Below are 57,671 nucleotides of genomic sequence, written 5' to 3' on the forward strand. Positions count from 1 at the left end.
ACGACTTCACCATTCCGTTATGACATTGTCGGCAGTTTCCTGCGCCCAGCCGAACTGAAGGCAGCTCGGGAAAAATTTGCCAACTATGAAATTGACCATGACGAACTGAAAAACGTTGAAGACAAGTGTATCAAGGAACTGGTCGAAAAAGAGGCGCAAGCCGGGCTGCACGCGGTTACTGATGGCGAGTTCCGGCGTTCATACTGGCATCTGGACACGTTCTGGGGCTTTGAAGGGATCGCGCATACTAAGCCGGCACATGGCTACCGTTTCCATGATGAAGAAACGCGGGCTGATTCTGCTCAGGTTGAAGGTAAGATTCGTTTTAACGGCACGCACCCCGATCTGGAAGCCTTCAAGTACCTTAAGCGCTTAACGGATGGCACGGACCTGATCCCACGCCAAAGCATTCCGGCACCGGCGCAGCTTTATTCTGAACTTTTCCGGGATGATGAGCACGTGGCGGCCATCAAAAAATACTATGATTCTGAAGATGACCTGATCAAAGACGTAGCTGCTGCCTACCATGATCTGATCTTGGCACTGTATGATGCCGGTTGTCGCGATGTCAAGCTGGATGACTGTACCTGGGGACTGCTGGTAGATGAAGACTACTGGGCAACTCGTTCTAAAGAAGGCGCGGATCGTGAAAAACTGGAGGCAACCTATCTCAAGATCAACAATGCGGCTTTGGCTGATCTGCCGGCTGATCTGACGGTTACGACCCATGTCTGCCGCGGAAACTATCATTCAACCTGGGCGGCCAAGGGTGGTTATGGTCCAGTTGCCGACTACCTGTTTGCCAAAGAAGACGTGGCAGCCTTTTATCTGGAATATGATTCTGAACGGGCAGGCGGCTTTGAACCCCTGGCCAAGGTACCAGCTGACAAATACGTGGTCTTAGGGCTGGTTACCTCTAAGTCTGGTGAATTGGAAGAGCGGCAGGCAATTTTGGATCGTATTCATGAAGCTGCGCAATACCATGATTTGGACAAGCTGTGCCTGAGTCCACAATGCGGCTTTTCCTCAACTGAAGAAGGCAATATTCTGACTGAAGAGCAGCAATGGGCTAAGCTCGCGTTGGTCAAGAGCGTTGCCGAAGAAGTCTGGGGCGCTTAAACCAAGTCTTAACCGCTAGCGGATCGGCCACACTGCGATAGTCTGTCTGAAAATTAGTGGGTGGGAAAGCGAAACGGATCAGTCAAATCCTAAATTTCCAATACAAGTACTCTTATAACTCTCCTTAAATTTAAAAGATAGCGCATCTCAAAAACTAAAACTTGGCTGTTCCGTTCATACCACTGAAACTACGTGACGCATTTCTCGAATTAACGTTCTGACACCTCAATTAAGAAAACTCCTGATTAATTACTGAATCCCAAAACTCGCTTGGCAGATTTTGCCAGGCGAGTTTTTTAATTTGCGCCGGACTCCGAATCGCTAACCAGACATACCGCACGCAGCTAGTTTCAACAGTCGATAAATGGGAGGCGACAATAGTATCACGCATGGCCAGTTCCAACAGTTGATTGATCGCGTCTTTTAGCCAAATTATCAGCAAGCCGCTGTTTTCTGTTTCAGATCATAAAATGGCGGCCTAAGTTCGGAGCAGTTTTAATAAAATTTTGGTTGAATGGCAGTGAAATGAATTAGTAATTAAAAATGGATGGCTGGCGATAAAAGGCCACCTGTTAATACTGAAATACCCATGACAACGGCTGAAATACCATTGACCGTCTGTCTATAAGATGAAAAAAATCTCATATTAAAACATTTTTGTTCATTTTAATAAATGTTAATTTATTAGATTGTTAAAAATAACAAAGTAAAAACGCGAACAATAAATCTTGTTATATCGGCGTTCTGAAATATTAAATAAATTATACTTATCGATTTTTAATTTTATAACGGATGAAATCAGCTTGATTTGAGTTGTGCAAACGATTTTTTGTTGTTGCTTTTTAAATTCGTGTCTATAATCGCTCAGTGAAATTTGGAAGTTTATTTAATACCTTTTTTGTAGATTAAAGATACAAGGTGGAAATTGAAATGGGGAGAAACAATCAAAATGACCGGCAAAGGCAATTAATGTCGATTTTACCAAGATATGCCCTGCGTAAAACAAAGCTTGGTTGTGTCTCGATGTTGATTGCAGTCGGTTTTTTCCTTGGTGGTGCTAATGAACTAAACGTTAAGGCAGATGCGTTGCCTGCGCAAAATGGCAAAACAGCTACTGTTCAAAGCAAGGCTCCATCAGCAGATTATGAATCCTTGGCAGCTGCTGCCGATTCTTTTACAGCTTCGGTAAACGAGAAAAGCGATTATCCGGCAAAAACATCAACAACAAGTGCGGCTTCAGTAGCTGCCAATGTCGCTGCTGATAATAGCGATAGCAAGGTTTCTTGTGATGCGTTAGGCGATGTGCAGGCTGAGAATTCTACTGACGACTCGGCAGTGGTCTATCAAAACAGCTCGGCCTTAGTCAGTTCATCAGCGCGAGGCCAAGCTGATGCAGCCATTAGCAATTCAGCCGATAGTGCGCAGAATCTCAGCATGGTCATGGCCAGTGCAGCCCAAAAAGTGTCAGAGCCAACTGCCGTTCAAGGCAATGCTACTGAACCATCACTTAGCAATACTACTGGTGCAGTCATAAACGATCCTTCACTGCCGGCTGAAGACGTAACTGTTGATGCCAAAAACTTCAATCACTACTTTGATATGCATGGTACGGCAACTGACCAGCTTAACTCTGATGGCTCGGTAACGATTACCTTTACCAAAAAAGGGCAGCAATATTCAGCTGGGGGCATATCGCTAAAAGAAAAGATCAACATGGATAGCAGCTTTACCCTAAATGGTCAGATCAATCTGGGCAACTTTGGCGGCGCTGATGGCATGGGAATCGTCTTTCATACGGGAAACGTTGCTGCGCTTGGTCGACCGGGCGGCAATCTAGGAATTGCGGGGTTGCCGGATGCGGTTGGCTTTAAGCTTGATTCCTATTATGACTACTACAATGAGCCAACCTCGAGTCTGCCAGGCGATCAGATCCCGCTTCCGCAAAACGGTGAGGATGACTCCAAATATGGCCAGTCACAGGATCCAACAATGGCCGTTCCATGTGGCGATATCGTTACCACCAGTCATGAACAGGTTACAACGACTACTGGCAAAAAGGCTTGGCGATGGTGGGTCAATAATCAAGACGGCACGGTTCAGCCACTGACTACCAGTTTGATGGACGGCAGGTTTCATGATTTTCAAATGCAATATAACGGTCAAACCCATGTCTTGACAATCAGGCTAAAAGAACCAGCTGGACATCTTAATGACAGTGTTCAGACGCATGAAGATGAGCAATGGGTTACGTGGACCTACCAGATTCCTGATATTCCTGGCAATGGCAATGTCGCGATGGCACTTGATCTGGCGGCGACGACTGGCGAATTAACCAACCTGCAGCAGTTTAGATTGACCAGCTTTACTTTTTCGCCAGCTGCTTCAGTCAACGTTGAATATCTCAATGAACAGGGTCAGCTGATTCATCAGACTGGCGTTCACTACAGCGGCGCGCCGGTAATTGGCAATACGTATTCTACGGATCAGCTTAATCTTCCTGGCTATACATATATTGGCTTGGGAAAAGGCAGTCTTGCTCCAAGCGGCACGCTAAGAAAGGAGGGACTTAACGGTACGGTTATCTATGTTTATGGTCGTACCGAAAAGATCACAGTTAATTATCAAGATGTCAGTACGGATGATCCGCAAAATCTCAGTGGGTATGATCAAGAACTGACCGGTGCCAGAAATCAGAGTTCAGAATATAGTATGGCTAAGACAATCAAAGAGCTGGAAGCAAAAGGCTATCAGCTGGTCAATGATCCGACTGACGGTAAAGTCTTGAAATATGGTGATAGTGCGCAAAGCTATACGGTTAAGCTGAAGCACCGTCATCTTATAATTGGTCCCAGTCATTATCAAGACAATGGAATTCCGTTGCCAAATAATCCATCAAAGACCTATCAAGGAGTTGAGCGAAATGACTTGAATCAGCAAGCTACACGGACGATCAAGTATGAGTTTACAAATGGCAAGCCGGCAGCTGCGGCAGTAAGTCAGCCGGTTGCATATACCAGAAGTGCTGATATTGATGAGGTTACCGGTGATGTGGTCTACACGCCTTGGACTGCAGCGCCTGCGAAGTATCCACCGATCGTTTCACCAACGATTCTTGGCTATTTCACGAATACGCCGTCAGTTGCTGCCGCCTCGCCAACGCTTGGGCAAAATCCGGTTGTAACGGTGATCTACCAGCCATGTATAGAAAAGATCAGGATTGTCTATGAGAATGTCAGCTCTAAAGATCCGCAAAGCCTCAGTCAGTATGACAAGCTGCTGACGGGAAAGTATGGATCAAGTGCCAACTACAGCACGGCTGATACGATTAAGGCTCTAGAACGGCAAGGGTATCAGCTCGTCAGTGATCCAACTGATGGTCAGATTCTCAGCTTTAACGACACCAGCGAACAAACCTACGTAATCAAGCTGAAGCGTCAGTCAGCTAATCCTGATCGTCACGCCAGCGGTTCCGTTAAGTCGCCAACGTCAAAGCCGACTGATACGCAAGGGAAAGGTACAGCGTCGACTGCTGCCGGGGTCAAGACTGATAATCATCAAATCAAACAACAGTCTTCCTGGCAGCCGATTGACGGTCAGACGGATCAGTCGGGTGAAGCTCATCATGTCGTAACTGCCGATTCAACTTCATCTGCTATCCAATTAACTAAAAGCAACAATTATGATGTCGCTTCAGCCCCTATTGAAACGGCATCGCTCAAACATCTTCCACAAACTGGGAATCGGCATGCCGACTTATTGACCGGCTTAGGAATCTTGCTGGCTGGAATTGGCGGCTGGCTGGGCTTTAACGAGGTTCGTAGACGTTTCAAACGTGTCTTAAAGTGAGGCAGACGCAATGAAACCATTAATGAAAAAAATTCCGCCATAAAAAGACGAATTTATATGGATCTCTTATGGTAGTCAAGTTTTGCATAATCTCAATTATTAAAATCTAATGAATGAAGGCGAAAGCTTATGGCAAATGAATCAATGAAAACCGGTGCCGACCTTTTGATCGACGCTCTGCAAAAAAATGGACTGCAAAATATTTATGGGGTCGTTGGGATTCCAGTAACTGATTTTGCGCGTCTGGCTCAGCTGCGCGGCATGAAGTACTTTGGTTTTCGGCGTGAGGATGCGGCAGTGGATGCGGCGGCAGCGGCCGGCTATCTGACACAGAAGCCAGGTGTGGCCCTGACCGTTTCTGCTCCCGGTTTTTTAAATGGTTTGACGGCATTGGCACAGGCCACCAAGAACTGCTTCCCATTGATCATGATTTCAGGATCCTCGGAACGTCACATTATTGACCTGGATCAGGGTGACTATGAAGGATTAGATCAATACAACGTTGCCAAGCCGTTCTGTAAGGCCGCCTACCGAGTCGATCGGGCGCAGGATATGGGATTGGCAGTTGCCAGAGCCGTAAGAACGGCATTATCTGGTCGTCCTGGTGGGGTCTACCTTGATCTGCCAGCCAACACAATTGGCCAACAAATTGAGGTCACCGATGACTCTGATGCCGGCATTTATGAAGTTGTCGATCCAGCACCAAAACAGGCACCAAGCGATGAAGCAATCAATCGGGCTGTTGAGGTAATTAAGGGTGCTAAAAAGCCGCTGATCATTCTTGGTAAAGGGGCGGCATACGCGCAAAGCGAAAAACTGGTGCAAAAGCTGGTTGCTGAAACCGATATTCCATTCTTGCCAATGTCAATGGCAAAGGGTTTGATCTCTGATGAGGACAAGCACTCTGCAGCTGCGGCGCGCTCACTTTCATTAAGCGGCGCGGACGTCGTAATTCTGATCGGTGCGCGGCTCAACTGGATGCTTTCACATGGTGCGGCACCTACGTTTAATCCGAACGCTAAATTCGTACAGCTGGAAATCGAGGCAACTGAATTTGATTCCAACCAAAAGATTGACGCACCGCTGCAAGGCGATCTGAACTCAATCCTGGCTAAACTGGTACCGGCACTTGAAAAGACTGGCTACCAAACGCCACAGGCATGGCTGGATGAAATCAGTGCCAAGACGGCTGAAAATGCCGCCAAATTTGCTAAGCGCGTTGAAGCTGGTGAAACTAACGCCAAGTTTGGCTACTATGGCACGCTGGAACCGATCAAGGAGTACTTCTTGAAGAACCCAGATACTTACCTGGTTTCTGAAGGGGCCAACACGCTGGACATTGGTCGGAATATGATTGACATGAAGCTGCCACGTCATCGTCTGGATACTGGGACGTGGGGCGTCATGGGTGTCGGTCTGGGCTATGCAATTGCGACGGCTATTGAGACCGGCAAGCCAGTCGTTGCTTTGGAAGGCGACAGCGCGTTTGGTTTTGATGGTATGGAAATGGAAACGATCTGTCGCTATCACCTGCCAATTACTGTCGTCATTGTCAACAACGGTGGGATCTACAACGGGACCGACCGTGAAGTTGCCGATCAGCCAGGTCCAACGATGCTGGATGCCACGGCGCGGTATGAATACATGGCCAAGGCATTTGGCGGTGACAGCTACTTTGTAAGCAGCTATCAAGAGATGAAGGTTGTCTTTGAACAGGCGGTTGCATCCAAGCGGCCAAACATCATCAATGTTCAGATCGACCCATCCATGGGTAAGGAATCTGGCCACATTGGCAACCTGAATCCAAAGCTGGATCTGAAGAAGTAGTGAAAGGAGCAGATAATCATGGTTGAAGAAAAGACAAATGAATATGCACCATTAAAGGGAATCAAGGTCGTTGACTGGACGCAGGTACAATCCGGTCCTTCCTGTACGCAGCTGTTGGCTTGGCTGGGTGCTGAAGTCATCAAGATCGAACGGCCAGACACCGGTGATCCAACCCGTAATCAGTTATTGGATATTCAGGATTCCTGGAGTCTCTACTACCTGCAGCTGAATGCCAACAAGAAGTCATTGACGCTGAACATCAAGACTCCTGAAGGCAAACAGATCATGACGGACCTGCTTAAAAAGGCGGACGTGTTTGTTGAAAACGTTCGCCCAGGAGCTGCTGATCGCGCCGGCTTTGGCTGGGAAGACGTGCACAAGCTGAACCCACGTTTGATCATGGCTTCACTGAAAGGTTTTAACCAAGGATCACGCTTTGCTGACGTCAAGGCCTACGAACCAGTTGCTCAATCAGCTGGTGGCGCGGCTTCAACGACTGGTTGGAATAAGGGCGAAAACAACGTACCAACGCAATCTGCTGCGGCATTAGGCGACTCCAACTCAGGGATGCACCTGACGATTGGTATCCTGGCCGCTTTGATGCAGCGGGAACGGACTGGCGAAGGGACGCTGGTTTACCAGTCAATGCAAAACGCGGTTATGAACCTGTGCCGGATCAAGCTGCGTGACCAGATCATGTTAGACAACCTGGGTGCACTGCCACACTACGCTGTCTACCCTGACTACAAGTGGGGCAAGGCCGTACCACGGGCCGAAAACACTGAGGGTGGTCAAGTTATTGGCTGGACTTACAAGGCTAAGGGTTGGGAAACTGATCCAAATGCCTACGTTTACATCGTTATTCAAGACTCCAACAAGAGCTGGGCAGCCATTGCCAACACGATGGGTCACCCAGAATGGATTGACGACGAACGCTTCAGTGACTGGGAACACCGTCAGCTGCACAAGGAAGAGATCTATCCACTGATCGAATCCTACACCAAGCAGTACGACAAGTATGAATTGACGCAAAAGCTTGGTGAGGCAGGCATTCCAGTTGGCCCAGTCATTGATTGGCATGAATTGGAAAATGACCCTGACTTAAACGAAGATGGCACGATCGTTACGATTAACCAAGGCGGTAACCGTGGTAACTTCAAGACGATTGGGATGCCATTTACGTTAGGCAACTACAAGCCGGACTACAAGCGGGCACCAGACCTGGGTGAAAACAACGTCGAAGTACTCTCTGCTTTAGGCTATGATGCCGATGAAATTAACGACTTGGTTGAAAAAGGCGTCATCTCAAAGGCTCGTGGCCCTAAGAACCCACGTCGGGAAGTAATCAAGGGCAAATAAGCTAAAGGCATTTGCCATGGCTTGGGTGGGATGACCGGCATTGACCGCATCCCACCTTTTTATTGCCAGGCATGCCAAAAAGAGAATTGGAGGGGTAGACATGGAAAAAATATTAATTGATGATATTGTTCCAATTTTGGTTATCATGATTTTGGGCTATCTGTGTGGTAAGTTTTCATTCTTTGACGATGACCAACGACAAGGGCTAAACAAGCTGGTGCTAAACATTGCCTTACCGGCGGCATTGTTCATCTCAATCGTTTCGGCAACGCGTGAAATGTTTGCTAAAGATATCGTCTTAACCTTGATTGCCTTTTTCGGGGTTACGGGTCTGTTCTTGCTCAGCTACTTTTTGGACAGAATCATGTTTCACCGGACCAAGCAGGAAGCCGCCATTTGTGCAATGATCGCTGGTTCACCAACGATCGGGTTCCTGGGTTTTGCGGTTTTGGATCCGATTTATGGCAATGATGCCAATACCAACCTGGTTATCGGGATCGTTTCAATCGTAGTTAACGCAGTGACGATTCCAATTGGGCTGGCACTGATCAACAAAGGTCAAGCCGAAGCTCGGGCCAAGGCTTCTAAGACTGATGGCGAAAAGGTTAAGATCAAGCTGCCGCAAAAGTCTGATGAGGTGGCACCGGTAAAAGAAAAAGAAGTTACCGTCGCTGACGGGATTCCGGTTACCGATGCTGAAGCCAAGGCATTGCGCGAAAAAGGCATTATTCGTGAAATCGATCTGGTTAGAGCTGAGGCTCACAATCATTTGGGCAATGGCGAAAAGAAAACCAGCAACTCAACGATGTCTGCAATTATCAATGCCATCAAAAAGCCGGTTGCTGCAGCTCCATTGCTGGCTTTCGTCCTGGTTTTGCTGGGCATCAAGATTCCAGCTTCGTTTGCCCCAAGCTTTGATCTGATTGCCAAAGCCAACTCCGGGGTTGCCGTATTGGCAGCTGGTCTGTCACTTTCAACGGTTAAGTTCTCAATCGACAAGGAATCGCTTTGGAACACGTTCTATCGTTTGCTTTTGACGCCAGCCATTATTGTTTTGGTTGCCTACCTTTGCGGGATGGGCTCTGATCCAACCAAGATCTCGATGCTTTGCTTGGCAAATGCCTTGCCACCTGCATTCTCTGGGATCATTATTTCCAGTCGCTACAACATCTATGTCAGAGAAGGTGCCAGTTCAGTGGCGATTTCTACAGTGGCATTTGCAGCGACCTGCATTTTCTGGATCTGGCTGTTGCCGATCCTGGCTGCACACTTCTAAGCAGCAATAGTTGAACCTTTACTCACAGTCATACTTTCTTCCTGGACATAATTAACATTGCTCACTTTCTAAACGGATATTAACTTAAAACTTCGAACAAATATAATAGTAGAAACCTTTCAAAAATAGCGATCGCACCATTCTGTACCTCAGTCAGGTCAAGGAATGGTGCGATTTTTTACTAATGTATAAGCATACTAAAACGATGGCTGAGGCCAAGCCGATAGTACTAAAGCAGGCCCAATGCTGCACTTAGCCCGGTCAAGAAATTAGCTAGTGCGTGAATCAGCCAGCTGGGATAAATGGAGCCGGTGGCCGACTTTTCATTGATAAATCCCATCAGCCAAGCTATCAGCAACGTAAACCAGCCGATACCGAGAGCGCTGAGCAGGCCCAGCTGATTGATAAATATGACACTGTGCAGCAGGCCAAACAGCAATGCCTGAATCAGATTTCCGATTGCAAAGTCAAAACGAGTGGCCAGTCGCTTTAATAAGAAACCGCGAAACAGCAGTTCTTCTGGCAGCGATGTTCCTAAGACTGGGTAGACCAGCACTGCCGGCAGCACGCGCTAGCCTTGATTGGCAAAGTCACTGACGGCGGTATGGGCAGTACCGACGTTTTTCAACAGGACGATCGACAGCAGCAATAGGCCTAGAGAAGTCACACTAGCTCAGCCCCAGACTTTTGTGCGATTCTTCTTGGGAATGTCTTTAAGACCAATCCATTGCGCAAAAGAGATTTGTTTACGGGCAGTAATTAGCCACCAGCAAGCCGGTACCAGTGAGAAAATCAGCAGCTCAAAGCCGGCACTGAGCAGCTAATTGATCAGCAGCATGCAGATCAAGATCACGCCTTTCATTTGGTTTGCTTTAGCTTAGCAATTTTTGGTTAACTAAACAATGGCGCAATGGTAATGCTTTGTGAGGGTTATCTATGCAAAGTGGCAGCCGCAAAAGCTTTTGCTAAGTCGCGAAAACCAGCCGATCATTTTCGTTGACGCTGCTCGATGATGATGGCTTTAACCTCATCCAAGTAATCGTCAAGATATTCAGGAACCAAGAGCTGACCATCGATGGCTTCAAGCATGATCTGTTCTTTTTCTTTGAGCCGCCGATAGACCCTTTCATCAATGAAGCCGGCATGAGCAACATCACCTTTAGTCATGAGGTAATAGTATCTGGTATATTGACCATCCGGCAGTCCCAGACGATTGATTCGATCACGCGATTGCAGCATGAAGGTTAGATTGAAATTGTACTCAAAATAAACCGCATCGTGAACGGTCTGATGCAAAGAAATCGATTCGCCCAGCGTGTTGGGGTTGGTAACCAGCACTTGAACATTGCCATTGCGAAACTGATTGATTAAGCCTTCGCGTTCTTCTTTGGGTGTCGCGCCATAGATCAGTGTGGTGCGGATGCCGAGTTGATTAAGCGCAGCGGTAATTTTTTCCATTGTGCCAATAAACATTGCCCAGACCAGGACTTTTTTGCCTTGTCCAGTCAGTTTGCGGATCAGCTTGATACCTAAGTCAAACTTGGGCGTGGGGATGCTGGCCAAATCGTATTGCCGATAAGGTTCACCACTGCTGATGTTTTCTTTGCTCAGGCGCTTTTGATGCTGGCTCCATTTGGCTGAATCAGCGTCCAACAGATTCAAATCGCGATAATTGAGATTATACTTCAAGAGCTCGGGATTGGTCGAAGCCTGCAGTAAGCGGACAAACGTTGCCAGAGTACCATTTTCATTTTCATAGATTGCCTCAGCCAGCTTAGATTGAGCAAGCGAAGGCGCAACGGCTTGAATAATATCGTCATCTGGCTTAGGCACGTGCAGATCTTCTTTATTGGTTCGCCAGAAAAAAGGAGCCAGTTTTTGATTCACGATGTCGGCGTCAATACGTTCAAGGTCATTGACGCTCCAGTTAAAAAACGATTTATATTCATCCGGATACATTAAATGCAGGAAATTATAGACGTCGCGAAAACCGTTTGGAATCGGCGTCCCCGTTAAGACGTAGCGATAATAGGGAGCTTGATTCAAATGCAGGGCAGCCCTGGCTCTTTGACCATTGATCCCCTTGATGCGGTGAACCTCATCGAAAACCAGCATGGTCCTGGAATCTAGCAGCTCATTGATGACGCGCAGATTGCCCTTTAATGATTCATAGTTGATCGTGACTACATCGGCGCGCGGCCAGGCTCGTTTGATGGCTCCTTGATCGTTAACCAGTCGTGGATCACGCAGGTTCAGGTAGTGCAGTTTTCTTTTGGCGCCAAAAACGGCAGTAAATTCAGTACGCCAAGCCGCAAAAGCGTTTAATGGCGAGACCACCAGCAGCCTATCGACTTGATTGATCGCAGGACTGGAAAGATAGGCAAACGTACCATACATCATGGCTGTTTTGCCAGCGCCAGGAACTGAGAAGTTAGCTGCTTTTTTCATCATTGCTAAAAAGAAGCTGGCCCGTTCCTGTTCAGGTTTTAGCGGCCGCGCGATCTCTTGGGCAACGATCTTTTTGAACGCGTTAAATTCCGGCTGCCAGCGCGAATCCCGATTTTTAATGGTCAGACCAGCTTCACTTTGTTCCTTGATGTGATACTGCTTGGCCTGGATATACTGATCAACCTGAGAACTGACGATAACTTCCGGCAGGCCTTTACGCTGAAGACGATGATTCAGCTTTTTGATCAACGCAAGAAGACTGACATAGGTTAAATCAGTTTTGAAGATTCTTTTTTTAGGATCAGCAAAGTAAGGAGCCAGAACCTGCAGTGCTCGCTTGGCTGGTAGAGTTTCCAAAGTGTGGCTGGGATCATCAATTAATTGAAACTGGCCTTGTTCGTTTTTGATAATAGTGGGATTATCTTTCCTCAGCATACTTATTGAAAAGCTCCTTGCTTAAAATATTCAGGTGACGCATGTAGTCTTGCAGCTCTTTGATTTGCTCGCTACTAATCTCACCATAGCGTAAGGTGCCGGCCAAACCGCCATTATTGTTCAGATCTTCATAGTATTTAACGGAATCTTTGATGCTCTTGATGAATTTTTCGACCGATTCGCCGTTTTTGGCATCCCGCATGTAGGTGTCATAGGTATCACCGAACTCACTGATGTTGTCGTTGGCTTCAGTCAGCTGAGTCATCAAATCAGTAGTATTGTTGATTGGCGATTCTTGCAGCGTATCGGTCAGATCTTCGACGGCATCACTGACTTCATCGTTGAATTCATTTAGATTAGGCGATTTAACGATATTTTGGGTGAAATCGCGCATATGAGTCCGCGCTGGCGTGCCGCTTACCCCAACATGAAGGTCATGTAAAATCAAGCCAAAGTATGAATGCATGGTTTCATTCTTTTGAACCTGTGAGTCGTCATCATCACCGAAATTATTAGCCAGTGATTTTCCCATTTCATAAAATGGCGACCAGATTTGATTTTCTTTGATGAGGTTATAGTTGTTTTCATCGGCACCGATAAACTTAAGAAATTTCCGCATGTAAACGGCACCTTGATAGTATCGTTCGGCTTCTTTTTTCTTCATATTGGCAACGTTGACATAATCGGCCAGTGTCATCATGGCATCATCGCCGGTTGTGGTTTGGTAGATGTCAACGGCTAGGTCAACTGGGTCATAGTCTTCGCGCTTTTCGACGCCCATCTGAATTGCCAGTTCGAGTTTCTTGATCTTGGAGCGGTCGGTTTGGTTGTCATATGAGAAAGGCAAAATTACCGCTTCAAAGTAGTAGGTTTTACCGGTTGCCTTTTGCAGATTGCGCAAAGCAGTGTAGCGTCGGTTGCCATCAACGATCCGACCATCTTCAAGTACGTAGCCGCAGATGCGCTGTCCAGATTCTTGGATCGATTTTTGGGTTCGTTTTAAAGCGACTGGATTGTTTTGTTCAATCAGTTTGGCTACGGAATCATTATAGGCTGGATCAACTGTATCGTTGACTGGATTGAGTTCGTCATGGTATCCGGCAATTGCCGTTGAGATGCGGCCATTTTTGTCATTGTAGTACAGATACTTAAGCGGAATGCGATAGACATCCATATTCTCGCTGCCCAGATTGTTAAGCCTGGTTGGCAGCTTGACGGTCGCGCCGGTCTTTTCGATCTTGCCGGCTTTTTCTAGATCAATGAGTGACGTCATCGGTTGAAATCTCCTTATTTTCAATTTTTCTGATTAGTTGATGAACTTCATCTTCGCTAGTGGCCATGCGATAATAAACGCCGGATTCGCGGAGCTGGTCAAAGTACTTTTGTTGAATGACGCGAATCTCCTCGTCGCCCAGTCGCATATTCTCGGCCTTGGTCTCGATCACGGCATAAACGGTTTGGCCGTCTGCCTGATCGATCTTGAAAATGAAGTCGGGGGTTGTGGTTTCGTTGTCAAAGCGCGGAATCTTAATGGCTTTTTTCGGCAGCTTGCCAAAGACGGTGATCTGATTACTATAGGTTCGTCTAAGAATCATCAGTTCGGGATCGGTACTGTCATAGCGCAGCGGCGGCCGATCATAAAGATATTTGGGATCGGCGACGGCATCGGCTGAGTAGACGCCCAACAGATCAGCCGGCAGCTCGTCAACGAATTCCTGTTTTTGAGCATCATAGATTGAAGTTGACGCCGAAAACTTTAGGGGAACGTAGGAATACTGTGTCCGAATCCGTTCGTTGAAGTTGCGATTGAACGTCTTGATTAGGTTATTAAGCGTCTTTTCATTGATGTAGTTGGGATCGTTGCTCAACTGGTCGCGCATGGCATTGGTCATTAAGCGATGGAGCAGGGGAACCGGCAGATCAGTCTGCAAAGTGAGCTGTTTAAGAAAACTGCCATACTTCATGGTGCGATAGGCGGCGCGATAATCCTGCTGCGTTTCCTGCAGTTTGGCGCCTTCTGCATTGGTACTGATGGTCTGATGAATGATCTGCGGCTGATCGAGGACGAAGATTTTCTTGTCAGGGTCGCTGAACACGTTGCGAGCCACGTCTTCGGCCAGCTGATTGATCGAATCGTCAAATTTGACCATCTGCCGTTTTGAGAGCTGCTGCCAAAGATCCTTGAGCTGATTCCAGTTTTCCTTGCGCAGCTTGACCTTGGTGCTGGCGTGCCGCTTTTTGAGGTTGCGGACACGATCTTTAGCGACCATAGTCTGATGCTCGACTTCAGGGTAGAGCTGCAGGAAAGCCTCATAGCCCGACATGGTTTTGCCATTCAGCGCCACTTTGGCTTTAAAGTTGCGATTAAAATCGATGACTTCATGCTGACCCAGATTATTGACGATTTCATTAGCGGTTGACTTTGGATCCAGCTTTGGATTGGTCTGCTGCTTGGCCTTGACGATCAGTTTGACCATTTCGTCTGTAAGTTCGTCATGATTCAGCTTGATTGGCGTATCCGTGTTGATTTCGCCCACCAGCTTGGCCGCGAAGTCTTTTTCGTCATAGCCAATCAAAAATGAAAGGCGGCTGGGCCATTCATCCTGCGTTAGGCGATGGCCGGTTTCATCAACTGGCAGCCGCAAGCCTCGACCAACTTCTTGAATCTTGCTGATGTCAGATCCCGAGGTGCGCAGCTTGGCAATTACAAAGGCGTTGGGATTGTCCCAGCCTTCCCGCAGTGTCCACTTGGAGAATAAGAAGCGGCGGGTCAGCCAGTTGCCTTGTTCATCTTTAAAGCTCAGCAGTTTTTCCTTGTTTTTCAAGATATCGTCGACTTCGGCTTGAATGTCATCATCAGAACTGTTGCGGTCTTCACTGAAGTAACCAGCGTAAACGTCTTGATGTTCTGACTGCAGACTGGCCAGGGTCGCTTGCAGGAAGTCATGATACTGGCGCTCGCGATCGTTGAGAGCCAGGTCATATTTATCAATCAGTTTGACCAGCTTGGCTTTGAGCAGCTTTTCAAAGTGCGTGGCCAGCCAGCCCTTGCTGTTGTTTTCGCCCCGCAGACTGCTGATACTGTCGATAAAGAATAATGACAGTGTTTTGATGCGGGGGGCGTTGGCTTCAGATTCGGGGCGCAAAAAGTTCTGCTGTTCAGCCGCGAAATGATATTCCAGGGCCTGATTAAGAATCTCATCTTGATATGATTCCGCAAACGTGCCAGGAATCAGTTCCATGTCCTTAGCCAGTGCCAACCCATTGGAAAGCTCACGGTCAGTGCCGCCTTCATAGGTGATATTGCCGGCAAAGCCTAGATCGACGTCTGCCAGATTTTCGCCGATGCCAATCCGATGCTCCTTACCGTTGCGCGTCAGAATCAGTTCCTTAGGTTTAGCGGCCTTGACTTGATAACGAGCGCTGGCCTGCTGCTCAGACATGTCTGGATAGTCAACGTCAATGCCCTTAACCAGTCCTTGATTGAAGCTGTCAATGGCGTTGAGATCATATTGCGGCCGGCCTCGGTAATAATCAATTTTGGTAGTCTTGTTTTTGCCGCGTCCTGTCGTAATCTCAGGAAAAGTAGCCCCAAAACGATAGATCAGCTGCGGTTTTAATTCCTCAATGTCGGCATAAAACTTCTTGCCGCGGGGAAAACGGTGCGGCTCATCGATAATTACGATAGGGCGGGTGGCGGCAATTGCCTTGGCGGGGGATGTCTCGCCGCCTAGAAGCGTTTGGTCATAGTCGTCGCGGTGCATTGACTTGGAGTGCAGCATGCCGGCGTTGATCAGCAGGACTTGAATTTGGTTGGCGTTTTGCCGCGTGCTTTCGACAAATTCCATCAGCTGGGCCGGGAAGTTGCGCCGCCCCGACTTGGCCTTGAAGTCACCAGCATTGATGACGTTTAGCTGCACCTGCGTATTTTCAAAGAACTGGCTGAAGTACTGCTTGGCATAGTCGCTGGTGATAAAGCTTTTGGTTCCTTCTTTGATGCTGGGGCTGGGGACGGCAATCACAAACTTAAAGAGGCCGTATTTTTGGTGCAGCTCGTACATCAAGCGCGTGTAGACAAAGGTTTTCCCTGTCCCAGTTTCCATTTTGACGTCAATATTGGCTCTTTCCTGATAGCGATATTTGACCAGCGGATTAGCGTAGATGTAGTTGGCATCCGGATCGTTCGCATACGTGTCCATTCCCTGAAAGGCCTGGTCGATGGCTTTCAGTGCCGCGGTTTGGTGAGGTAGGATTTCAAGTTGAATCTTCATGTTAGTACCTCTTGATCAAGCTGACGTTGCCATCAAGCTGCTTTAAGCCGTTTTCCAGTTCACGGAGGTCGTTCAGATTAAACGAGTAGCCGAAAATTACGACGGCCTGCAGGTTTAATGCATGCGTGCCCAGCAGGTTCAACAGTTTTTCAGTACACTTGCTGCTCCAGCCTTCACGAATTAGATAGAGACGATTGTTTTCGATCAGATTGCCTTGATAGCCAGCCAGATCGATTTTTTGGACGTCAACATCAAATGGATAGCCATCTTTAGCCAGCCACGTTGCTAAAACTGTCTGTTCGCCGCTGGCGTTGCCGGCCACGCCTAAAGTCTGACTGGAGAATGAGTCAACGGTATCCAGCACCAATTCATCGGTATCTGGCTTAAATTCCTCAATTCGCTCCAATGCAATCCGGTTTGGCTTAACGACGCGATAGTGCTTAAAGCTGCCATCAAAGTCGGCGGGGAGGGTCAATTCATTGTCGGCTTTGATCTTAGCAGCAGCGCGCCGGATGCGTTCCCGTGAGATTTCGTCAATGGAGCGGAAACCTGCTTCATAGGCGGCCTTCCCACCTTTAGTCGGCACTTCAGAACCGTCACTGTTGGTATGATAGGTTTTTTCGGGCAGCTGCACCATGATGAATTTACGGTGTCCGCCATCTTCGGCATTAAGCTGCATGACAGCATCGGCAGTGGTGGAAGAACCAGCAAAGAAATCAAGGACTGTTGAATTTTTGTTAGAAACTGAACTTAGAATTTCTTTAATTAATCTAATGTTTTTCGGATTGCTAAATGGAAGGTTAAATGTTTTGGAAATTTGTCCTACTTCTAAATCAGTCCATAAAGAAGTTCTTAAACTTGTATTTCGTGGGCCTACATAGTATTGGACACCACCATTTTTCCCCGTACCATTAGGGATTCTTCGTATAAATCGAAGCTTTTCTCCTGTTCTTTTCCAATATTCATCAATAGTCATAGTGTCTGAAAAGTATTCAATATATTTTTTGTAATTATTGATAGCCTTATCTGCTAAACTTTTTTGCCAGCGCCATTGTCCTGTAGTTGGTGTGAATCCTAAAACCGGATATCGCATGCTAGGCCTATCTGCTCCTGACCAAAAGACATTCCAAGTGCCTTTTTCAGGAGCTTTTGTTTTTTCAACCCTTAGTGGCTTGAATGAAAAGTTCTCATTTTTAGAAAATACAAGAACATATTCTGCTCCAACGTTAAAAGATTGTAACCCCTTTTCGGAAAACTGTTGATTTAGTGACTTTACTCGGCGACGAACAAGAAGCGTGTTTCTATAATTTTGTTCTCCGAATAGTTCGTTTAAGATTTCTATTAAATTTGAATATTCATTTTCATCAATTGAAATAAATACTACCCCTGTATTAGATAGCAGTCTTTTTGCTAGCGCCAATCTTGGATACATAAATGTCAGCCAGGCGGAATGACTTGCCTTACCTTGAATACTCTTTAATCGAGCAACTTGATCATCATTCATGCCAAACATTTCTTTAAGCCTGTCATCGGAATATTCAAAGCTGTCAGGGTAGACGAAGCCATCGCTGCCGGTGTTATAAGGCGGATCGATATAGATAACGTCAATCTTGTTCTGATAGTTGTTTTGCAGATGACGCAGTACTTCAAGATTATCGCCAGTGAAAAAGAGATTTTGGCTGTTCTTGCCCGCACCGCTATTTTGGTCTTCATCGGGAACGATCACCGTAGTTGGCATCTCACCTGCTTGACGGCGGGCATAGTCTTTGCCGATAAAGTTCAGCTGATAGCCTTCGCTCTGTTCTGAAACGTTCTTTTCTTTTAAAGCTGCTTGGAATTTTTCCAGATCAAAAGAATTTTCCCGCGTAAAGAATTCGGGCAGCTTTTCTTTGAGTTCAGCCAAAAAGGCAGAATTGGGTTGCATGGTGGCATTGAATCGTTGGTTGTCGGTTTCCACTATGCCACCTCCTTTGCTGCAGCGAAGAAAATGGCATTAAAAAAGAGACTTCTAGCAAAAAAGGCTAGAAATCCCTTATAAAACAGCTTGACAAAAAAACGTTGATCTACATAATCAGCGTGAGTTGAGTTGAGTTGAGTTGAGTTGAGTTGAGTTGAGTTGAGTTGAGTTGAGTCATATCTCTGTCCTCTTTTAATATATTTCTAGTATGGATGCGTTGTTTGTAAACGCGTATCATAACTATTTTAACAGTTCTTGCTGCCTATAAAAGGTCTAAAGCCCAAAAAAGAGGTGACTTCATAAAGGCACTTCTTTTTTGGGCTCTGCGATTAACAAAATCAATAATTAGATTTTTTATACATATTTTTAAGTTCATTGTCAATTTCAACCGGGGCTGGCAGCTGGTTTGCTCTTAACGACTGTAGGTATTGATATAGGGCCGGCTGCGTTTTCTCGTAGGCAAGCATTGCGTTTGTGTAGGGGCGTGTCCAATAATCATTGGTGCCAGATTTTTGGGCAATTTCAATCAGACCGCTCTTCATTTTGTTGACGATTTTTTCAGCTTTTACATAGTTTTCAAAGGAAAGAATGCCATGGGTACTAAGATGCTCGATATTCACATACTGTTGGGTCTTATCTTTAGCAATGACAACTCCCCAAGTGTAGTTAGTGTTGCATAGGCAATATTGTTTAGAATTGCTGGCGCCGGCACGACCGATATCAAACCCGATAAAGTGATAGTCTGATTGCTCAAAAACCTTTTTCATAGCAGGAGCGTTTAGTGTGCAAAGGTGCGGAATGACCATATCAAAGGCATCTTTTTTAGCTTTTGAAAATGATTGTACGAAACGGAGATATTCTGAATCCAGCCGATCTCGTAATTTTTGCAAGTCTCTTTTTTCCATATCTGTAGGAAGTTTTGCTGCTTGGACTGATTTTGGTGTTGTGTCAGATGGTTTTTGATTGGATTTTGCAACTGGCCGAGCAGTGGTGCTCTTGGCTGATTTAAGCTGACTGGATTTTGAAGATTTGACAGCAGCTTGGCTGGCTTCTGTTTGGGCGGTGCCATAAATTAAATCATGCAGCTGGTGATAAATTGCCAAATCGATCATGTAGATGTTTTGCTGGACAGCATCATTTATTAAAAACATTGGCCATGAATATAATTTGAGCAGTTCTTGTTCTTGGTCGGGAAGCTGGTTGGGCAACTCAAAAATCATCATTTTCCTGTTTAAAAGCTTGTGTAATTTGCTTTTATTAGAGAGTTTCTTCTGTTTTAATTCATAATTTTTCGAGTTAAGTGCCGTAGATAACGCCCAGCAAACATAGTCAAGATTGTAGGCAATGATTGGATTGGAAGCATCTTGTGGATAGACCCGTAGCCGATTTTCACCTTGCTCGACGATAATGTCGATTTGTTTTGATAGTTCGTCATTTATGATTGGTAAAGCTGAATTATGATTTGAATCCCAAGTATTGCGAATCCATTGATCGTTTTTTGAATTAATCACTGTAGCAAAATCCTGCACGGTGTAGTTTGGCAGGCCGAAGATGGTTCTTGCATTACCCGTATTAGGATTTTTAGATTTTTGATAAATGCCTGCTCCCGATATTGATGGATGAAAGCTAGCTAAGCACGAGGAACGAATAAAAAGTCTCTGCTTAAACACAGCTGTTCTTGTAGGCGCCGGAAAATAGGAAGTACTACCATTTCTGGTGTTGCTTAAAAAGAATCCATTATTGAGGAATCGATTGAAAATATAATTGGCAATCTTGACTGGAGTAGTTGCGAAGATTTTATTATATGATGGCCGATCAAAGTTTTGATTGATGCTTTCAAAAGACTTGATGAATTTAACGGTTGCATCAATTAAATCTTCCTTAAGAATACCTTGCTGACTTTGGGATAGGATAAAAAGCATCTGGCGAGCCGTAGCACTAAAAACGACCATTGCTTGATATAAACCGGGGCGTCTGACTTGTGAATTAGTATTATTAAGCGCGCGAATGTTCAGATCGGTTTCAATATGTTGCAGCAGGGATTTTTTTGAAATTTCAGCCATCAGTCAAGCTCCTGGAATTTAATTAAGTGATGGGCAGTTGGCGTATCAATTTTATTCAACAGCTTGCTAAGCAAATGTTTTTTACCGCTTGCATAGATATATCCAAATAGCGGCAGGTAAGCATCACGCCCGTTTAGAACTTTGGTTATCCAGGCAGTTTCTTCTTCGATATGATTTCGCATCGATTTGTTGATGCCTTTGAGATCGGCAAGGGGAGGATAGTTAAATTGGTAAAAATGGGCGCTTTGATCAATTGCGGGGGTCACTGACAACTTGGATGACTGCAGCTCAAAAACATCGGTGAAAATCGGCGCGGCAAAATTATATAGTCCTAGTGGCGCTAAATTCAAATCATCAGTAAAACTTTCTGTTAGTATGAGCCATTTGTTTGGCAAGTGTACTAATGAGTTGATATGCGAAAGCCAGGCACTGCCGATTAGATTATTTAAAACAATGACTGGTGATTCAATGTTTTGCAGTTCTTGACAGACGGCTGCGGAAAAATTACCGGTGCATTCAATCTGCGTTGCTGGTTGACCCGTTAAAAGTAATGCAGCTAGTTGAGCGATATCAAGTGCATCGTCACCAATTAATAAAAGAGGACGATTTTGATTGTGAAGTACATAGAGATACGCGGTTAGTTCGCTGAGAAGGCTATGATTGTTGATCATTGGCTCTAAGGTGTTTTTAAGTGCATTATATACATCTTTTGCATTGGTAGTCTCAACAGGTGCCGTTTGTGGGTCAACATTAAACTTAATGGGACTAAATGGCGAGATTGCCAAATGATAGGGATGGCTGACAGAATTGATCTTTGGAGTCGCTGCTTGATTAAAGGCCATTTCAGCAATAAAGTCGGCAGCATTTTTACGAGCTTTTTCAATTCGTTCCTTGACTTTTGCTTCAACATCGTCAGCTAATTGCTGTTGTGACTCGAGCTTTTCTTTTTTAGCCGTCAGCTCCTCAATTTGTTTGGTAAGCTCAGTTTTATTGGTGCTGAGTGAACTAATATCTTTTGTTAGTTTTTCTAGTTGTTTTGCTTTAGAGTCGTTTTGTTTTTTCCATTCGTCTTCAATTTCGTTGATGGCTACTTGACGAATTGACTCATTGTTTTTAATTGTGTACTTGAGGTTAGCCATATCCTCGTCATTACCAGCGGCAAGGTACTCCGCATTTTGAAAGATTTCTTCATAGACTTCATTGATTTTATCAACGTCGCAATGAAACTTTTTAGCCAAATCATCAGTCCATTCATTCTCGTCAAGATCATTTAGATAAGACCGTAGCAGTTTTAAGTTTTGGGAGTAGAGGTCGGCTTTTGAGGTGTGATTTTTAAGCCGCTTAAGAATTTCCGCACGGACAACATTATTAAGGTCTGCGGATATAATGGATGATACATCTGTTGAATATTTTGCAAGACTTTCTTGGCTGGTTAGATAGAAAGGATTTTGGCCATTTTCAGGTTCCGCCACCTTGTAGGAATATTTGTAAAGTGAATCCATTGAATCAAAACTATATTTTTTAAGTGTGTAGTTATAGGATCTGAGACGATAATTATGCTGGCTGTCTATTAAATAAGTATCATTTTTAATATCAACATATAGTCCTTGTACTGATCCATTTTTTGCTGGGTTGGTTAAAATCAAGACGTTGTAGTTGGGCTGAACTATGTAGAGACCAGATGATCTGAGTTTATAGATGATTTCTTGCGGGGTAGAAAAACGACTTTTTTGAATGGCAACCGGTAATTTTTCGGTTCCTTTATGCAATTCGTAATTAGAGTTGTATAAGTCCAGCTCACACAAAATATAAGTTTTGCTGTATTTTTTAAAATTAGCGGCAATTTTTGGATTGATGTTAAGATCAATCGCTGTAGGATCGGTGTTATCAGCTACTTCAAATCTGCCAGAATCTTCATTTAAATCAGCTTTACGATAGGCAAATAATTTGTTCTTATCTGAATAATCGATCAAAAATAATGATGTTCCAAGAGTTTCAATTCCCATTAGTAATCTTCTCCATTAACGATTTTGTTTAAAATATTGAAAGCCTTAATGTTGATGGCTTTTTGCCGGGCTTGTGCGCATACCCAGGCATAAGTGTTTGGATAATGCTTTAATGCTTGTTTTAGTTGGTTAGCGACAATGACGAAAGGTCTGCTATCACCAGTTTGTTGCCGTAATAAATTGAGTAGGCCTGCATCATCATATTTATTTTTAATATTGGATGATGATGCCAGTTTTGGCGATTCATGATTAGGAATACTGGCATGCTTTGAAAATACGCAATCGGCACCATAGTAGATTTTAAGACTGGTACCAGCTTGTAATTCAGGCAGAGGATATTCCTTGTTGGCTGCAAGAAAACTAGTCTTGATTTCAAATTTGTCGACATATTGTTTTAAAGTAGCGTTATATGCGGGTTTGACGTAAAGATGATTATTTTTTGTATAGGGCTTGAGTAATAGCTTGCGATCTTCATCATCAGCAACTGTTGAGCTGGGAATAAACTGCTTATAGTTTGCAATATCGATAAGACTGCGACCATAAGCAACGACCATCCCATCGTCTCCCGCTTTTAAAGCAAGCAGCTGTGAATCTTCGAATGACTGCAAGAACGCTTCGGCATCAAAAGATTGGTGCGATTCAGTTTTTGGAGCATGGTCAAGCCAACCCTGACCATGTTTATAAAGGTAAAGAGTATTGCCCAGATAGTTAATGCCTTCTTTGGTTTTAAAATGCTCCGGCCAGATTAAATCAATACCAGCAGTATTTCTAGTGATACGATAGCCAACTGGTTCATTGTCAATGGTTTCCATATGAAAAAAATCATTGACTGTCTCTAAATTAACGTTAGTACTAAAACCGATTCGATATAAATTCCAACCGTTGGAGCGGGCCAACCTTTGTTTTTGGATTCCGAAATACTTAAAATCGCCTCTGGTTAAAACGAGATATTCATTATTAGGATTTAATTCACTGCCAAGGCTGATCCGCATGCCGTCACTTTCCCTAAAGATAAGACAATTTAATTTAGGAATTTGAAAATTGGCGATTTGTTTGGCATTGCCTGATGAATCGTTATAAACAGCATAACTATTATCAATAGTGTTACCCAAATTGACTTTGGTTAAAAAAGAATTGGCGTCTACTTTAACTTGAGTAACTTTATGATGATTGTTATGGTAAACGTTCAGTCGCTTGTTTTTAGACAGCTCAGGATTAGCTGCCTTTGGAATTAACAGTTCAAAGTGAAAATGCTGATTCTTATCGATAACGATCCTGAGACCAGCAAAATGCTTAGGAATACTGAAAGGTGAACTTTCAGAGTCAGGCACGGTTCTTTCCGGACAGCGTTTATCGAAGTCGCCTCTACTATGCCTGAAATAAGGACTTATTTTCTTGCCGACACAGAGACTAATAAAGTGGCTGCAAAGATCGCATAGCAGTTTTTGCTCATTAGCTTTGATAGGATGACCATTTGATTTTTTAGCAGCTTCCATGGCGCTGATACGATGCCAGTCCCTATTTTCCCAATAACTGACATGATTTAAACTCATAAGATCCCCAACTTTTTAATGAAGTAAATGATAAGTTTAATTTTAACACATGAGAGCGCTTAAAATGTTTCAATTAAAATAGCCCTGTTACAGTTCAAAAGCTGTTGAGCTGTAACAGGGCTACATAAAAGCAAGGCTAATTTCCCATTTCGGTCAGATTATTGTCTACGTTAGTGCGGTACTCTTCAAAAAGGTTCCCAAAGTTGTCAATGTCACCGGCTGGCGGGTTGATAACCACGGATTGTAATCTCTTAATATCGGAATAATATTGGTGATAAGCAGCATAGTCAGAATCATCTGCATTTTTGATTTTTTCAAGGCTAGCTTGGATTAAGATAATATCGGCAACTGCATCTTGAACATCCTTTTTATCTTGATTTTGGACTGCATCCAAGGTGTCGTCAATGTATCCTCCTTCTCCATTGCTGTTCTCATCGAGCCAAGTATTGTATTCATCGACACCGACATTGTCTAAAGCTTCATATGCATCAGCATAGTAATCCATGAAGTTATTTTTAGCTTCCTTGGCTTCAATCTTAGCTTGGTGCTTTTTCCATGCAGCAGATTTTTTGACGATCGTGTAATCTGATACGGTTTTGCCATCCTTGGTAACTTTTACTGTCCATTTACCAGGAACATTTACTTCAAATTCAAAATAGCCATCTGCATCAGACTTTTCTGCAGGTGTTTCTTCTTTACCGTCTAAATAGGTATGAATCTTTGAATTAGGAGTAGCATATCCGCTGACCCAAGCTGACTGTTTGCCTAAAGTAACTGAATAATTGTCTGTTTGGATATGTGCGGTTTCATCATAATAATAGCTGCCTAATACAGCGCAAAAGATTCCGAGAACTAAGGTAACAATACCCAAGATAGACTTTGAAGACAATTTTCCTAATTTATATGATGGCCATTTAATGGTAGCCAACAACCATAAAATACCAATGACGATAAATTCGATATATAGGTTTACGCTGTAGTTATAAATAATTAAGATCCCAGCTATAATTAAAGTGATTCCAACAGCCCAATTAGAGATATTCTTATCGACAATTGCTTTAAATTTGAAACCTAGCAAAGTGATTGTCAGGGTGATGATGAACAGAAAGATTGCTAAAGTTCTGACATCGCTGACATACCAGAAAAAATTGCCGGTGATAAATAACATCACTGAAAGAATCACGTTGTACCATGCTGGCAATTTTGCTTTAATATGATCACTTTTAATAAACTTCATTAAAGTCCAAAAGATTATTTGAGTTAGTAATAATGCTAACGCGAAATCAACTGTATCTTTCCCCGAAAAGTATAGTTTATCCATAAATATCCTCCCAAATACACTTATTGAAACTATTTGTTAAAACAGCATCTATAACTTTAACAAATTAATCGTTTTACTTCTAGAAGCTAAACTAAATAATTATGTAAAAGACTTAAATATACTCTTGATACGTTTAGATAAGTTTCCTCACCATCGAAACCGAAAGTGATATTGCAACTGCCCTATTGACAACCGTTGAATTATAACAACCATTTGGCGGCTGACTTTGTGATAAAAATATGGCTTGATCAGCTGGTGGCCTTGAAAATACCTACTATTCGCTGATTTCGGATCAGAAGTAGGTAACTGTATATTCAATCGGCCTAACTTGATATACATTGATTTTTACCTACTATGCAGTCGATTTTCGAAAAAAGTAGGTAATGATGAATTCTTCATACGTTATTATGCATGATTTCTTGTATAAAGCATGCTAATGACGTTTGACTGCGGCTTTTGCCTAACCGATCACTAAATTCATTGGCCAAGACAATCGCACCGACTGCGGATCCAGCATTCAGCTAGCCTTTTCCTATTCAAGTTTTGGAACGGACTATAGCGATCTTGGCGATGTTGCGTACCTGCGATATTTTCTCAAAAGCAGGGCACGCAGCCGTTTCTCATATATCAGCAAAACAAAATCGCCGGCCTGGATGCTTATGACATCTGGGTCGGCGATTATTTATCATTAATGAATGTACTATTTGATCGTGCCATCAAGGTTGAACAATGGCAGCTTACCTAAGAACGCCACGTCATCCCGATCAGCAGCGGCACCTTCTGCTAAAATAGTAGCTTTGGCAACGATTTGGCAGCCAGCCAGGTTGAGCAGCTTTTCGGCTGATTTTAAAGAGCCCCCGGTACTGACCACGTCATCGACTAAGACAACCGATTTTCCCTTGAGTTCGGCAGCGTCGGCCCCGTCAAGCACGAGTAGCTGTTGTCCCTTGGTCGTGATAGAGTCAACGGCAGTCGTCAATGGATTTTCCATGTAGCCCTTGACTGACTTGCGGATCACGAATGAACGGGGATGACCGGACAAAAGACTGAGGTCATGTGCCAAGGTGATACCCTTGCTTTCCACGGTTACGACATAATCAAACTTTTTAGGCAGCTTGGGCAAAAGCAGTTCAGCCGCCGTTTTGGACATAGCATCGTCGCCCAGCAGCACGAATGAGGCAATGGCGGTGTCGTCACTGATGGGAATCAATGGCAGGTCACGAGTTTGGTCGCCAATGGTAATACGATATTTTTTCATAATAGTTTCCTCCTAAAGCGCGGCTAACAGCGGTAAAACGACTTTCAGCAAGCCACCGGACAACAGGCCCACGAATGGATCAACCAACGCGGTAATGATCATTGTCGTGGCGGCGACCAGCTGTTCTTTGCCAGCCAGTGCGGTGGCGGCATTTTCTGGGAAGGTGACAAACATCCCCAAAACCAGCAGAAACCCGGCGATTGACGCGCTCGGAACGTACCTGCCAATCTTAGGCAGCCAGCCGGCAAACAGAATCACGGCCATGATCAGCATCATCAGACACCCAGCGATGACCGGCTCCGGCGCGCTGGCAGTTGCCGAGATAATGGTTTCCACCGGCGCCCCGCCTAAAAGACTGGTTCCCATGTCGGCCAGTGCCTGTGAGGTTGTCAGCAGGTTTAAGTTGACGGGATTAGGCTTGATGCCAGTCATTTGCCCCGTGATCAAACCATATGACAGATTGGCGCCGATGTTTAGACAGGCCAGACTGAGCGCGCCCCGCACGATTCGTGGATTAAACGTTGGCTTGGTGAAGATAAAGCGGCGCATCGTCACATTAGCGGGCAGCTCGTTGCGGTAGTGCTCGCCAAAGACGGCATACAGGCTGGAGCCAATGACTGAAAGACAGATCGTCCAGACCAAGTCGTTTGAGATCAAATAAGAAACCACCGCGATGGCAATTGAAACCCAGCCAGTGAAACTCTTTTGACTATTCTTGGCCATTTCAAGCGCGATTTTTGCCAGCATGATGCCGACACCGGCCATCATCCCGGTAATGATATGGTTGCCCAGCATTCCGACGATCTTGGTTAGAGTACCGGTCAGACCGATGATGGCCATGATGATCGAGCCGCCAAAGATGATTGACGTGTATTCCTTAGTATTACGGCCTAGATTGCCGGTCAGTGCCAGCGATTCAGCTTGAAAGGAAACCGGGGCGACCGAATTAAAGATAAAGTTGATCGCGCAAACCAGCAGAAACGAGAACGTGGTTGGGAACACCGCGAATCCAAGGCTCAGTGCCATGATACCTTGGGGAATTCCATTTAAGACCACGCCGATTGCCGCGATCAAGTCAGCGAACCAGTGCATAATCTCCTCCTAAAATACGAACATTAAATAACAAAACTAACTAAATAAAGGCAATTTACTAGAACATTATTAAACTGATCATCGACAAATGTCAAGATAATCTTAAAAACCGCCTTTCATTCAAGTGAAAGACGGTAACAGTCAAAAGATTCAATTAGGTCCGCAATAGCGAATCAACTATAATATAATTGAAGAAACGGCACGATGAAATATCAGCCAATCATGATTAAGCGGGGATGATTATGAGCGAACAAGTCAAGGATCCATTAATATTTGAAACGTCCTATCGTAAAGACACGGCGGCGCATTTGGATGAAGAGATTGAAAAACGCTATCCGGGTAAATACCATGAGCAGGAACTGTTAACGGATTATCCAACGGTCTACATTATCGACAATCAGGGCAAGCAAAGCGACTACAAAGAAGACTACACGGTTTATGTCGGCGAAACCATCGATATTCAGCGCCGGACGCTAGAGCACTTGGATGCCGATCCGGAAACGCGTGAAGACTGGGAGGAGCTGCGCAATGCCAAAAACGCGCACATGTTCGTGATCGGTCATGAGCATTTTAACAAGTCACTGGCATTAGATATTGAAAACCGCATGATGCAGTACCTGAGCAGCGTAGACGTGATCTCCAAGCTGAACAATCGCCGCGAGAACGCCCAGCGCAAGTATTACACGAGCGAAGAGTTCATTCCGATCTTTAACCGCATCTGGGACAAGCTGGGTGAAAACAAGCGATACCGCAACCTGTTTCCGCCGCGTCAGCTCCTGGAAAAGTCGGCGATCTTTAAGGCCTCGCCATTCAATAAGCTGACTGACGAGCAGAATCAGGCCAAGAAAAAGATTCTCAAAACTGTTGAGCAGGCACTGGCTAAAAATCAGACCGGTCAGCTGGTTTTGGTGACTGGCGAGGCGGGGGCCGGCAAAACGGTGCTGATGAGCAACATCTTTTACGAGCTGGCCAAACAAGATCAGCTTAACGCCGTGATGATGGTCAATCATCCCCAGCAGGTCAAGGTCTATCGGCAGATCGTCAAAAAACTGGGCGTTGGTGATGATGAAACGGTCGTCAAGCCAACTCATTTTATTAATAAATATGATGAAGATCATAAAGTCGACGTGGCCTTCATTGATGAGGCGCATCTTTTATGGACAAAGCGGAACCAAGGCTATTATGGGCATGGCGACAATCAGCTGCTTGATATTCTGCAGCGGGCCAAGGTGGTTTTGGCGGTCTATGATCACAAGCAGGTACTGACGGCTGACGAGATCATGGAAAACGAGGACTGGCAGCAGATCAAGCGACTGGCCGGTGATAAGGTGATTCGCCTCAAGAACCAAATGCGGATCGCGGCATCTGATGAAACGATTCGCTGGATTCGCGATTTTATCGACCAGCGCCGCATTTTCCCGATCCCGCAAGATGACAAATATGATCTGCAGGTGTTTGACGATCCTAAAGAAATGCAAGAAGCCATTGCCAAGTTTAACGCGGAAGATCATGGTCATGGCATCAGCCGCATGGTCGCCACGTTTGACTGGGAATACTCCAGCAACCGCAAGCCTAAAGATGGCAGCGACTACTGGTGTGTAAGCGAAGGCGCCTGGTCAATGCCCTGGAACCTGCAGCTGAAGAGTAGCCAAAAGCAGCAAAACGGCGTCAATTATGATGAGCTTTCCTGGGCCGAGCAGCCGCACACAATCAAGGAAATCGGCTCAACCTATACCGTCCAGGGGTTTGACCTTAATCATGTCGGCGTAGTCATCGGTCCATCGGTGAAATATCGCGATGGCAAGGTTATTTTTGATCCAAGCGCCAGTGCCAATAAAAAAGCCGTTCAGCGCCGGACGATGAAAGACAATTCCAAGCAAAGGTTTGGCGAGCAGCTGCTGCACAACGAATTGAACGTTTTGCTGACGCGGGGCGTGCACGGTCTATATCTGCACGCGGTCGATCCGCAGCTGCAGGCGGCCTTAAAACGGGCAGCGCTGGGTCAAAGACATAATTAAAAGGTAACGATCTGACTTGGCAAATTGATGCAGTCAGCGAAAATCAGCCAGGTTATTAAGCAAACTTAATCAGCAATTAAGAAAGGATTTATTCCAATGGATGAATTTGAAAAAATGATCAGTGGTCGACTGTATAATGCATTTGATTCAAAGCTTGGCGTTTATCATATGGAACGAATGGCGTTGTGTCAGCGCTTAAACCAGACGTTGATAACGGATCAGGCTGCGATTGAGCGGCTGAAAGAAGAATTGATTCCTTCCGCCAAGGGCAATGATTTGGGAATTTTCTTGCCGTTTTACTGTGAATATGGCAGCAATATTCATGTTGGTCGCGAATGCTTTATTAATTACAACTGCACTTTTTTAGATGACGCGCCGATCACTTTAGGGGATGGCGTCATGATTGGCAGTGGGGTTACGATTGCCACGCCTTGTCATCCGTTTTTGAAAGAAGAACGTGCGGTAACTGAATATCCAGACGGCCGTCATGACTTGGAGTACGCCAAACCAGTTACAATTGGCGCTGATTGCTGGATCTGCTCAAGTGCAACGATTGTTGGTGGGGTCACGATTGGCGCGGGCAGCATCGTGGCGGCCGGGGCTGTGGTAACCAAAGACGTGCCAGCTAATTCTTTGGTAGCCGGTGTGCCTGCGCGCGTAATTCGTCAACTGGATGAAAAAGACCGCATCAATGTCTGGCAGACGTATCAGGAAAATAAAATGCCGCGTTCGCTACGAGAAAAGGAACGCGACTGATAAATTTAGACTAAGATAGCTGAAAATCCCCATTTCATTTTGAAACGGGGATTTTTGATTGGATGTTTTGGTTAAAGTAATTTCAAATTCCATTGAAAGTTAAAGTCGGTCCCGAGTAAGTCTTGATGATGGATTTGCCAATTAATGGAACTGCTTGCCTGCTTCATGCTTGGCAGTTCGCAACTCAAGACATTGCCAATGATCGAATTAATGACGACTGGCGCGGTGTGCACTGCTGCCGCCAATTTTGTGCACCTGGCGCTTAAATTTCTGCCCGTTGGCTGGCGCAAAGCGGAAATGACGCATCTTACCGGCAAATGGACGCCCACTGAGCCGAATCGTCGTCCAGCGGCGCATCAGTTCGGTCATTTCATGCAGGTCCTTTAAAAGCGCGGTCTGGCCTTCTGCTTCGGCTGCCTGCTTGATGTCGGTCTGCAGTTGCATGATCAAATTATTGTGATACTGAAGCAATTCCGCGGTCAATGGCGCGTTGCGGTACTGGTTGAACAGTTTTTGAATCAGCTCCATGGCTTCTTTGGCGTTTTGGGGCTGGACATAGCGATTTTCTTCGTTCATAAGTAACTCCTTTGCTTGGGAGACGTTGCCTTGATAATCAAGAGGCAGCGACTTTTGACTAATCTTGACATTTTTATCGAAAAAAAGTTTGACTATTGTTGACTTTTGTTGGTGGGGTTGGTATATTATAAATTGTGTTTAGCACTTAGGCAGTTAGAGTGCTAAAAGGAAGTGATGCCAATGCTAACACAGCGTCAAAAGCAAATCCTGCAAGCGATTGTACGTCAATATACGGCGACTGGTCAACCGGTCGGCAGCAAGCTCTTGGCTGACAAGCTCCCAATTAAGGTCAGCTCGGCCACGATCCGCAACGAAATGGCGGTGCTGGAGCGAGAAGGTTTCGTGAAAAAAGAGCATTCCAGTTCTGGTCGCGTTCCTTCCAAGCAAGGCTATCGCTATTACGTTGACCACCTGCTTGATCCGGCAGCCGTTACCGACAGTGATCTGATGGTAATCCAAAATTCATTGGGTGCCGATTTTCACAAGATTGATGAGATCGTTTCGCATTCAGCTGATATTCTGTCAGCGTTGACGTCTTACACGGCGTTTACGTTGAAGCCAGAACAAAAAGACGTGCACTTGAGCGGTTTTCGCTTGGTGCCGTTGGGTAATCAAAAAGTTATTGCCATTCTGGTTACGGACAGTGGCGAGGTGGAGAGTCAATCATTCACCCTGCCTAAGAATCTGGATACGCAGGCTTTGGAGGCCGTGGTGCGCCTGATTAATGACCAGCTGGTGGGCTTGCCGCTGGTCACGGTTGTCAAGCATCTGCAGACTGACATTCCGCTAAAGGTTAGTCAGTATCTGCACAGTCCCGACGGCTTTCTGCAGATCTTTGACAGCGTATTGGGGCAGGCAGCTCGCGAAAAATACTTCGTTGGCGGTCGGCTCAACATTCTCGGCTATTCTGATCGGCAGAATCCACAGGCGCTGCGGGCATTGTATGGACTGCTCGATCAAAGCGATAATCTGTCAAGCATCATTGATTCCGATTCACCAAATGATGGGGTCAACGTCAAGATTGGCAGTGAGATTGCCGACAACCAGGTGCTCAACGACTACAGTCTGATCACCGCTACCTACGACGTCAACCAATACGGCAAGGGCATTATCGCCGTGCTGGGGCCAACGCGGATGCCTTATTCGCGGACGATTGGCCTGGTTGACGCGTTCAGACGCGAGCTGGCTAAACGACTGCTCGACTACTATCACAATTATTACGATTTATAGGAGGGGTTCGATGGCTGAAAAGAAATCAGCAGCTGCCAAGGAAGAAAAGGCGGCTCAAGCAGCTGAACAGACTGCAGCTGACCAAGCGGCTAAGAATGCCGAAGAAGCCAAGGATGCCAAGTCAACTGCCAAGGAAGATCCAACTGCCGCACTCAAGCAGCAGATTGCCGATCTGAAAAAGCAGCTGGATGAAAAAGACGACCAGTATCTGCGGGCGCAAGCGGAAATTCAAAACATGAACAACCACTTTAAAAAAGAACGCGCGCAATTGATCAAGTATGATGGTCAAGGGCTGGCTAAAGACATCCTGCCTGTTTTGGACAACTTGAAGCGGGCCTTGGCAACTCAACTGGATGACAAGCAGGCTCAAGAGTTCAAGAAGGGCATTCAAATGGTTCACGACCACTTGGAAAAGGCGCTTAAGGACCATGGGATTGTTGAGATTCCAGCTGAGCCAGGCACGCCTTTTGATCCGACCAAGCATCAGGCGGTTCAAACCGCGCCAGCTTCGGATGATCAAAAAGCCGACACTATTGTTCAGGTTCTGCAGGCTGGCTATGAAATGAAGGACCGGGTGCTGCGTCCTTCAATGGTCGTTGTTGCACAATAACTTAGATAAACCAATATAAAAAGAGGGAAAACTTTTATGGCAAGCAATAAGATTATCGGTATCGACCTTGGTACCACTAATTCCGCCGTTGCCGTTATGGAAGGTAACGAACCTAAGATTATTACCAACCCAGAAGGTGGCCGGACGACTCCTTCTGTCGTATCTTTCAAGAATGGTGAGGTTCAAGTCGGTGAAACGGCTAAGCGCCAAGCAATCACCAACCCAAACACCATTACTTCAATCAAGAGCCACATGGGCGAACCAGGCTACACGGTTGACGTTGATGGCAAGAAGTACACGCCGCAAGAAATCTCGGCAATGATTCTGCAATACATCAAGAAGTACGCTGAAGACTACATTGGCGACACGGTAACCCAAGCCGTTATCACGGTACCAGCCTACTTCAACGATGCTCAGCGTCAAGCTACCAAGGATGCTGGTAAGATTGCTGGTCTGGAAGTTAAGCGGATCATCAACGAACCAACTGCTTCCTCACTGGCATATGGCCTGGACAAGAAGGACAAAGACGAAAAGATCCTGGTTTATGACCTTGGTGGTGGTACGTTCGACGTTTCCATCCTTGAACTGGGCGATGGCGTCTTCCAAGTTCTTTCCACTTCTGGTGACACTCATCTGGGTGGTGACGACTTTGACCAAAAGATCATGGATTGGCTGATCGATGGCTTCAAGGCTGAACAAGGCATTGACCTGTCTCAAGACAAGATGGCTCTGCAACGGTTGAAGGATGCTGCTGAAAAGGCTAAGAAGGAACTTTCCAGCTCACAATCTGCTGAAATCAACCTGCCATTTATCGCGCAAAAAGACGGTCAGCCGGTACACCTGGACCAAACGCTGACGCGGGCTAAGTTCAACCAATTGACCAACGACCTGGTTGAAAAGACCAAGCAGCCAGTTATGAACGCTCTGCACGATGCTGGTCTGGACTTCAGCGACATTGATGAAGTTATCTTAAACGGTGGCTCAACGCGGATTCCAGCCGTTCAAGAACTGGTTAAGGACTTGACTGGCAAGGAACCAAACCACTCTATCAACCCTGATGAAGCCGTTGCGCTGGGGGCTGCCATTCAAGGTGGGGTTCTGACTGGTGACGTTAAGGACGTTGTTTTGCTTGATGTTACGCCGCTTTCCCTTGGTATTGAAACCATGGGTGGGGTAATGACCAAGCTGATCGACCGCAACACGACGATCCCAACTTCCAAGAGCCAGATCTTCTCTACGGCCGCTGACAACCAACCAGCCGTTGATATCCATGTTCTGCAAGGTGAACGTCCAATGGCAGCTGACAACAAGACGCTTGGCAACTTCCAACTGACGGACATTCCACCTGCACCACGTGGCGTTCCTCAAATCAAGGTTACCTTCGACATCGACAAGAACGGGATCGTTAACGTTTCTGCCGAAGACCAAGGTACGCACAAGAAGCAAAACATTACGATCAAGTCCAACTCTGGTCTGTCTGATGAAGAAATCGAACGGATGCGCAAGGACGCTGAAGAACACGCTGAAGCCGACAAGAAGAAGAAAGGAGAAGTTGATCTGATGAACGAATCCGACCAACTGATCTTCCAAACCGACAAGACCATTAAGGAACTTGACGGCAAGGTTTCTGAAGATGAGATCAAGAAGGCCAAGGACGCTCGCGATGCTCTGCAAAAGGCTAAGGATGCCAAGGACTTCGATGCGATGAAGACCAAGAAGGACGAATTAAACAAGATCGTTCAAGACTTGGCAGTCAAGCTCTACCAACAAGCTCAACAAGAAAACCAACAAAATGGTACTGACGGCAACAATGGCGGTGCTGACAACAATAACGGCAAGGGCGACGGCAAGACCGTTGATGGCGACTTTACTGAAGTCAACGATGACGACAACAAGTAGGCCAGTCAGCCGAAGCCGATTTAGATAAGCAAAAAGCCAAAGCCCCCCTAACGGACTTTGGCTTTTGCTTATTTATTGTGACTATGCTATAAAGTAAGAGAGAAAAATTGCGTTGCGAGGGATTTAAATGGCAGAGAAAAACTATTACGACATTTTAGGCGTCAAAAAGGATGCTTCAGACGCTGAAATTAATCGGGCCTATCGGAAGCTGGCGGCTAAGTATCATCCAGACGTCAACCATGAGCCGGGAGCCGAAGAAAAATTCAAAAAAATCAATGAAGCCTATGAAGTACTGCATGATCAGCAGAAACGGGCTCAATATGATCAGTTTGGCTCCGCTGGCCCTCAAGGCGGCTTTGGTGGCGGTCAAGGCTTCGGCGGCTTCGGTCAGGGCGGTTTCAGTCAAGGCGGCTTTGGCGATTTTGGCGATATCTTCAGCGATCTGTTTGGTGGTGGCCGTGCTCGTCGCGACCCCACGGCACCTCGCCAGGGACGCGATCTGCAGTACAACATGACGCTGGACTTTATGGATGCCGTCTTTGGTAAGGAAACCACGATTAAATACGATCGGGAAGCTGAATGCAACGTCTGCCACGGTTCAGGCGCCAAGCCGGGCAAGTCGCCATCGACCTGTCATACCTGTGGCGGTTCCGGAGTTGTGATGCAGCGGCGGCAAACGATGATGGGAATGATGCAGTCCCAGACCGTCTGCCCAACCTGTCATGGTACCGGTAAGGAAATCAGGCCGGAAGATCAATGTGACAAGTGCCATGGCTCAGGCCATATTCAAGAAAAGCACAAGCTCAAGGTCAAGGTGCCGGCCGGAATCGATGATGGCCAGCAGATGCGTCTGCAGCACCAAGGCGAGGCAGGAACCAATGGCGGCCCATACGGTGATCTATACATTGTCTTTACGGTAACGCCAAGCCGCGACTTTAAACGGGAGGGCTCCACGATCTACGTTGATCAAGATATCTCGTTTGCGCAAGCCGCATTGGGTGATAAGATCAAGGTCAAGACCGTACATGGCGATGTTGACTTAAAGATCCCGGCTGGTACGGAATCAGAAACCTCATTCCGGCTGCGCGGCAAAGGGGTACCGCACATCAATGGCAATGGCAACGGCGATGAGCATGTGACGGTTCATGTTAAGACGCCTAAGAATCTTAACAAGCGGCAAAAAGAAGCAATGCTGGCCTTTGCTGAAGCCAGTGGCGAACATGTTGCCGGCTACAAGGGCGGTTTCTTTGATAAGCTTAAGGATCACTTTGAAGAAAAATAAGCCTAAAGATTTAAAGAGCAAGACGCTGCAGTACGCGGCGAATTGCTCTTTTTTCGATATTTGCACCGCCCCAGTTTGAGTTGCCAACGGGATTTGATATACTGGTAGATAGACATTTAACGCAGAAAGTGAGCACAAAAAATCAATGAATCTTGAAGAAATGAAAGAACGCCAAAAGCACATTCGGAACTTTTCGATTGTCGCCCATATTGACCATGGGAAATCCACGCTGGCGGACCGGATCCTGGAAATGACGGATTCAATCTCTAAGCGGGAAATGAAGGCCCAGATCCTTGATGACATGCCATTGGAACGGGAGCGTGGCATTACCATCAAATTAAATGCCGTGGCGCTGACTTACCATGCCAAAGATGGTGAAGACTACATTTTCCATTTGATCGATACGCCAGGGCACGTCGACTTTTCCTATGAGGTTTCACGCTCTTTGGCAGCCTGTGAAGGAGCTATTCTGGTTGTTGACGCGACGCAGGGGGTTGAAGCACAGACGCTGGCCAATGTTTATCTGGCATTGGACAACGACTTGGAGATCCTGCCAGTCATCAATAAAATCGATCTGCCTTCCGCTGACGTTGCGGGAACAAAAAAGCAGATTGAAGAAGAAATTGGTCTGGACTGCAGCGATGCCTGTGACGTCAGTGCTAAAACCGGTCTGGGCGTTGAAAAGGTGCTGGAAAAAATCGTTGCCGAAGTACCGGCGCCAACTGGTGATCTGACGGCTCCGCTAAAGGCACTGATTTTTGATTCCAAGTACGATGACTATCGCGGCGTGGTCTTGAGCGTCCGTGTCTTTGAAGGGACCGTCAAGAAGGGTGACCGCATCAAACTGATGAACTCTGGTACTGAATATGAAGTCGCTGAAGTCGGGATCAACTCGCCTAAGCCACTGGCCCGCGACTTTCTGATGGCTGGTGACGTTGGCTATATCACCGCGGCCATTAAAGACATTAAGGATACGCGAGTTGGTGATACGGTTACCGATGCCAAGCACCCAACTGACAAGCCATTAGCCGGCTATCGTCAAATGACGCCAATGGTTTACGCAGGGCTTTATCCAACCGACAACGCCAAGTTCAACGATCTGCGGGATGCCTTGGAAAAACTGCAGCTTAATGACGCGGCCTTGACGTTTGAGCCGGAATCCTCACAGGCATTGGGCTTTGGGTTCCGCTGCGGTTTCTTGGGGCTTTTGCATATGGATGTCGTTCAAGAGCGTCTGGAACGAGAATTCAATCTGGACCTGATTACCACGGCGCCTTCCGTAACCTATCATGTCGATCTGCATGACGGCACGATGAAGGAAGTGGAAAACCCCGCTGAAATGCCAGATACTTCTTCTATCAAGGATATTAAAGAACCTTACGTTAAAGCGTCAATCATGGTGCCAAACGATTATGTCGGCCCAGTTATGGAGCTTTGCCAACGTAAGCGGGGCGAGTTTGACACGATGGAATATCTGAGCGAGACGCGGGTCAATGTGATCTATCATATTCCGTTGTCCGAAATCATCTTTGACTTCTTTGATAAGCTGAAGAGTTCCACGCATGGCTATGCCTCATTGGATTATGAGATTGATGACTATCGCGTCAGTGACCTGGTTAAGATCGACATCCTGCTTAACGGTGACAAGGTCGATGCCTTAAGCTTCATTGCGCACCGCGACTTTGCCGAAGAACGGGGACGCGAAATCACGACCAAGCTCAAGAAGATTATTCCGCGGCAAAACTTTGAAATTCCAATTCAAGCCGCCATTGGTTCCAAGATCATTGCACGGACCAATATCAAGGCTTACCGCAAGGACGTTACGGCACGGATTCATACTGGGGATCCTGATCGGCGGGCCAAGCTTTTGGACAAGCAGAAACGCGGTAAGAAGCGGATGAAGGCAGTTGGGCGCGTTGAGGTCCCACAAGAAGCCTTCATGGCCGTTTTGAAGACGGATGAGGAAATCGACGAAAAGAAAAAATAGCTATGACGGCATTTGTGTTTTAGGCGTGGCTAAAACTAGACCGATTTTTTTAGCTTTTTCCCACGAGTTTCTCACGCGTTTATAAATCAATGGTGTAATTCAGCTTTAGATGGATATTGAATCAATGATGTAATAAGTCGGTTGCGATTGGCAGCCGGCTTTTCCTTTGCTAATGTTTGCAGCAAAATTATGCCGATAAATATGCATAAAGCACTTATAAAATAGTGAGCAAGCATTATGATGTTTGTGATAAATAGTCGATTCAATTTTAAATGTATTTTTAATTTAAAATAAAATACGATTACTATTATTGAATCATGACATCATCTTATAATTTGATAATGACTGTTTTAAAAATGTTAAAAATCAACGTCAAATTTTACTTTTGTCAAAGAAAAAATAAAAATTTTGATTGATATAAATGCTGATATCAAGGGACTTGTTATTTATTGTGAAAAATGTTCATTGAAATCTACTTGTAATTATGCATAAAAGCGCTATCATAACCTATGAGGGCTGAAGTAGAGAGTGGCCTGAGATAAAACGTCAATTGAGACCGGCTGTTAAGTACAGGCGGGATGATTTTTAAAGTATGGAAGGAAGATTAAGATGGCAAAAATGATCAGTGGCTCCGATGCAGTCTTAAAAGTAATTCGGCAATGGGGCGTTAAGCACATCTACGGTTATCCTGGTGGTTCTTTTGACTCCACGATGAACGCAATCTACAACCAACGTAAAGAATTGGAATTCATCCAGGTGCGGCATGAAGAAGCGGGGGCTTTGGCGGCAACCGCTGATGCTAAATTAACGGGCAAGATCGGGGTCTGCTTTGGCTCTGCCGGCCCGGGTGCCATTCACCTGCTCAATGGGCTGTACGATGCCAAGCATGACCATGTTCCGGTTTTGGCAATCATTGCTCAGGTTCCTTCAACGCGTATGAATCTGGATTTTTTCCAAGCAATGGATGAGGAACCGGCATTTGAGGACGTTTCGGTTTGGAACAAGACGGCAATGACGGCGGAAAGTCTGCCCCGCATGATTGATGAAGCGATTCGGCAGGCCTACAAGCATCATGGTCCAGCTACGGTTACGATTCCAAAAGACTTTGGCTGGGCCAAGATTCCTGACACCTTTGTTCCTAACGTTGCCAACCACGTTAAAGCACACTATGTCGTTGACCAGGATCTGTTGGCTAAGGCCGGCAAGCTGATCAAGGATGCCAAGGCGCCAATGATCTACTTTGGGATTGGGGCCAAGGATGCCGCTGCGGAATTAAAGCGCGTTTCGGAAAAGTACAAGATGCCGCTGGTTTCCTCAGTTTTGGCCAAGGGAATTTTGGATGAAAAGTATCCCGCCTATCTGGGCTCGGCTGGTCGGGTTGCGCCTAAGCCTGGTGCCGAGATTGGTTTTAGTACTGATTTGATCGTTTGGGTTGGTACCGACGTTCCGTTCAGTATCTTCCTGTTTAATCCGGATGCCAAGGTTATTCAAATCGATACTGATCCAGAGAAGATGGGCAAGCGTCATCACATCGACGTGCCGCTGCTGTGTGATGCTAAAACGGCTTTGGCAGCGCTGGCCGACGTTGCAGATGAAAAAGCACCATCTGCCTTTTATGATGCGGCACTGGCCGACAAGCAGAACTGGCTGGACTGGCAAAACAGCTTTAATGACAGCGAAGAGATGCCAGTTCGTCCAGAGCCGATCTTTGACGTGATCAATCAAATGGCTTCCAGCAAGGCCGTCTTTGGGGTTGATGTCGGCAACGTCAACATCAACTTTGAGCGGCTGCTGATGATTCACGACGATCAAAAGTGGTGTACTTCTGGTCAGTACGCAACGATGGGCTATGGTCTGCCGGCTGCGATCTCAGCTAAGGTGAACTACCCAGATCGCGATGTCTACAGTCTTTCTGGTGATGGCGGCTTTGCGATGCTGATGGAAGAAATCCTGACCCAGGTTAAGTACCACATGCACATCATCAACGTGGTCTTCAGCAATGAATGCCTGGGCTACATTGTGGCAGAACAGCTTGATGACTCGCACCAGCCACTGTCAGGCGTTGATCTGCCGGAAACCGACTGGGCAACCGTTGCCAAAGGGATGGGTGCTATGGCCTTTACGGTTCGCACCAAAGCTGAATTCAAAGCGGCCATGGTTGAGGCTCAGCAGACGGATCTGCCAGTAGTAATTGACGTTAAGCTCACCCATGAGATGCCGCTTTCGACCAACCACATGTTCTTAGACAAGGAGACTCAGGATCCAAAACTGGTTGACGAATACGTTGAAAAGTACCAGGCCCAAGCCTTGAAACCATTCAGCTACTTCTTAAAGGCCGCTAAGGAAGCACATGGCGAAGAAATTGACGCCTTCTCAGGAGCTTCAGCGGCCAGCGTGGAAGATGAAGCCGACAATCAGCCGCTTGCCGACACCACGACCGGCGCATCAGAGGACGCTCCCGAACCAGCAGACACTGATGCTACCAGTGGGGCTTCTCAGCACTAAAGCATTAAGCCAAGATACCAATTTTTAAGCTCGCCACTGTGCGGGCTTTTTTAGTACAAAAAAAAGCCGCTGGATAACCAGCAGCTTTTCTCGCATTCAATACCAGAACGGATTAGTTTTCGCCCATCAGCTTAGCCATACCGTTTTCGGCAACTTCTTGCAGGGTCTTGGCAGAGTCAGCCATAGCCTTGGATTCGCGTTCGTTCAGAGGAACTTCCAGAACTTGAGCGACACCAGAAGCGTTAACAACGGCTGGCGTACCAATGTAGATACCCTTCAGACCGTATTCACCATCAACAGGGGCACCAACTGGCAGAACGGCATTTTCGTCACGCAAGATAGCGCGGGAAATCCGAGTCAGGGCAGTAGCAACACCGTAGTAGGTAGCGCCTTTGCGGTTGATGATTTCGTAAGCCTTGTTACGAACGTCATCTTCAATCTTCAGCAGTTCTTCGTCAGAAACGCCCTTTTCCTTGGCCAGGTCCAGCAATGGCTTGCCGCCGATCGTAGCAGATGAGTAGGCAGCAAATTCGGAGTCACCGTGTTCAGCCATGATGTTGGCAGAAACGTCAACTGGACTAACGTCGAACTTCTTGGCCAAAGCAACCCGCAGACGAGCAGAGTCCAGAGAAGTACCGGAACCAACGACCTTGTTGCGTGGGAAGCCGGACAGCTTTTGAACGGCGTAGGTCAGGATGTCAACTGGGTTAGCGGCAACCAGGAAGATACCGTTGAAGCCAGACTTAACGATTGGTTCAACAACGGACTTGATGATCTTCAGGTTCTTGTCAACCAGTTGCAGACGAGTTTCACCTGGCTTTTGTGGAGCACCGGCAGTGATAACTACCAGGTCGGCATCCTTGCAGGTGTCGTAGTCAGCAGAGTAGATAGCCTTTGGAGCCGTGAATGGGGTAGCGTCTTCAAGGTCAAGAGCGTCACCTTCCGTACGCTTCTTGATGATGTCAACGATCGCGAATTCTTCAGCCAGGCCTTGTTGTGCCATCGCAAATGCGTAGCTTGAACCTACCGCGCCGTCACCGACGAGGACAACTTTTTGATGATTCTTAGACATAAGTAAAGTCTCCCTTAAAGTAGTATTGCATATTGCAAGACTCATTATAGCATTCTGATTTGAAATTTGTTAATAATGCGTAAATAAAGCCAGGCAAATGATAAAAAAGTTGTGTTTTTGATCATTTTATGACTGATTTCAGCTAAAATTGCGTTAGCCGCGTAAAACGCCCCAGCCGATAATGCCGCCGATCAGCAAAATAGCTGGCAGAATCAGCGTTTTGACAAAGAAAGCGGCGACGGCAATGATGGCGATCCAAAACAGCAGATGCAATGAAAGCTTGAACAGTTTCCAAAGCAGCCACAGACCGACCAGCGTTAACAGCAGTTCCATCGTGTTTTCCTCCATTGATAATTGATGATGACTGATTTTACCATTTCAACAGCGGCCAAAGCACCAAAAAGGCCTGGTATTTATGCTTTCTTAATCTAATCTGATAAATAAGATAGGTGATAGCAGTTGACAAGCAGCAGCTGCTGGAAACGCAGATTTAGATTTGATGATCCACCCTGCGCAAACCAGATCAACAAAGGAATTCCGAAACGAAAAAACTGTCCATAATGCTGCTTGAAAATTTCCGAGATTTCGATCATTTAAAAAGCAAAAAAATATTCTGTTATTATTTTCCAACTTATGATAGACTGTTACTTTAATTGTTTGATTTTTGTTAGGCTTGAAACGTTCAAAGTCAAGCTAAATATGATAAAATGGTTAGTACTAGTTAAGGAAATTTTTTCCAATCTTTTGTAGGGGAGGGATTGCCATCTTAAATCGAACCAAAAAATTCATGCGCGACAATGATCTGGATTACAAACGTGAATATATTCGACCGATGATGACACCGGAACACGTTTATATTTTCCGTTTTGGGCGGCACAAGCTCAACAACCGAGTGATCGTTCGCTACTCCCATACATGGACGGGTCGCTTAAAGATCAATGAGATTGATGTTCGGCTGCATCATCAGCATCATCCGCGAATCTTTAAGACGGAAACGGATCTGATCTTGTATCTGCAGCAGCACATGGAAAAAGAAGAACAGAAAAAGATTGCCAAGCAGGCAGTCAAACATGACGATCCGCAAAATCAATAAGCACAACTGAAGCGTCCTTGCCTTTTAGGGGCGCTTTTTTGCCATACAAAGGAGGAAAAAAGATGAATGATTGGACGGCAGTAACCGTCGAAACCAGTACGGAGGCGGTTGACGCGGTCAGCTATATTTTGACTGATACCGGCGCGGCGGGAATTCAGATTGAGGATGCCGCGGATTTTGCCAAATTGAAACCCGGCCGCTATGGCGATGAGATTATTGATCCCAGCTCGATTCCCCACCGCCAAACGGGAGCCGCGGTTACGGGATACTATCCCAGCAATGTTTTTGTTCCAGAGCTTTTACCCGGCATCAAGCAGCGGGTTTTAAAACTGCAGGCATTCGGTCTGGATCCAATGCCTGCCACGGTTAAAAGCGAAGCAATCGAAAATCAGGACTGGAAAACCGCTTGGGAAAAATACTATCACCCAGTACGAGTCACGCGGACTTTGACGGTTGTGCCGGAATGGGAGGACTATCAGCCGAGCCCAGATGAAAAGCTTTTGATTTTAGACCCCGGCATGGCATTTGGCACGGGAACGCATCCAACCACGCAATTGATGATGCAGGCTCTGGAGCTTACGGTGCGCGGTGGTGAAAGCATGCTGGACGTCGGTACCGGATCAGGCGTGCTCAGTATTGCTGCTAAACTGCTGGGCGTTGGTAAGATTAAGGCCTATGACATTGATGAGGTGGCTGTCCACTCTGCTAAAAAGAATCTGGCGCTCAATCCGGCTGCTAAAGACGTTGAGATTGGCGTAAACAGTCTTTTGGATGGCATTCATGATCAAGATGCTGATCTGATCGTTGCCAATATTCTGGCTGAGATTATTTTGCCGCTGATCCCACAGGCTTATGAAAATCTCAAGCCAGGCGGTCATTTTCTGACTTCTGGGATCATCAATGACAAATTTGATGAAGTGGCACAAGGCTTGCGTGATGGCGGCTTTAAAATCGATGAGACGATGCGCATTAAGGATTGGTATGGCATTATTGCTCATAAGCCAACGCACGCAGAATAATAGGAGGCCCATATGCAACGCTATTTTATCAATGAATCGGTGCCTGAAGATCAACGGCTCGTCTTGCCAAAAGACATTGCCCATCATCTGGTTGACGTTTTGCGCGCGGAGCAAAATGATGAGCTGGAAGTTGTGCTTAATGATCAAAAAGTCTATCTGGCCCGGCTTGTCAGTCTGAATCCAGCCACCATCGAGCTGCAAAGCGATCTGGGTACTGATGCCGAATTACCGGTGGAAGTAATTTTGGCTTGCGGGCTGCCCAAGACCAAGGAAAAGCCGGAACTGATCGTGCAGAAGGCTACTGAAATGGGAGCCAGCCGAATTGTCTTTTTTGCGGCGCAGCGTTCCATCAGCCGGTGGAATCCACAAAAACAGGCCAAAAAAATCGAACGGCTGCAAAAAATTGCCAATGCCGCGGCCGAGCAGTCGCATCGCAATCGCCAGCCAGAAGTCGTTTATGGCGGCAAGCTCAGTGACGTCTTAAAAAACGAGGCGGCCGACTTTAAGATCGTGGCTTGGGAAGAATCAGCCAAGCAGGGTGAGGAGGCTAATCTGGCTAAAACGCTCAAGCAGCTGCAGCCAGGCCAAAAGCTGTTAGCAGTCTTTGGTCCAGAAGGCGGACTCAGCGCGGCCGAAGTTGATCAAATGAAAGAGCAAGGCGTCGTACCGGCTGGCTTGGGACCACGGATTCTGCGCACGGAAACGGCACCGCTGTATCTGCTGGCTGCTGTTTCCTATCAGTTGGAACTGGCTCGTTAAGCGCGTTGCCAAGCATTGTGTTACAATAAATGTCAATCAATTTGGCATGAGTGAGGAGATTTTAATGGAGAAGTTGCAGCAATTTTGGCGGACGACCGATCGCCGGCTTTTAATCAGCGATCTGGTGCTATCATTGGTGATCAACCCGCTGTTTTTAAAGCAGCACGTGGTATCGCGCGTTCAGATCATTATTTGGCTTTTGGTGTTGGTTAATTTCTGCTACGTTGTCTGGGCCGGCAGAAGAATCGCTAAGCAGCAGGACCGCTCCTGGCAGCTGCTGGTCTTTCCAGTCGGCTATCTGATCGGCGTCCGGCTTTTTCAAGTATCACGCTACACTTACTATTTCGCACTGGTCTATTTAGGCATCGAATACCTGGCTAAGGCTATGACTCAAGATGCCGTCAAAAATCAATCTAAAGAAAGCAAGTTGATGCAGGATGTCAAAAAACAATGAACTAACGCATGAAGACGTTAAAAAGATCGTTTCTTCATACATGAATGAAGAACATGTTGAAATGGTTGAGCGCGCCTACCATTTTGCTGCGGTTGCGCACGCTGACCAGCATCGCAAGTCGGGCGAGGCCTATATCATCCATCCGATTCAAGTTGCCGGCATCCTGGCCAATCTGCACATGGATCCAGAAACGGTATGCGCGGGCTACATGCATGATATCGTTGAAGATACCGGAGCCACTTTGGACGATATTCGCGAGCTTTTTGGCCCGACGATTGCCATGATCGTGGATGGCGACACCAAGATCTCTAAGATTCATTACAAGTCCAACAAAGAACAGATGGCCGAAACGCACCGTAAGCTTTTGCTGGCAATGAGCAAGGATATCCGCGTGATGATCGTTAAACTGGCTGACCGCCTGCACAATATGCGGACGCTGCAGCATCTGCGTCCCGACAAGCAGCGGCGGATTGCCAACGAAACGCTGGAAATCTACGCGCCGATTGCCGACCGACTGGGGATCAGCACCATTAAATGGGAGCTGGAGGATCTATCGCTGCGCTATCTCAATCCGCAGCAGTACTACCGCATCGTGCATCTGATGAATTCGCGGCGGGATCAGCGAGTCGAATACATCAACCGCGCCATTGTCGACGTTAAAAAAGCCATCAGCGATCTGGAATTGGGACCCAACGTCGAGATTTATGGCCGCCCGAAGCACATCTACTCGGTCTACCGCAAGATGGTCACACAGCATAAACAGTTTGAGCAGATTTATGACCTGCTGGCGATTCGGGTCGTGGTTGACTCAATCAAGGACTGCTATGCCGTTTTGGGCGCGGTTCATACCAACTGGAAGCCAATGCCGGGCCGTTTTAAGGACTATATTGCCATGCCGAAAGCAAACGGCTATCAGTCGCTGCATACCACGGTAATTGGTCCAGAAGGCCGGCTGCTGGAGATTCAGATTCGAACTCATGATATGCATGAGGTTGCCGAATACGGGGTTGCCGCACACTGGGCCTATAAAGAAGGCAAGACTAACGGTATCAAGCAGACGCAAGACTCTAAAAAACTCAACGTGGTCAAGGAAATTCTGGAGCTGCAGAGTGAATCGCAAGGCACCGATGAGTTTTTGCAGGGTATTCAAAGCGATGTTTTTGCCGATAAGGTCTACGCGTTTACTCCCAAAGGCGACGTTATTGAAATGCCAAAGGGCGCGGGGCCGCTGGATATGGCCTACCAGATTCATACGGAAGTCGGCAATCATACGACTGGTGCCAAGGTCAATGGCCGCATCGTACCTTTGAACTATGAGATTAAAAACGGCGATATCGTCGACATTTTAACCTCATCCAGTTCAGCGGGGCCAAGTCGCGACTGGCTGGATCTGGTGTTTACGCGGCGGGCCCGCAATAAGATTCGTCAGTTCTTTAGAGCTCATGATCACGACAAGAACGTGGAAAGCGGCCGTCAGATTATTGCCAGTCAGCTGCGTGATGCTGGCTATGATCCTAATGAGCTGATGACTACGGAAAAGAACAATCAGATTGCCGATCAGATGCACTACAAGACGGCTGATGACATGTTTGCCGCGGTTGGTTTTGGCGATGTGCCGCCAATTGGGGTGCGCAATCGCTTTACCGCCGATATTCGTAAAAAAGAGGCTGATGACAAGCAGCGGGCCGCGCAAAAAGCCGTTTTGGAAGATCACCAGACTTTTGAAAATAAAAATGCCAACAACCCGCGTAAGTTTGCCAAAAGCTCAGAAGGCGTGGTCGTTGAAGGTGTTGACAATCTCTTGACGCGGCTCAGCCATTGCTGCAGTCCCGTGCCCGGCGATGAGATCGTTGGCTACATTACCAAGGGCCGCGGGGTTTCCGTTCACCGTGCTGACTGTCCCAACGTTAAGGCCGCCGAAAAGAACGGCGAGCGGCTGGTCTCGGTCTTTTGGGCCAATCCAGCCGGCGATAAGACCAACTACAATGCCGATATTGAAGTTGAGGGCTACAATCGCAATGGCCTGTTGAATGACGTGCTGCGTTCAATCAACAACAACACGCGCTTTTTAACGTCAGTGAATGGTAAGGTCGATCACAACAAGATGGCTACGATCTCTGCCACGATTGGCGTGCGCAACAGTCAGCATCTGCAGCTGATCTTGGACAGTCTGAAAAACATTCCAGATGTCTATGTCGTCAAACGGGTAATTCGTTAAGAGGTGATCAAATGCGTGTCGTATTGCAACGAGTCAATCATGCTGCCGTCAGAATCGATGGTGAAACGGTCGGCCAGATTCAAAAAGGCTACCTGCTGTTGGTCGGTCTGGCACCGGAAGATACTGGTGAGCAGCTGGATTGGATGGTACACAAAATCGTCAACCTGCGTGTTTTTGAAGATGAAAACGGCAAGCTGAACCGAGCACTGGCTGATGTCAATGGCGAGATTTTGTCGATTTCACAGTTTACCCTGTATGCTGACGTCAAACATGGCAATCGGCCTGGTTTTTCAAAAGCTGCTAAGCCGGAAATTGCCGCGCCTTTATATGACCGTTTCAACGAAAAACTGCGTCAAGCCGGCGTGCATGTTGAAACCGGTCGTTTTGGCGCTGATATGAAAGTTGAGCTGGAAAACGACGGTCCGGTTACGATTCTTTATGAAAAATAGTTTTTAAAAAGCGAGCAGCGGTTAGACCGTTACTCGCTTTTTAATTAGGTTCTTGAATAGCTGATCGATAATCGGCAGGTACTGGCGTCATTGTCATGACAATCAGTAGTTACAGTCAGCTTAACGTTAAAAACAACATCGCTTTGCAAATCATACTTGAATCGATTGGGACTAGAAAATCTACACATTGATCAATTTATCAGTAGCGTTCCAAAATGCCGTCGACTGCGGGGCCGTACGTTTCGCCAAACAAGATCAGATGCATGCACAGATAGTAGAACTGATACCATGGCAGTCGCTCATTGACCCCTTTTGCCAATGGATACTCCTGCTGATAGGCTTGGTAGAACGCGGGCTCAAAGCCGCCAAAAATCGTGGTCATAGCCAGATCAAACTCACGATCGCCATAGACGGCATCCGGATCGATCAAAACTGGCTGCCCAGTTTCACCAAACATATAGTTGCCTGCCCAGAGATCACCGTGCAAAAGACTGGGGATGACCTGGTGCTGATCATAATAGTCACTGAAGGCTTGGCGCATTCTTTGATAGTGAGTCTCGCGCCAGTCATTCCAACGTCCGTTTTTCTTAGCAACGGCAATTTCGGGATCTAGCCGCTGCTTGAGATAAAAGTCGCGCCAGCTGTCATTCCACTCATTGTTTTTAACTAGCGCTCTGGTGGTGTGATTTTCATAAAAGCCAAACTGTTTGGCGTGCTGGGCGTGCATTTTGGCGACTGCTCGTCCTAGATCAGCCTGCGAGCCGCTGCCGCTTTCGATCCATTCCAAAGCCAGGTAGGCATCATTTTGAATCTGTCCTTGGGCAAGCGGGGTCGGCGTTTTGACTAAGGCACCGATTTCTTCTAGGCCGCGTTTTTCATGATCAAAATAGCCGGCAGGATGATTGGGCTGAACCTTAAGAAAATAGGTTCTTTGATCAGCCTTGATCTGATAGGCGGCATTGATGTCGCCACCAGCAACCGGCTGACAATCTTGAATCTGGCGAAACGGCAATTGGCTGAGCCATTTTTGATTAAGCTGATATGCAGACATAAGACCAACATCCTTTCTGTCTAGTTTTTAAAGTAGTTATTTAATCCCTTGGCAATATCGCGGGCGATCTTTTGCTGATAGCTGGCATTTTTGATTTGATTAAAGTCTTTAGTTGAATTGATGTAGCCCATTTCGCAAAGCACGGCTGGACGGGTATTATCGCGAATGACCAGAAAGTCGCCAAACTCAATGCCGCGATTGGTTAATGGCAGGTTATTCAGCTGCTTATTCAGTGCCTTGGCCAGCCTTTTGGATGCACCCTTATGGTAATAATAGGTTGTAAATCCCGAGGCTTCGTTGCGAGCCGGCGAAGAATCGAAATGGAAACTGATAAAGGCGTCGGCATGCATGCTTTCGGCAAGGGCCGGGCGCGGTTTGAGTCCAACGTAACGGTCCGAGTCGCGTGTCATAATGACATGTGCTCCTCGCAGCCGCAGTTCTTGAGCGACACGATTAGCCAGCTGCAGCGTATAGGTCTTTTCCATGTAGCGCTTGCTGGTACTGTCTTTATATTCGGCACCAGAGTCAGAACCGCCATGGCCAGGGTCAATTACGATCGTAGCTTCGGAAAGGTTTGAGACGTGCTTGAGATTGTTTTTGGGATGAACCAGCCAGCTGGCGACCCAGCCAAAACGCTGATCGCTTAGCCGAATCTTGTACCATGAGTTGCGCGTTTTGAGAATCGTTACGCGCTGGCCTTTTTTAACGGTACCGATCGTGGCATAGTCCAGTCCAGGACCGGTACGGACGTTGAGCCCACTGGTTTCAATGGTGGTCGTCCGCGAAAACGTCAGCGCGACCACCATGACAATTGCAATTAATGCCATGCTGATCGCAACCAGGACAGCTTTGGCAGGACGATGAAACTTCAAGATTTTAGCTCCTTTATCATGAATCATTAAGATAAGTTTAGAAAGCATCAATTGGAAAATCAAGACTAATTCATGGCTGGCCTATTGACTAAACAGCTCAAGCCTAGTAGGCTAAGTAAGTAATTAAATTTAGAGATGCCGATGAAAAAGAATGTTCGGTCTGCCATAGCTTTCAGCGAGCGGGGAATTGGTGCAAGCCCTGTCGATTGGCTGCCGAGTGACGCTTTGGAGGCAGGGTCATGACCCCGTCGAAGCTACGTTACCCAAGAGTAAACCCAAGGTGGTACCGTGCATTCAAGCACCCTTGCAGCAGCAGGGGTGCTTTTTTAAATCGACTGATTGATCAATGGAGGAGAGATACAATGCGCTATCAACGCCCAAAAGGCACGGCTGATATCTTGCCGGGCGAATCCGCTCAGTGGGAAGCCGTTGAGAAGCTGGCTCGTGAAATCTTTGCGCGCTATGGCTACCGCGAAATTCGCACGCCAATTTTTGAAAACTACAATATTTTTGCCCGCTCGGCTGGTGAGACTTCTGATGTCGTTACCAAAGAAATGTATGACTTTAAAGATAAGGGTGATCGTCACGTGGCGCTGCGCCCAGAAGGTACGGCTGGCGTAGTCCGGGCCTATGTTGAAAACAAGCTGTATGGTCCTGAATACAACAAGCCTTACAAGGTCTACTACATGGGACCGATGTTTCGCTATGAGCGGCCGCAGTCTGGTCGGCAGCGTGAGTTCCACCAAATTGGGGTTGAAGCATTTGGCAGCGATAATCCAGCCGTTGACGTTGAAGTTATGACCATGGCGCTGCGCCTGTTCAAGCAGCTGGGTCTAACGGGTCTGCGCGTAGCCATCAACACGCTTGGCGATCAAGAAACGCGCGATACCTACCGTCAAGCACTGATCGACTACTTAAAGCCGCACTACGATGAACTGAGCGAAGACTCTCAAGAACGTCTGGAAAAGAATCCATTACGGGTCTTAGACAGCAAGGATCCGCGCGACAAGCAGTTTGTTGACGATGCGCCATCGATTTTGGACTATTTGACTGATGATGCCCAAAAGCACTTTGATCTGGTCAAGGAAATGCTGGATGAGCTGGATATTGACTACACGGTTGACCCAACCATGGTGCGGGGACTGGATTACTACAACCACACGATCTTTGAGGTCATGGTTCAGGCAAAGTCGCTTGGTCAAGGCTACACGACGATCTGTGGCGGGGGCCGCTACAGTGGACTGGTTGAAGAGCTTGGCGGTCCGGATACGCCAGGGGTTGGCTTTGGGATTGGCTTAGAACGGCTGATGCTTTTGCTCAACGAAGAAGGACTGCTTAAAAAAGCGGATCCTGACCTAGACGTTTATGTTGTTGGCATTGGCGAGGCAACCAATACTGCCAGCTTTAAACTGGTTGAAGCAGCGCGGGATGCCGGCTTTGTTGCTGAACGCGACTACTTGAACCGTAAGCCGAAAGCGCAGTTTAAGACGGCTGCCAAGGAAAATGCAAAAGTCGTTTTGACGATTGGCCAAAAAGAACTGGAAAGCGGCACGGTTCACTTTAAGGTAATGGCCACGGGTGAAGAGACTACTTTACCACTGGACCGCATTTTTGCTGATTTTAAAGCCGTTTATCAAGAACAGACAAAGGGGTAATAAAAAATGAAGCGTACCAATTATGCTGGTGAGACCAGTGAACAGCAGATTGGCCAAGAAGTCGTCGTTAAAGGCTGGGTGGCCAAACGACGCAATCTGGGTGGCCTGATCTTTATCGACTTGTGGGATCGCTCAGGCATCGTGCAGCTGGTTTTTGATGAAAAAATTGATCCGGCGGCATTTGAAATCGCCAATCAGGTGCGGAACCAATACGTCATTGAAGCGCATGGTCTGGTGCGGGCTCGTAAGGAAGTCAACCCTGACATGAAGACGGGCAAGATCGAGATTGAAGTCAAGGAAGCCAGCATTTTGGCCAAGTCCAAGCCAATGCCGTTTGAAATCGTGGATGACGTTGATGCTTCTGAAGAACTGCGCTTGAAATACCGCTACCTTGATCTGCGCCGCCCTGAGATGATGAAGCGCTTGATGCTGCGGAGCAAGGTTACGCATGTCGTTCACCGCTACTTTGAAAAGAACGGCTTCTTAGACGTTGAAACGCCAGAACTGACGCGCTCTACTCCAGAAGGGGCGCGTGACTACATCGTGCCTTCACGGGTCTACCCAGGCAGCTTCTATGCTTTGCCGCAATCGCCACAGTTGTTCAAGCAGCTGTTGATGGCAGCTGGGGTCGACAAGTACTACCAGATTGCCAAATGCTTCCGTGATGAGGACTTGCGGGGCGACCGGCAGCCAGAATTTACGCAGATCGATACTGAAATGAGCTTTGCTACGCCAGAAGACATTCAAGCGATGACAGAAGGCCTGATCAAAGACGTTATGAAAGAAGTCTTGGACATTGACGTTAAGACGCCTTTCCCACGTATGGAATGGCAAGAGGCAATGGACAAGTACGGTACCGACAAGCCGGATACGCGTTTTGAAATGCTGATTCATGATATCAGTGATCTGGTGAAGGACAGCTCGTTTAAGGTATTCAGCAGTACGGTGGCAGCTGGCAACTATGTCCGGGCCATTGTCGTACCTGGTGGAGCTGATAAGTACTCCCGTAAAGACATCAGCAAGCAGGAAGACTACATCAAGCGCTATAATGCCAAGGGGCTGGCCTGGGTCAAGGTTGGCGCGGATGGCTACAATGGTCCCGTTGCCAAGTTCTTAAACGATCAAGCTGCTGAATTAAATGCGGCGCTTGATGCCAAGGAAGGCGACTTGATCTTAATCGTTGCCGGTTCGTTCCACGTGGTCTGCGATTCATTAGGCTACCTGCGAAACCACTTTGCTGAAGAACTCGGCTTAAAAGACCCTAACCAATGGAACTACGTCTGGATCGTCAACTGGCCAATGTTTGAATATGATGAAGGCTTTGGTAAGTGGATCGCGGCTCACCACCCATTCACGATGCTTAACCCTGAGGATCTGCACTATCTGGAAGATGGCGAAGACCCACATCAGGCGCACGCACAAAGCTATGACATCGTTTTGAACGGTCAAGAAATCGGTGGGGGCTCCATCCGTATTCACGACCCTGAAATTCAAGAAAAGGTCTTTAAGGCCCTGGGCTACAGCAAAGAAAAGGCTCAAGCACGCTTCGGCTTTTTGATCAAGGCTTTGGAACTGGGAATGCCTCCAGAGGGTGGTCTGGCAATTGGCCTGGATCGCTGGGTAATGTTCCTGTCGCAGGCTGACAGCATTCGTGATGTGATTGCCTTCCCTAAGAACTCAAAGGCCGTTGAACCATTGACGGCAGCACCAGCTCGCGTCAGTGAACAACAGTTGGAAGAGCTGCGTCTGGAAGTTCCTGCTGAAGACGAAGACAAAGAAGACTAACTGAATAAGCTGTAAAAAAGGATCCGCTGGCTTGGCGGATCCTTTTTGATTAAGGTGGGGGAATATGCAATTACTTACTTTTGACTAAAAACCGGCGCAAAGTATGTAAATTCAGGGCCGGCAATCGTTCAAAACTGGATTTTCTTCACTAAGTCAAGGATCTTTCGGCCAGCAAAGTACAACTAAAAACGCTTTGACAGAACCGCGCCAAGAATCTGGACTTATGATGAGCTGGCCTTAAAACGATCAGCCTTAATCAGACCCGCCTAAAAGCTGGCTGCGATCAGTCAGCAGCGAATATAAAATCATGAAACTTGTGCGTGTCCTGCAATGGCAGATCTTGGCTCCGGCTGCGGTTATTCAAGCTTGAAATTGCGGACGACCTTGTCCAGATCCTCCTGCTCGATTCCAAGATAATGGCGGGTATTGCGTTCAGAAGAGTGGTTGAACAGCTGCGAGATGATTTCGATATTGACGCCATCTTTATATAACTGACGGCCAAACGTCTTACGAAACGAGTGCGTCCCCAGCTTGGCTACCAGTTTTTCGTTGCCGGTTTTACGGGCGATTCGCTGCAGCATTTGATAAAAGCCGTGCACGGAGAAGTGACCGTCTTGGCGGCCGGGGAACAGCCAATCATTATCGTCTTTGAAGTCCAGTTCGTTTAAGTAGTTGATGATCTCAGCCAGACAGTTGTTCCAGTAAAGCGTCTTGGCCTTACCGGTTTTTTGCTCGATGATCCGCGTTTGGGTCTTGTTTTTAACGTGGCCAACCCGCAGCGTCACGACATCAGAGGCGCGCAGGCCGTTGTTTAACGCAATCGAGATCAAAAGCAGATTGCGGTTGACCAATTCGGGACGTGAATATTGGCGAATAGCTTCTTGCAGTTCGTGATACTCGGCGGTCGTTAAAAATTTGACGTTTTCCACCCAGATCTTACGGTCGCCTTTCTTTTCGCCATTGGTCTTGTTTTTGGGAACGTAGATGCGTTTTTTCGCCATAGAAATTCCTCCTTAACAGCGAACGAGTCAATAATTTTATTGTAGCGATAAAATACGCTAAAATAAAGAGACTCGCTTATTAAAGAAAGGATGCGATCAAATGCTGATTGGCTCACACGTCAGTCTTAAAGCGCCCAAAATGCTGCTTGGTTCTGCTCAAGAAGCAGCCAGCTATGGGGCCAATACGTTTATGGTTTATACCGGTGCGCCGCAGAATACCAAACGCAAGCCGCTTGATGAAATGAAGATTCCAGAAGGTCGGGCCTACATTGAAGAGCACGGTTTCAGTCATCTGGTGGTGCATGCGCCTTATATCGTTAATCTGGGCAACACGCTCAAGCCGCAGAACTTTGCTTTTGGCGTTGAGTTCCTGCGTCAAGAGGTTCAACGGGCCGCGGCCATTGGTGCCACGCAGATTACGCTGCATCCCGGAGCTCATGTCGGTGCTGGGGCCAAAGTAGCCTTACATCAGATTGCACAAGGATTAAATGAGATCATCACGCCCGATCAAAAGCCGCAGATTGCGATTGAAACCATGGCTGGTAAGGGAACTGAGGTCGGCACTTCATTTGAGCAGATTGCCGAGATCATGGATCAGGTTGTCTATAACGAAAAGCTCTCGGTAACGTTTGATACATGTCATACCAATGATGCCGGCTATAACGTCAAAAACGACTTTGATGGCGTCTTGGAAGAATTTGATCATATCTTGGGCCTTGAAAAGCTGCAGGTCATTCACTTAAACGATTCTAAGAATCCACAGGGCAGCCATAAAGACCGCCACGAAAACCTGGGGATGGGAACGATTGGCTTTGAGGCGCTCAGTTATATTGCCCATCATCCGCAATTGGAACAGGTGCCTAAAATTATGGAGACGCCCTGGGTTCCACTGGCCGATAATCCTAAAAAGAAAGTCGCTCCTTATGGCGAAGAGATCAAGATGATCACAAACAATCAGTTTGATCCAACGTTTGTGGAACGACTAAGCCATTCTGAAAATTAGTTGAAATTTTTTCAAAAAAGCAGTTGACGCTCTTTTTTGGATTAAGTATAATATCATTCGTAGTGATAAGATTGAAGCAGTCAATTAGACGCTTTTGATCGCAACAGTACGGAATTCTAAGCTCGGAGGGAGGGAATCAACAATGTCAAAGACTATCGTTCGCAAGAATGAATCGTTAGACGACGCTCTTCGACGCTTTAAGCGTACGGTTTCACGGAACGGAACGCTGCAAGAATACCGCAAGCGTGAATTTTACGAAAAGCCAAGCGTAAAACGTAAGTTGAAATCTGAAGCAGCTCGGAAGCGCAAAAACAAGCGCCGTCACTAGAATGCTGCAGCTCCTGGGCGAATGTCTCATTCACCAGGGGCTTTTTTGTATAATTTAGAAAAACGGGAGGAACTTGAAATGAGTCTATTGGATAAGCTGACTAAAGACATGGTTGCCGCAATGAAAGCCAAGGACAAGGAAACCTTGAGCACGGTCCGGATGCTTAAGGCTTCGGTTCAAAACGAAAAGATCAAGTTGGGTCATGAATTAAGCGAAGAAGAAGAAAATTCGCTGTTGGCGCGTGAATACAAGCAGCGCAAGGAAGCTTTGGAAGAATTCGTTGCTGCCAAGCGTCAGGATCTTATTGACAAGACCAAGGCTGAAATGAGCGTTGTTGAAAAGTACATGCCAAAGCAGCTTTCTGATGACGAAATCAAGCAGATCGTTGATGAGGCCGTTCAAGCTACGGGTGCTGACAGCATGAAGGACTTCGGCAAGGTAATGAAGTCGGTTATGCCAAAGGTTAAGGGCAAGGCTGATGGCAAAGTAGTCAACCAAACCGTTAAGGATGCCCTGCAAAAATAAGGCATTAATGTACCGGATTGCTGATCAATCAAGCTATTGATCAAGATGATAGGCACTGTCCGATTTGGGCAGTGCTTTTCTTTTGCCATGTTGCGGTTTATGCGGATTGCAGCCGGCTATGTTATAATTTTTGATGGTATTGATTAAATCAAAAGCAAAGGGGAAATCTTCGTTTGACAGAAATGACTTTTCGCATTGAAAGCCCTGAAGTTGAATTGGGACTTTTGGGCGCGCAAGACAAATTCGTGGTGCTTTTAGAAGAAGGCATGAACGTAACCATCAATCCGTTTGGTACCGATCTGAAAATCAGCGGTGAAGATGAGGACGTTCATCTGACCTATGACGTTTTAGAGCAGCTGGTAGATCTGCTGCATCATGGCATCAGCTTAAGCAGCACGGATATCGTCAGTGCGATGAAGATGGCTCGTCGCGGTACGCTGCAGTACTTTGGCGATCTGTACAGTGAAACGATTATTAAGGATCGCAAAGGCCGGTCGATTCGCGTCAAAAACTTTGGTCAGCGTCAGTATGTGCATGCCATCAAGGATAATGACATTACGTTTGGGATTGGGCCAGCCGGAACGGGGAAGACGTATCTGGCAGTTGCGATGGCCGTAGCTGCTTTAAAGCGCGGTGAGGTTGAGCGGATCATTCTGACGCGGCCTGCCGTAGAAGCCGGTGAGAGTCTAGGTTTTTTGCCTGGTGACTTGAAGGAAAAGGTTGATCCATACCTGCGGCCGATTTATGACGCGTTAAATGAGATTTTTGGCGCCGACCACGTGGAACGTCTGATCGATCGCGGCACGATTGAAATCGCACCATTAGCATACATGCGGGGACGGACGCTGGATAATGCCTTTGTAATCTTAGACGAGGCACAAAACACCACCAATGCGCAGATGAAGATGTTTCTGACGCGGCTTGGCTTTGGTTCGAAAATGGTTGTCAATGGTGATGTTTCGCAGATTGACTTGCCAAGGGGGACTCGCAGCGGCTTGATCTCGGCCCCCCGAATTCTGCAGAACGTACCCTCAATTGAATTCGTTCAATTTAGCGCGGCCGATGTGGTCCGGCATCCAGTTGTCGCCCGCATCATTACGGCCTATGAAAATGATGAGCAACAGACTTTGGAGAAAAAATAATGGATATTGAAATCTACGACCAAACCGGTGATCAAGCCGTCAGCCAAGATCAATTGCAGCTGGCGCACGATATTTTGGAATATGCGGCCAAGTGCCTTGAGTTAAAGGACAATACGGAGGTTTCTCTGACGTTTGTTCACAATCCGCAAATCAGAGCGCTGAATGCTCAATATCGCGGCGTTGATCGGGCGACTGACGTTTTAAGCTTTGCCTTAGAAGATGACAGCGACGATTCGCCGATCTTGCTGGATCCAGAACTGGCGGCCCAGATTCCAGAAAACCTCGGCGATCTGTTCATCTCGATTGATAAAGTTGGCGAGCAGGCTAAGTTTTTGGGTCATTCCAATGATCGTGAGCTGGGCTTTTTGATCGTGCATGGCTTTTTGCATTTGAATGGGTATGATCATGAAGAAAAGGCCGATGAAGAAAAAATGTTTAAGCTGCAAGAGGAGATTTTAAATGGCTATGGGCTCCCAAGATAAGCATCAGGTCGAAAAAAATCGTCATTTCATCCAGGCGCTGGGACATGCCTGGGATGGAGTCAAAGATGT

General features: G+C 46.7%; 44 protein-coding genes (1 of these 44 running past the window's edge). 27 read left to right on the forward strand and 17 right to left on the reverse strand.

Annotated elements, in window-relative coordinates:
- The 5 genes from FC47_RS01835 to FC47_RS01855 form a co-directional block, all read left to right on the forward strand.
- Positions 1 to 1,119, forward strand: a 1,119-nt coding sequence (locus FC47_RS01835) for a 5-methyltetrahydropteroyltriglutamate--homocysteine S-methyltransferase (RefSeq protein ID WP_268888864.1), incomplete at its 5' end; no start/stop codon positions are given.
- A 930-nt stretch (positions 1,120 to 2,049) separates the two neighbouring features.
- On the forward strand, positions 2,050 to 4,965 hold the full coding sequence (locus FC47_RS01840) for a lectin-like domain-containing protein (protein ID WP_155519126.1): 2,916 nt from the start codon (positions 2,050 to 2,052) through the stop codon (positions 4,963 to 4,965).
- Between the two features lie 129 nt (positions 4,966 to 5,094).
- Complete coding sequence (gene oxc, locus FC47_RS01845) at positions 5,095 to 6,792, forward strand: oxalyl-CoA decarboxylase (protein WP_048345188.1); 1,698 nt, start codon at positions 5,095 to 5,097, stop codon at positions 6,790 to 6,792.
- A gap of 18 nt (positions 6,793 to 6,810) precedes the next feature.
- A complete protein-coding gene (gene frc / locus FC47_RS01850; protein ID WP_048345187.1) occupies positions 6,811 to 8,151 on the forward strand; it encodes a formyl-CoA transferase in 1,341 nt (446 codons plus the stop codon).
- Positions 8,152 to 8,251: 100 nt separating this feature from the next.
- Complete coding sequence (locus FC47_RS01855; RefSeq protein WP_039945647.1) at positions 8,252 to 9,427, forward strand: AEC family transporter; 1,176 nt, start codon at positions 8,252 to 8,254, stop codon at positions 9,425 to 9,427.
- 229 nt (positions 9,428 to 9,656) lie between these two features.
- On the opposite strand, the gene FC47_RS01860 is transcribed toward FC47_RS01855, so the two are convergent.
- The 11 genes from FC47_RS01860 to FC47_RS01910 all read right to left on the reverse strand — a co-directional run bounded on the left by FC47_RS01860 (position 9,657) and on the right by FC47_RS01910 (position 27,831).
- Entirely contained in the window at positions 9,657 to 9,995 is a 339-nt protein-coding gene (locus tag FC47_RS01860) for a CPBP family intramembrane glutamic endopeptidase (RefSeq protein ID WP_056967667.1), read from the reverse strand.
- Between the two features lie 419 nt (positions 9,996 to 10,414).
- On the reverse strand, positions 10,415 to 12,310 hold the full coding sequence (locus FC47_RS01865) for a DEAD/DEAH box helicase (protein ID WP_056967669.1): 1,896 nt from the start codon (positions 12,308 to 12,310) through the stop codon (positions 10,415 to 10,417).
- Positions 12,294 to 13,583 carry a hypothetical protein gene (locus tag FC47_RS01870; protein ID WP_056967671.1) on the reverse strand — a complete coding sequence of 430 codons (1,290 nt, stop codon included), beginning with the start codon at positions 13,581 to 13,583 and terminating at the stop codon, positions 12,294 to 12,296. The genes FC47_RS01865 and FC47_RS01870 overlap by 17 nt, the downstream gene beginning before the upstream one ends.
- On the reverse strand, positions 13,567 to 16,581 hold the full coding sequence (locus FC47_RS01875) for a type III restriction-modification system endonuclease (protein WP_056967673.1): 3,015 nt from the start codon (positions 16,579 to 16,581) through the stop codon (positions 13,567 to 13,569). The genes FC47_RS01870 and FC47_RS01875 overlap by 17 nt, the downstream gene beginning before the upstream one ends.
- Position 16,582: 1 nt before the next feature.
- Positions 16,583 to 18,538, reverse strand: coding sequence for a site-specific DNA-methyltransferase (locus tag FC47_RS01880; RefSeq protein WP_056967675.1), 1,956 nt, complete (start codon positions 18,536 to 18,538; stop codon positions 16,583 to 16,585).
- Between the two features lie 338 nt (positions 18,539 to 18,876).
- Complete coding sequence (locus tag FC47_RS01885) at positions 18,877 to 20,601, reverse strand: hypothetical protein (protein WP_056967677.1); 1,725 nt, start codon at positions 20,599 to 20,601, stop codon at positions 18,877 to 18,879.
- Positions 20,601 to 22,607 carry a hypothetical protein gene (locus FC47_RS01890; RefSeq protein ID WP_056967679.1) on the reverse strand — a complete coding sequence of 669 codons (2,007 nt, stop codon included), beginning with the start codon at positions 22,605 to 22,607 and terminating at the stop codon, positions 20,601 to 20,603. Before FC47_RS01890 ends, FC47_RS01885 begins: the two co-directional genes overlap by 1 nt.
- A complete protein-coding gene (locus FC47_RS01895) occupies positions 22,607 to 24,160 on the reverse strand; it encodes a hypothetical protein (protein ID WP_155519127.1) in 1,554 nt (517 codons plus the stop codon). Before FC47_RS01895 ends, FC47_RS01890 begins: the two co-directional genes overlap by 1 nt.
- Before the next feature lie 136 nt (positions 24,161 to 24,296).
- The gene (locus FC47_RS01900) at positions 24,297 to 25,481 is read right to left on the reverse strand and encodes a DMT family transporter (protein ID WP_056967682.1); all 1,185 of its coding nucleotides are present in this window, start codon (positions 25,479 to 25,481) and stop codon (positions 24,297 to 24,299) included.
- A gap of 700 nt (positions 25,482 to 26,181) precedes the next feature.
- Positions 26,182 to 26,739: a phosphoribosyltransferase family protein gene (locus tag FC47_RS01905; protein ID WP_081036718.1), complete on the reverse strand. Its 558-nt coding sequence runs from the start codon at positions 26,737 to 26,739 to the stop codon at positions 26,182 to 26,184.
- 12 nt (positions 26,740 to 26,751) lie between these two features.
- Complete coding sequence (locus FC47_RS01910) at positions 26,752 to 27,831, reverse strand: hypothetical protein (RefSeq protein ID WP_056967684.1); 1,080 nt, start codon at positions 27,829 to 27,831, stop codon at positions 26,752 to 26,754.
- 242 nt (positions 27,832 to 28,073) lie between these two features.
- Here FC47_RS01910 and FC47_RS01915 point away from each other — a divergent pair, with 242 nt between their 5' ends.
- Both FC47_RS01915 and FC47_RS11040 read left to right on the forward strand, forming a co-directional pair.
- A complete protein-coding gene (locus FC47_RS01915) occupies positions 28,074 to 29,849 on the forward strand; it encodes a DUF2075 domain-containing protein (protein ID WP_393959852.1) in 1,776 nt (591 codons plus the stop codon).
- A gap of 96 nt (positions 29,850 to 29,945) precedes the next feature.
- A complete protein-coding gene (locus FC47_RS11040; protein WP_056967686.1) occupies positions 29,946 to 30,605 on the forward strand; it encodes a sugar O-acetyltransferase in 660 nt (219 codons plus the stop codon).
- A gap of 207 nt (positions 30,606 to 30,812) precedes the next feature.
- Here FC47_RS11040 and FC47_RS01925 read toward each other — a convergent pair whose 3' ends face one another.
- A complete protein-coding gene (locus FC47_RS01925) occupies positions 30,813 to 31,181 on the reverse strand; it encodes a hypothetical protein (protein ID WP_056967689.1) in 369 nt (122 codons plus the stop codon).
- Between the two features lie 180 nt (positions 31,182 to 31,361).
- On the opposite strand from FC47_RS01925, the gene hrcA reads away from it, so the two are divergent.
- The 6 genes from hrcA to spxB all read left to right on the forward strand — a co-directional run bounded on the left by hrcA (position 31,362) and on the right by spxB (position 40,694).
- Complete coding sequence (gene hrcA, locus FC47_RS01930; RefSeq protein ID WP_056967691.1) at positions 31,362 to 32,411, forward strand: heat-inducible transcriptional repressor HrcA; 1,050 nt, start codon at positions 31,362 to 31,364, stop codon at positions 32,409 to 32,411.
- Between the two features lie 10 nt (positions 32,412 to 32,421).
- Positions 32,422 to 33,021, forward strand: coding sequence for a nucleotide exchange factor GrpE (gene grpE / locus FC47_RS01935; RefSeq protein ID WP_056967694.1), 600 nt, complete (start codon positions 32,422 to 32,424; stop codon positions 33,019 to 33,021).
- A gap of 36 nt (positions 33,022 to 33,057) precedes the next feature.
- Entirely contained in the window at positions 33,058 to 34,920 is a 1,863-nt protein-coding gene (gene dnaK, locus FC47_RS01940) for a molecular chaperone DnaK (protein WP_056967695.1), read from the forward strand.
- Positions 34,921 to 35,047: 127 nt separating this feature from the next.
- Positions 35,048 to 36,202, forward strand: a complete 1,155-nt coding sequence (dnaJ, locus tag FC47_RS01945; RefSeq protein WP_033935625.1) for a molecular chaperone DnaJ — start codon at positions 35,048 to 35,050, stop codon at positions 36,200 to 36,202.
- A gap of 145 nt (positions 36,203 to 36,347) precedes the next feature.
- Positions 36,348 to 38,189: a translation elongation factor 4 gene (gene lepA / locus FC47_RS01950; RefSeq protein WP_006499796.1), complete on the forward strand. Its 1,842-nt coding sequence runs from the start codon at positions 36,348 to 36,350 to the stop codon at positions 38,187 to 38,189.
- Between the two features lie 609 nt (positions 38,190 to 38,798).
- The gene (gene spxB / locus FC47_RS01955) at positions 38,799 to 40,694 is read left to right on the forward strand and encodes a pyruvate oxidase (RefSeq protein ID WP_006499803.1); all 1,896 of its coding nucleotides are present in this window, start codon (positions 38,799 to 38,801) and stop codon (positions 40,692 to 40,694) included.
- A 112-nt stretch (positions 40,695 to 40,806) separates the two neighbouring features.
- Here spxB and FC47_RS01960 read toward each other — a convergent pair whose 3' ends face one another.
- Entirely contained in the window at positions 40,807 to 41,766 is a 960-nt protein-coding gene (locus FC47_RS01960) for an L-lactate dehydrogenase (protein ID WP_006499804.1), read from the reverse strand.
- Positions 41,767 to 41,919: 153 nt separating this feature from the next.
- Positions 41,920 to 42,099 (reverse strand): hypothetical protein, encoded by a 180-nt coding sequence (locus FC47_RS01965; protein WP_034540933.1) that lies wholly within the window; start codon positions 42,097 to 42,099, stop codon positions 41,920 to 41,922.
- Positions 42,100 to 42,553: 454 nt separating this feature from the next.
- Here FC47_RS01965 and FC47_RS01970 point away from each other — a divergent pair, with 454 nt between their 5' ends.
- From FC47_RS01970 to dtd, 6 genes are all read left to right on the forward strand, one after another.
- Entirely contained in the window at positions 42,554 to 42,859 is a 306-nt protein-coding gene (locus tag FC47_RS01970; RefSeq protein WP_006499807.1) for a hypothetical protein, read from the forward strand.
- A gap of 62 nt (positions 42,860 to 42,921) precedes the next feature.
- Positions 42,922 to 43,878: a 50S ribosomal protein L11 methyltransferase gene (gene prmA / locus FC47_RS01975; RefSeq protein WP_056967697.1), complete on the forward strand. Its 957-nt coding sequence runs from the start codon at positions 42,922 to 42,924 to the stop codon at positions 43,876 to 43,878.
- Positions 43,879 to 43,890: 12 nt separating this feature from the next.
- Positions 43,891 to 44,637: a 16S rRNA (uracil(1498)-N(3))-methyltransferase gene (locus tag FC47_RS01980; RefSeq protein WP_056967699.1), complete on the forward strand. Its 747-nt coding sequence runs from the start codon at positions 43,891 to 43,893 to the stop codon at positions 44,635 to 44,637.
- A 64-nt stretch (positions 44,638 to 44,701) separates the two neighbouring features.
- Complete coding sequence (locus FC47_RS01985; protein ID WP_033935619.1) at positions 44,702 to 45,091, forward strand: hypothetical protein; 390 nt, start codon at positions 44,702 to 44,704, stop codon at positions 45,089 to 45,091.
- Positions 45,075 to 47,309 carry a RelA/SpoT family protein gene (locus FC47_RS01990; RefSeq protein WP_056967701.1) on the forward strand — a complete coding sequence of 745 codons (2,235 nt, stop codon included), beginning with the start codon at positions 45,075 to 45,077 and terminating at the stop codon, positions 47,307 to 47,309. Before FC47_RS01985 ends, FC47_RS01990 begins: the two co-directional genes overlap by 17 nt.
- A gap of 11 nt (positions 47,310 to 47,320) precedes the next feature.
- Positions 47,321 to 47,758 (forward strand): D-aminoacyl-tRNA deacylase, encoded by a 438-nt coding sequence (gene dtd, locus FC47_RS01995; protein ID WP_056967703.1) that lies wholly within the window; start codon positions 47,321 to 47,323, stop codon positions 47,756 to 47,758.
- Positions 47,759 to 47,957: 199 nt separating this feature from the next.
- On the opposite strand, the gene FC47_RS02000 is transcribed toward dtd, so the two are convergent.
- Positions 47,958 to 48,809, reverse strand: coding sequence for a fructosamine kinase family protein (locus FC47_RS02000; protein ID WP_056967705.1), 852 nt, complete (start codon positions 48,807 to 48,809; stop codon positions 47,958 to 47,960).
- A 20-nt stretch (positions 48,810 to 48,829) separates the two neighbouring features.
- Positions 48,830 to 49,636, reverse strand: a complete 807-nt coding sequence (locus FC47_RS02005; RefSeq protein ID WP_045025561.1) for an N-acetylmuramoyl-L-alanine amidase family protein — start codon at positions 49,634 to 49,636, stop codon at positions 48,830 to 48,832.
- Between the two features lie 407 nt (positions 49,637 to 50,043).
- Between FC47_RS02005 and hisS the strand changes: the two genes are divergently transcribed.
- Positions 50,044 to 51,336 (forward strand): histidine--tRNA ligase, encoded by a 1,293-nt coding sequence (gene hisS, locus FC47_RS02010; protein ID WP_045025444.1) that lies wholly within the window; start codon positions 50,044 to 50,046, stop codon positions 51,334 to 51,336.
- A gap of 6 nt (positions 51,337 to 51,342) precedes the next feature.
- Complete coding sequence (gene aspS / locus FC47_RS02015) at positions 51,343 to 53,121, forward strand: aspartate--tRNA ligase (RefSeq protein ID WP_045025443.1); 1,779 nt, start codon at positions 51,343 to 51,345, stop codon at positions 53,119 to 53,121.
- A 356-nt stretch (positions 53,122 to 53,477) separates the two neighbouring features.
- Here aspS and FC47_RS02020 read toward each other — a convergent pair whose 3' ends face one another.
- Entirely contained in the window at positions 53,478 to 54,122 is a 645-nt protein-coding gene (locus FC47_RS02020) for a site-specific integrase (RefSeq protein WP_033935613.1), read from the reverse strand.
- Positions 54,123 to 54,222: 100 nt separating this feature from the next.
- Here FC47_RS02020 and FC47_RS02025 point away from each other — a divergent pair, with 100 nt between their 5' ends.
- The 6 genes from FC47_RS02025 to FC47_RS02050 all read left to right on the forward strand — a co-directional run.
- The gene (locus FC47_RS02025) at positions 54,223 to 55,125 is read left to right on the forward strand and encodes a deoxyribonuclease IV (RefSeq protein WP_056967707.1); all 903 of its coding nucleotides are present in this window, start codon (positions 54,223 to 54,225) and stop codon (positions 55,123 to 55,125) included.
- A gap of 142 nt (positions 55,126 to 55,267) precedes the next feature.
- Positions 55,268 to 55,453: a 30S ribosomal protein S21 gene (gene rpsU, locus FC47_RS02030; protein WP_033935611.1), complete on the forward strand. Its 186-nt coding sequence runs from the start codon at positions 55,268 to 55,270 to the stop codon at positions 55,451 to 55,453.
- A 78-nt stretch (positions 55,454 to 55,531) separates the two neighbouring features.
- Positions 55,532 to 55,978 carry a GatB/YqeY domain-containing protein gene (locus FC47_RS02035; RefSeq protein ID WP_033935610.1) on the forward strand — a complete coding sequence of 149 codons (447 nt, stop codon included), beginning with the start codon at positions 55,532 to 55,534 and terminating at the stop codon, positions 55,976 to 55,978.
- 182 nt (positions 55,979 to 56,160) lie between these two features.
- Positions 56,161 to 57,120, forward strand: a complete 960-nt coding sequence (locus FC47_RS02040) for a PhoH family protein (RefSeq protein ID WP_033935638.1) — start codon at positions 56,161 to 56,163, stop codon at positions 57,118 to 57,120.
- Positions 57,120 to 57,602 carry an rRNA maturation RNase YbeY gene (gene ybeY, locus FC47_RS02045; protein ID WP_033935609.1) on the forward strand — a complete coding sequence of 161 codons (483 nt, stop codon included), beginning with the start codon at positions 57,120 to 57,122 and terminating at the stop codon, positions 57,600 to 57,602. The genes FC47_RS02040 and ybeY overlap by 1 nt, the downstream gene beginning before the upstream one ends.
- Positions 57,580 to 57,671, forward strand: partial view of a diacylglycerol kinase family protein gene (locus FC47_RS02050; protein ID WP_403096997.1) — the 5' end (the start) only. The gene runs 313 nt beyond the window's last position; the window shows 92 of its 405 coding nt (coding positions 1-92); its start codon is at positions 57,580 to 57,582; the stop codon falls past the right edge of the window. The genes ybeY and FC47_RS02050 overlap by 23 nt, the downstream gene beginning before the upstream one ends.

The sequence above is a fragment of the Limosilactobacillus mucosae DSM 13345 genome (assembly GCF_001436025.1).
Lineage (GTDB): Bacteria > Bacillota > Bacilli > Lactobacillales > Lactobacillaceae > Limosilactobacillus > Limosilactobacillus mucosae.

Bases quoted from the DNA above. Each gene is read 5' to 3' on its own strand.
- FC47_RS02005 (WP_045025561.1), bottom strand. From the start codon at position 49,636: ATGGCATTAATTGCAATTGTCATGGTGGTCGCGCTGACGTTTTCGCGG.
- FC47_RS01855 (WP_039945647.1), top strand. From the start codon at position 8,252: ATGGAAAAAATATTAATTGATGATATTGTTCCAATTTTGGTTATCATG.
- prmA (WP_056967697.1), top strand. From the start codon at position 42,922: ATGAATGATTGGACGGCAGTAACCGTCGAAACCAGTACGGAGGCGGTT.
- FC47_RS01840 (WP_155519126.1), top strand. From the start codon at position 2,050: ATGGGGAGAAACAATCAAAATGACCGGCAAAGGCAATTAATGTCGATT.
- FC47_RS01865 (WP_056967669.1), bottom strand. From the start codon at position 12,310: ATGCTGAGGAAAGATAATCCCACTATTATCAAAAACGAACAAGGCCAG.
- FC47_RS01905 (WP_081036718.1), bottom strand. From the start codon at position 26,739: ATGAAAAAATATCGTATTACCATTGGCGACCAAACTCGTGACCTGCCA.
- FC47_RS02040 (WP_033935638.1), top strand. From the start codon at position 56,161: ATGACTTTTCGCATTGAAAGCCCTGAAGTTGAATTGGGACTTTTGGGC.
- hrcA (WP_056967691.1), top strand. From the start codon at position 31,362: ATGCTAACACAGCGTCAAAAGCAAATCCTGCAAGCGATTGTACGTCAA.
- FC47_RS11040 (WP_056967686.1), top strand. From the start codon at position 29,946: ATGGATGAATTTGAAAAAATGATCAGTGGTCGACTGTATAATGCATTT.
- spxB (WP_006499803.1), top strand. From the start codon at position 38,799: ATGGCAAAAATGATCAGTGGCTCCGATGCAGTCTTAAAAGTAATTCGG.
- dnaK (WP_056967695.1), top strand. From the start codon at position 33,058: ATGGCAAGCAATAAGATTATCGGTATCGACCTTGGTACCACTAATTCC.
- frc (WP_048345187.1), top strand. From the start codon at position 6,811: ATGGTTGAAGAAAAGACAAATGAATATGCACCATTAAAGGGAATCAAG.
- FC47_RS01925 (WP_056967689.1), bottom strand. From the start codon at position 31,181: ATGAACGAAGAAAATCGCTATGTCCAGCCCCAAAACGCCAAAGAAGCC.
- FC47_RS01965 (WP_034540933.1), bottom strand. From the start codon at position 42,099: ATGGAACTGCTGTTAACGCTGGTCGGTCTGTGGCTGCTTTGGAAACTG.
- dnaJ (WP_033935625.1), top strand. From the start codon at position 35,048: ATGGCAGAGAAAAACTATTACGACATTTTAGGCGTCAAAAAGGATGCT.
- ybeY (WP_033935609.1), top strand. From the start codon at position 57,120: ATGGATATTGAAATCTACGACCAAACCGGTGATCAAGCCGTCAGCCAA.
- grpE (WP_056967694.1), top strand. From the start codon at position 32,422: ATGGCTGAAAAGAAATCAGCAGCTGCCAAGGAAGAAAAGGCGGCTCAA.
- FC47_RS01915 (WP_393959852.1), top strand. From the start codon at position 28,074: ATGAGCGAACAAGTCAAGGATCCATTAATATTTGAAACGTCCTATCGT.
- FC47_RS01910 (WP_056967684.1), bottom strand. From the start codon at position 27,831: ATGCACTGGTTCGCTGACTTGATCGCGGCAATCGGCGTGGTCTTAAAT.
- FC47_RS01985 (WP_033935619.1), top strand. From the start codon at position 44,702: ATGGAGAAGTTGCAGCAATTTTGGCGGACGACCGATCGCCGGCTTTTA.
- FC47_RS01870 (WP_056967671.1), bottom strand. From the start codon at position 13,583: ATGACGTCACTCATTGATCTAGAAAAAGCCGGCAAGATCGAAAAGACC.
- FC47_RS02025 (WP_056967707.1), top strand. From the start codon at position 54,223: ATGCTGATTGGCTCACACGTCAGTCTTAAAGCGCCCAAAATGCTGCTT.
- FC47_RS01970 (WP_006499807.1), top strand. From the start codon at position 42,554: ATGCGCGACAATGATCTGGATTACAAACGTGAATATATTCGACCGATG.
- oxc (WP_048345188.1), top strand. From the start codon at position 5,095: ATGGCAAATGAATCAATGAAAACCGGTGCCGACCTTTTGATCGACGCT.
- FC47_RS01990 (WP_056967701.1), top strand. From the start codon at position 45,075: ATGTCAAAAAACAATGAACTAACGCATGAAGACGTTAAAAAGATCGTT.
- FC47_RS01960 (WP_006499804.1), bottom strand. From the start codon at position 41,766: ATGTCTAAGAATCATCAAAAAGTTGTCCTCGTCGGTGACGGCGCGGTA.
- FC47_RS01875 (WP_056967673.1), bottom strand. From the start codon at position 16,581: ATGAAGATTCAACTTGAAATCCTACCTCACCAAACCGCGGCACTGAAA.
- FC47_RS01890 (WP_056967679.1), bottom strand. From the start codon at position 22,607: ATGGGAATTGAAACTCTTGGAACATCATTATTTTTGATCGATTATTCA.
- aspS (WP_045025443.1), top strand. From the start codon at position 51,343: ATGAAGCGTACCAATTATGCTGGTGAGACCAGTGAACAGCAGATTGGC.
- rpsU (WP_033935611.1), top strand. From the start codon at position 55,268: ATGTCAAAGACTATCGTTCGCAAGAATGAATCGTTAGACGACGCTCTT.
- dtd (WP_056967703.1), top strand. From the start codon at position 47,321: ATGCGTGTCGTATTGCAACGAGTCAATCATGCTGCCGTCAGAATCGAT.
- FC47_RS01980 (WP_056967699.1), top strand. From the start codon at position 43,891: ATGCAACGCTATTTTATCAATGAATCGGTGCCTGAAGATCAACGGCTC.
- FC47_RS01895 (WP_155519127.1), bottom strand. From the start codon at position 24,160: ATGAGTTTAAATCATGTCAGTTATTGGGAAAATAGGGACTGGCATCGT.
- FC47_RS02000 (WP_056967705.1), bottom strand. From the start codon at position 48,809: ATGTCTGCATATCAGCTTAATCAAAAATGGCTCAGCCAATTGCCGTTT.
- FC47_RS01885 (WP_056967677.1), bottom strand. From the start codon at position 20,601: ATGGCTGAAATTTCAAAAAAATCCCTGCTGCAACATATTGAAACCGAT.
- lepA (WP_006499796.1), top strand. From the start codon at position 36,348: ATGAATCTTGAAGAAATGAAAGAACGCCAAAAGCACATTCGGAACTTT.
- FC47_RS02035 (WP_033935610.1), top strand. From the start codon at position 55,532: ATGAGTCTATTGGATAAGCTGACTAAAGACATGGTTGCCGCAATGAAA.
- FC47_RS01900 (WP_056967682.1), bottom strand. From the start codon at position 25,481: ATGGATAAACTATACTTTTCGGGGAAAGATACAGTTGATTTCGCGTTA.
- hisS (WP_045025444.1), top strand. From the start codon at position 50,044: ATGCGCTATCAACGCCCAAAAGGCACGGCTGATATCTTGCCGGGCGAA.
- FC47_RS02020 (WP_033935613.1), bottom strand. From the start codon at position 54,122: ATGGCGAAAAAACGCATCTACGTTCCCAAAAACAAGACCAATGGCGAA.